Annotated in this window: 45 protein-coding genes (1 of these 45 running past the window's edge); 16 read left to right on the top strand and 29 right to left on the bottom strand. The window is 70.4% G+C overall.

Translation table 11 applies throughout. The annotated features are described in order from the left end of the window. A protein-coding gene (locus tag D7V80_RS09285) for a CocE/NonD family hydrolase (RefSeq protein ID WP_120587810.1) crosses the window boundary here: on the bottom strand, positions 1-1,474 show its 5' portion. Its footprint begins 461 nt before the window's first position; 1,474 of the gene's 1,935 nt are visible here — the first part of the coding sequence; it begins with the start codon at positions 1,472-1,474; the stop codon falls past the left edge of the window. A gap of 283 nt (positions 1,475-1,757) precedes the next feature. Between D7V80_RS09285 and D7V80_RS09280 the strand changes: the two genes are divergently transcribed. Beyond that, complete coding sequence (locus D7V80_RS09280) at positions 1,758-3,341, top strand: ADYC domain-containing protein (protein WP_233585229.1); 1,584 nt, start codon at positions 1,758-1,760, stop codon at positions 3,339-3,341. Here D7V80_RS09280 and D7V80_RS09275 read toward each other — a convergent pair whose 3' ends face one another. Together D7V80_RS09275 and D7V80_RS09270 are read right to left on the bottom strand one after the other, a co-directional pair. Continuing rightward, positions 3,342-5,876 carry a bifunctional serine/threonine-protein kinase/formylglycine-generating enzyme family protein gene (locus D7V80_RS09275; RefSeq protein WP_120587808.1) on the bottom strand — a complete coding sequence of 845 codons (2,535 nt, stop codon included), beginning with the start codon at positions 5,874-5,876 and terminating at the stop codon, positions 3,342-3,344. After that, a complete protein-coding gene (locus tag D7V80_RS09270; RefSeq protein ID WP_120587826.1) occupies positions 5,873-7,651 on the bottom strand; it encodes a sigma 54-interacting transcriptional regulator in 1,779 nt (592 codons plus the stop codon). Before D7V80_RS09270 ends, D7V80_RS09275 begins: the two co-directional genes overlap by 4 nt. Before the next feature lie 128 nt (positions 7,652-7,779). Here D7V80_RS09270 and D7V80_RS09265 point away from each other — a divergent pair, with 128 nt between their 5' ends. Beyond that, complete coding sequence (locus D7V80_RS09265; RefSeq protein WP_120587807.1) at positions 7,780-8,274, top strand: peroxiredoxin; 495 nt, start codon at positions 7,780-7,782, stop codon at positions 8,272-8,274. A gap of 123 nt (positions 8,275-8,397) precedes the next feature. Further along, positions 8,398-9,876, top strand: coding sequence for a hypothetical protein (locus D7V80_RS09260; protein ID WP_120587806.1), 1,479 nt, complete (start codon positions 8,398-8,400; stop codon positions 9,874-9,876). Here D7V80_RS09260 and D7V80_RS09255 read toward each other — a convergent pair whose 3' ends face one another. Then, positions 9,877-10,257 carry a hypothetical protein gene (locus D7V80_RS09255; RefSeq protein WP_147447030.1) on the bottom strand — a complete coding sequence of 127 codons (381 nt, stop codon included), beginning with the start codon at positions 10,255-10,257 and terminating at the stop codon, positions 9,877-9,879. Positions 10,258-10,405: 148 nt separating this feature from the next. On the opposite strand from D7V80_RS09255, the gene D7V80_RS09250 reads away from it, so the two are divergent. From D7V80_RS09250 to D7V80_RS09240, 3 genes are all read left to right on the top strand, one after another. After that, complete coding sequence (locus tag D7V80_RS09250; RefSeq protein ID WP_120587804.1) at positions 10,406-11,869, top strand: hypothetical protein; 1,464 nt, start codon at positions 10,406-10,408, stop codon at positions 11,867-11,869. A 157-nt stretch (positions 11,870-12,026) separates the two neighbouring features. Then, on the top strand, positions 12,027-12,626 hold the full coding sequence (locus D7V80_RS09245; protein WP_233585227.1) for a hypothetical protein: 600 nt from the start codon (positions 12,027-12,029) through the stop codon (positions 12,624-12,626). Positions 12,627-12,631: 5 nt separating this feature from the next. Further along, positions 12,632-13,111, top strand: coding sequence for an SMI1/KNR4 family protein (locus D7V80_RS09240; protein WP_120587802.1), 480 nt, complete (start codon positions 12,632-12,634; stop codon positions 13,109-13,111). 130 nt (positions 13,112-13,241) lie between these two features. On the opposite strand, the gene D7V80_RS09235 is transcribed toward D7V80_RS09240, so the two are convergent. After that, on the bottom strand, positions 13,242-15,533 hold the full coding sequence (locus tag D7V80_RS09235) for a S8 family serine peptidase (protein WP_370452474.1): 2,292 nt from the start codon (positions 15,531-15,533) through the stop codon (positions 13,242-13,244). A gap of 243 nt (positions 15,534-15,776) precedes the next feature. Here D7V80_RS09235 and D7V80_RS09230 point away from each other — a divergent pair, with 243 nt between their 5' ends. The 4 genes from D7V80_RS09230 to D7V80_RS09215 all read left to right on the top strand — a co-directional run bounded on the left by D7V80_RS09230 (position 15,777) and on the right by D7V80_RS09215 (position 20,252). After that, positions 15,777-17,165 carry a hypothetical protein gene (locus tag D7V80_RS09230; RefSeq protein ID WP_120587800.1) on the top strand — a complete coding sequence of 463 codons (1,389 nt, stop codon included), beginning with the start codon at positions 15,777-15,779 and terminating at the stop codon, positions 17,163-17,165. Between the two features lie 68 nt (positions 17,166-17,233). Further along, entirely contained in the window at positions 17,234-18,046 is an 813-nt protein-coding gene (locus tag D7V80_RS09225; protein WP_120587799.1) for an STM4013/SEN3800 family hydrolase, read from the top strand. Further along, positions 18,043-19,356 carry an STM4012 family radical SAM protein gene (locus D7V80_RS09220; RefSeq protein WP_120587798.1) on the top strand — a complete coding sequence of 438 codons (1,314 nt, stop codon included), beginning with the start codon at positions 18,043-18,045 and terminating at the stop codon, positions 19,354-19,356. Before D7V80_RS09225 ends, D7V80_RS09220 begins: the two co-directional genes overlap by 4 nt. Continuing rightward, positions 19,353-20,252: an STM4011 family radical SAM protein gene (locus D7V80_RS09215; protein ID WP_120587797.1), complete on the top strand. Its 900-nt coding sequence runs from the start codon at positions 19,353-19,355 to the stop codon at positions 20,250-20,252. The genes D7V80_RS09220 and D7V80_RS09215 overlap by 4 nt, the downstream gene beginning before the upstream one ends. Here the strand turns inward: D7V80_RS09215 and D7V80_RS09210 are convergent. The 3 genes from D7V80_RS09210 to D7V80_RS09200 all read right to left on the bottom strand — a co-directional run bounded on the left by D7V80_RS09210 (position 20,219) and on the right by D7V80_RS09200 (position 24,072). After that, positions 20,219-21,343, bottom strand: coding sequence for an STM4014 family protein (locus D7V80_RS09210; RefSeq protein ID WP_120587796.1), 1,125 nt, complete (start codon positions 21,341-21,343; stop codon positions 20,219-20,221). The two genes, D7V80_RS09215 and D7V80_RS09210, sit on opposite strands and share 34 nt — an antisense overlap. A 9-nt stretch (positions 21,344-21,352) precedes the next feature. Further along, a complete protein-coding gene (locus D7V80_RS09205; protein ID WP_120587795.1) occupies positions 21,353-22,696 on the bottom strand; it encodes a WGR domain-containing protein in 1,344 nt (447 codons plus the stop codon). Positions 22,697-22,758: 62 nt separating this feature from the next. After that, the gene (locus D7V80_RS09200; protein WP_233585226.1) at positions 22,759-24,072 is read right to left on the bottom strand and encodes an OmpA family protein; all 1,314 of its coding nucleotides are present in this window, start codon (positions 24,070-24,072) and stop codon (positions 22,759-22,761) included. Positions 24,073-24,250: 178 nt separating this feature from the next. Here D7V80_RS09200 and D7V80_RS09195 point away from each other — a divergent pair, with 178 nt between their 5' ends. Both D7V80_RS09195 and D7V80_RS09190 read left to right on the top strand, forming a co-directional pair. Continuing rightward, positions 24,251-25,000, top strand: a complete 750-nt coding sequence (locus D7V80_RS09195; RefSeq protein ID WP_158616580.1) for an HlyD family efflux transporter periplasmic adaptor subunit — start codon at positions 24,251-24,253, stop codon at positions 24,998-25,000. A gap of 7 nt (positions 25,001-25,007) precedes the next feature. Then, positions 25,008-25,574, top strand: a complete 567-nt coding sequence (locus D7V80_RS09190) for a hypothetical protein (RefSeq protein ID WP_120587793.1) — start codon at positions 25,008-25,010, stop codon at positions 25,572-25,574. On the opposite strand, the gene D7V80_RS09185 is transcribed toward D7V80_RS09190, so the two are convergent. Next, positions 25,562-27,139 (bottom strand): ribonuclease H-like domain-containing protein, encoded by a 1,578-nt coding sequence (locus D7V80_RS09185; protein WP_120587792.1) that lies wholly within the window; start codon positions 27,137-27,139, stop codon positions 25,562-25,564. The two genes, D7V80_RS09190 and D7V80_RS09185, sit on opposite strands and share 13 nt — an antisense overlap. Positions 27,140-27,155: 16 nt before the next feature. Beyond that, complete coding sequence (locus tag D7V80_RS09180; protein WP_199738459.1) at positions 27,156-29,576, bottom strand: DEAD/DEAH box helicase; 2,421 nt, start codon at positions 29,574-29,576, stop codon at positions 27,156-27,158. Positions 29,577-29,759: 183 nt separating this feature from the next. Between D7V80_RS09180 and D7V80_RS09175 the strand changes: the two genes are divergently transcribed. Further along, entirely contained in the window at positions 29,760-31,007 is a 1,248-nt protein-coding gene (locus tag D7V80_RS09175; protein ID WP_120587791.1) for an SLC13 family permease, read from the top strand. Here the strand turns inward: D7V80_RS09175 and D7V80_RS09170 are convergent, their stop codons facing one another. Further along, positions 31,008-31,841 carry a hypothetical protein gene (locus D7V80_RS09170; protein WP_199738457.1) on the bottom strand — a complete coding sequence of 278 codons (834 nt, stop codon included), beginning with the start codon at positions 31,839-31,841 and terminating at the stop codon, positions 31,008-31,010. Between the two features lie 160 nt (positions 31,842-32,001). Here D7V80_RS09170 and D7V80_RS09165 point away from each other — a divergent pair, with 160 nt between their 5' ends. The 3 genes from D7V80_RS09165 to D7V80_RS41325 are packed head-to-tail and all read left to right on the top strand — an operon-like array spanning position 32,002 to position 36,744. Continuing rightward, the gene (locus tag D7V80_RS09165) at positions 32,002-32,691 is read left to right on the top strand and encodes a general secretion pathway protein GspE (RefSeq protein WP_120587822.1); all 690 of its coding nucleotides are present in this window, start codon (positions 32,002-32,004) and stop codon (positions 32,689-32,691) included. A gap of 7 nt (positions 32,692-32,698) precedes the next feature. Continuing rightward, entirely contained in the window at positions 32,699-34,624 is a 1,926-nt protein-coding gene (locus D7V80_RS09160; protein WP_120587790.1) for a hypothetical protein, read from the top strand. Beyond that, positions 34,621-36,744 carry a hypothetical protein gene (locus D7V80_RS41325; protein WP_147447029.1) on the top strand — a complete coding sequence of 708 codons (2,124 nt, stop codon included), beginning with the start codon at positions 34,621-34,623 and terminating at the stop codon, positions 36,742-36,744. The genes D7V80_RS09160 and D7V80_RS41325 overlap by 4 nt, the downstream gene beginning before the upstream one ends. Before the next feature lie 3 nt (positions 36,745-36,747). Here the strand turns inward: D7V80_RS41325 and D7V80_RS09150 are convergent, their stop codons facing one another. The 18 genes from D7V80_RS09150 to D7V80_RS09065 form a co-directional block, all read right to left on the bottom strand. After that, positions 36,748-37,260 (bottom strand): hypothetical protein, encoded by a 513-nt coding sequence (locus tag D7V80_RS09150; protein WP_233585225.1) that lies wholly within the window; start codon positions 37,258-37,260, stop codon positions 36,748-36,750. Then, positions 37,257-41,078: a type VI secretion IcmF C-terminal domain-containing protein gene (locus tag D7V80_RS09145; RefSeq protein ID WP_120587788.1), complete on the bottom strand. Its 3,822-nt coding sequence runs from the start codon at positions 41,076-41,078 to the stop codon at positions 37,257-37,259. Before D7V80_RS09145 ends, D7V80_RS09150 begins: the two co-directional genes overlap by 4 nt. A gap of 1 nt (position 41,079) precedes the next feature. Continuing rightward, positions 41,080-41,400 (bottom strand): hypothetical protein, encoded by a 321-nt coding sequence (locus tag D7V80_RS09140; RefSeq protein WP_233585224.1) that lies wholly within the window; start codon positions 41,398-41,400, stop codon positions 41,080-41,082. After that, a complete protein-coding gene (locus tag D7V80_RS09135; protein WP_120587787.1) occupies positions 41,397-42,038 on the bottom strand; it encodes a DotU family type IV/VI secretion system protein in 642 nt (213 codons plus the stop codon). The genes D7V80_RS09140 and D7V80_RS09135 overlap by 4 nt, the downstream gene beginning before the upstream one ends. A 12-nt stretch (positions 42,039-42,050) precedes the next feature. Then, positions 42,051-43,697 carry a type VI secretion system baseplate subunit TssF gene (locus tag D7V80_RS09130; RefSeq protein ID WP_120587786.1) on the bottom strand — a complete coding sequence of 549 codons (1,647 nt, stop codon included), beginning with the start codon at positions 43,695-43,697 and terminating at the stop codon, positions 42,051-42,053. Between the two features lie 52 nt (positions 43,698-43,749). Then, on the bottom strand, positions 43,750-44,376 hold the full coding sequence (locus tag D7V80_RS09125; protein WP_014396958.1) for a hypothetical protein: 627 nt from the start codon (positions 44,374-44,376) through the stop codon (positions 43,750-43,752). Between the two features lie 13 nt (positions 44,377-44,389). Beyond that, a complete protein-coding gene (locus D7V80_RS09120) occupies positions 44,390-46,078 on the bottom strand; it encodes a hypothetical protein (protein WP_120587785.1) in 1,689 nt (562 codons plus the stop codon). Then, the gene (locus D7V80_RS09115; protein WP_120587784.1) at positions 46,078-46,467 is read right to left on the bottom strand and encodes a GPW/gp25 family protein; all 390 of its coding nucleotides are present in this window, start codon (positions 46,465-46,467) and stop codon (positions 46,078-46,080) included. The genes D7V80_RS09120 and D7V80_RS09115 overlap by 1 nt, the downstream gene beginning before the upstream one ends. 5 nt (positions 46,468-46,472) lie before the next feature. Beyond that, complete coding sequence (gene tssK, locus D7V80_RS09110) at positions 46,473-47,723, bottom strand: type VI secretion system baseplate subunit TssK (protein ID WP_120587783.1); 1,251 nt, start codon at positions 47,721-47,723, stop codon at positions 46,473-46,475. A gap of 88 nt (positions 47,724-47,811) precedes the next feature. Next, positions 47,812-48,396: a hypothetical protein gene (locus D7V80_RS09105; protein WP_014396954.1), complete on the bottom strand. Its 585-nt coding sequence runs from the start codon at positions 48,394-48,396 to the stop codon at positions 47,812-47,814. A gap of 55 nt (positions 48,397-48,451) precedes the next feature. Further along, the gene (gene tssC, locus D7V80_RS09100; RefSeq protein ID WP_120587782.1) at positions 48,452-49,939 is read right to left on the bottom strand and encodes a type VI secretion system contractile sheath large subunit; all 1,488 of its coding nucleotides are present in this window, start codon (positions 49,937-49,939) and stop codon (positions 48,452-48,454) included. A 40-nt stretch (positions 49,940-49,979) separates the two neighbouring features. After that, on the bottom strand, positions 49,980-50,603 hold the full coding sequence (gene tssB / locus D7V80_RS09095; RefSeq protein WP_120587781.1) for a type VI secretion system contractile sheath small subunit: 624 nt from the start codon (positions 50,601-50,603) through the stop codon (positions 49,980-49,982). 136 nt (positions 50,604-50,739) lie between these two features. Further along, entirely contained in the window at positions 50,740-51,636 is an 897-nt protein-coding gene (locus D7V80_RS09090) for a hypothetical protein (RefSeq protein ID WP_120587780.1), read from the bottom strand. Between the two features lie 5 nt (positions 51,637-51,641). Continuing rightward, the gene (locus D7V80_RS09085; RefSeq protein ID WP_120587779.1) at positions 51,642-52,721 is read right to left on the bottom strand and encodes a type VI secretion system protein IglI family protein; all 1,080 of its coding nucleotides are present in this window, start codon (positions 52,719-52,721) and stop codon (positions 51,642-51,644) included. Beyond that, on the bottom strand, positions 52,714-53,100 hold the full coding sequence (locus D7V80_RS09080) for a DUF4280 domain-containing protein (protein ID WP_120587820.1): 387 nt from the start codon (positions 53,098-53,100) through the stop codon (positions 52,714-52,716). Before D7V80_RS09080 ends, D7V80_RS09085 begins: the two co-directional genes overlap by 8 nt. A 13-nt stretch (positions 53,101-53,113) precedes the next feature. Beyond that, complete coding sequence (locus tag D7V80_RS09075) at positions 53,114-54,829, bottom strand: long-chain fatty acid--CoA ligase (RefSeq protein ID WP_120587778.1); 1,716 nt, start codon at positions 54,827-54,829, stop codon at positions 53,114-53,116. A gap of 6 nt (positions 54,830-54,835) precedes the next feature. Next, on the bottom strand, positions 54,836-55,753 hold the full coding sequence (locus D7V80_RS09070; protein WP_120587777.1) for a hypothetical protein: 918 nt from the start codon (positions 55,751-55,753) through the stop codon (positions 54,836-54,838). 177 nt (positions 55,754-55,930) lie between these two features. Next, the coding region (locus D7V80_RS09065; RefSeq protein WP_233585223.1) for a cyclic nucleotide-binding domain-containing protein at positions 55,931-57,386 on the bottom strand (1,456 nt) is incomplete at its 5' end.

Raw genomic sequence — 57,386 nt, 5'->3', positions numbered from 1 at the left:
GGCCCGCGAGCGTGAGGTCCTGGGTCAGCGGCTCCGTCTGGTACGTGAGCACGTCCGGCCGGCGCGAGGCGAAGCGCTGATCCTCCGTCATGTACGTCTTGGACCAGCCGGGGCTCAGGTCCTGCGTGTACGGCACGGGCTTCGCCGGGTCGCTCACGTATTCGTCGAACGACGGCGCCGCCGCCTTGGGGGCCTGGAACGTCAGCGCGCCCTGGGGCTGGAAGTACAGGCGCGTCTCCCGGGTGCCCTTGGGCGGCCAGGCGTCCAGCTGCCGCCAGCGGTTGGCGCCGCCCTCGAAGACGAGCGCCTCCGGCACGGCCGCATCCGGGCCGCCCTTCAGGTGCTGCTTGAAGAAGGCCAGCACCAGGTCCTGGTACATGGCGCTGGTGGGGAAGCCGAAGTCCGCGTCCCCCAGCGACGTGCCGTCCGCGCGCATCCAGCCGCCGTGGGGCCACGGGCCCATCACCAGCGTGTTGGAGATGCCGGGGTTCTGCTTTTCGATGGCGGCGTACGTGCGCAGCGGCCCGTAGAGGTCCTCCGTGTCGTACCAGCCGCCCACCACCATCACCGCCGCCTTGATGTTCCTCAGGTGCGGCAGCAGGTTCCGCGCCTGCCAGAAGGCGTCGTAGTTGGGGTGCGCGACGAAGTCCTTCCAGAAGGCGATGTCACCGCGGAAGTGCTTCGCGTCCGCGTTGGACAGCGGGCCCAGGTCCAGGAAGAACTGGTAGGCGTCCGGGGTGCCGAAGTCGAAGGGCTTCCACTCGGTGTCGTCGGTGGGCGCGGGGCGGGGCTTGCCGAAGGTGGAGAAGAAGCTGAACGCCAGCTGCAGGTTGAAGGCGCCATGCCGGTGCATGTCGTCCCAGAACCAGTCCGCGATGGGCGCCTGCGGCGACACCGCCTTGAGCGCGGGGTGCGAGTCGATGGCGCCCGCGGACGTGTAGAAGCCCGGATAGGACACGCCCCACATGCCCACCTTGCCGTTGTTGTGGGGCACGCGCTTCACCAGCCAGTCGATGGTGTCGTACGTGTCGCTGCTCTCGTCCACCTCCTTGCCGCGCTTGGTGGCGCGGTGGGGGCGAACGTTGACGAACTCGCCCTCGGACATGTACCGGCCGCGCACGTCCTGGAAGGCGAAGATGAAGCCGTCCTTCTCGAAGCCAGGCAGACCCAGGGCCTTGGGATAGCGACCCGCGCCGTAGGGCCCGATGGAGTACGGCGTGCGCATCAGCAGCACCGGGTAGCGCTTCCGCGGGCTCGCGTCGTTGGGGACGTAGAACGTCGTGAAGAGCTTCACGCCGTCGCGCATGGGGACGCGCACCTCGTACTTCGTGAAGTGCGACCGGATGTACGCGGCGCGCTCATCCTCTGGGCTCGCGGGCGGCTTGGGCGGCACGGCGGGGGCCTGCGCGAGCGCGGGGCCGGACAGCGAGAACAACGCGAGCGCGGTCAGGAGGCCGCGGGGGTGGATGGCCATGCTCCCCTCCTCTTTGCGGAAGAAATGCGGGGGAAATTCGGAAGGAAATGCATCTTGGGCGATGCCGCCGGGGCACGGAAGCTGGATCGCCCGCCGCATCGCGCCGCGCTCGGAGCGTGCAAGGTTTGCACACGCTCCTCGCATGCGTGGCACGGCAATCCTTGCATGCACGGCAGGGTTTGCACGCTCCGCACAAAGCAGACACCCGCGGTCCGCTTCCGCCGAGAACCCTGAGCGGTACGCCTTTCCCTCATGGCGAAGAAGGAGCATGGACGTGGCGACGATGGCGATGTGGAAGCGGGGACTGCTGGGGGCACTGTGCCTGGGAGGTGCTGTCGCGTGGGCGGAGCCACCCCCGTCGAACAGCGCGCAGGGCACGCAGCTGCACGGCTCCGGGCGCTTCGAGTTCATCAACGTGCCGTTGCGGTCGGTGGAGCTGCCCGAAGACCCCGGGTGGCCCACCTGCGGGACGCCGACGGCGACGGTCACGGCGGGCCGGCTGCGGGTGCTCCAGAGCTGCGCCGTGGAGGGGATACCCATTCCGGTGAAGCGGATCCTGGAGGGCCCCTCGCTGGAGAAGGCCGTGTTCCGCGCGCCATTCGAGGGCCGCACGGTGAAGCTCGTCATCGAGGCGGTTCGCTGTCACGAGGACATCACGCCGCCGACGTCGGCGTGCGACGCCGCCAGCGTGAATGCCGGCAAGGCGCGCTGGGAGTACCGGGTCCAGGCCTTCACGGATGACAAGACGGCGACGCCGCTGTGCCCCACCGGCAGCGGCTATGCGCTCTCCGTGCCGCACGCGTGGTCCACGTCCGGAGACCTGCGGGAGAACCCGAACTTCTTCACCTTCGCCTGCGCGCCGAAGAACGAGAGCAGCTCCAGCAAGCCGTTCTTCGTGGGCGGCGGCGTCATCGCCAAGTGCATCGACTGGGGCTATCCGCCCTGGGCCACGGAGTACCCGGAGTCCGTCGCGCGCGAGTACCACCAGCTGTGCACGCGCATGGCGGTGGCGGACTATTGCGGCGAGGGCCGGAGCAACACGCTGGACGGGACGCCGCTGGCATTCATGGGTCCGGAGAACGCGGCCGTGCTGAGCCAGGACGGCCACCTGCCGGCGACGCTCGCGCCGGACGGCTACGCGCTGGAGGCGGTGTGGACCATGGACTCCTGTGGCCTGGCGCGGCCGTTGTGCCTGGGCAAGAAGCGCTGGGACACGCTGGTCGCGGACGCCACCTGCGTGGACCAGGCGCTCAAGATTCCGGAGCCGAAGCAGACGTGCGAGGAGCTGGAGTTCCACGGGACGGCGCAGCGGATGCTGGTGTCCTATTCGCTCTTCATCGACCGCGCGCTGGTGCTGTTCAAGAAGGACTCCACGGACTACGTGACGACGACCGCCGTCACGGGCATCCCGGGCGATTCCGCGGGCGGCGCGCTGCCGAGGGCCTTCGTCCTGGCGATGGAGGGCCTGGGGAGCGCGGCGCCCCAGGGCCATTCGCCGGTGCGGGTGGAGGGGCCCATCCTGTCCCCCTCGCTGCCCAACGAGGTGATGGCGCGGATGAAGCCGTTCATCAAGGCGCTGTACCGGTGCGGTACCTCCACCGGACGCATGCTGCTCACGGACCGGAGCGACTGTGAGCTGGCGGCGGGCTATTCGCGCAGGCCGCTCGCGGGGGATCACGCCGTCGAGGGCTACATCTACAGCTCCGTCGATCCGGACCGCGAGGGGCAGCGCCGGCCGCTGAAGCTGTGGAGGCACCCGACCCAGGGCGTCTACGCCACGGCGACTTCGAACCCCGGTGGCTTCACGTTCGTGCGCGACCTGGGCTACCTGCCGGCGGTGGGGCAGCTGCCGGGGCGCGATCTTTGATCAGGGCGCGGACGCGCACACGCGCATCCCGATGAAGGGGAAGCGTGTGCGCGGCTCGCCAGTGCCGTGGTTGACGGCCCGGGCGGTGAGCGCGTCCTGATAGAACGAACCTCCGCCGTACGCGGGCGCGCCGTTCGTGTCCGTCACCAGCCACTCCCACACGTTGCCGGACAGGTCCGCCACGCCAAAGGGGCTGTCCGACGCGGGATGCGAGCCCACCTCGTCCGGACCGAACGCACGCGACTCGCGGCCGTAGGTGGCGTCGAAGTTGGCGTCGTCCGGTGCCAGCGTCGGGCCGTGCGGGTAGTCGCGGTCGTCCGCGCCCCGGGCGGCGCGCTCCCATTCGAGCTCGGTGCACAGGCGTGCCCGGGGCACGCGGCCGGTGGCGTCCAGCCAGGTGATGTACGCGCGGGCGTCCTCCCAGGAGATGCCGGACACGGGGAAGCGGCGCCAGTCCTGTTCGGCGCGCAGGGTGCGGTCCTGGTAGCGCAGCGGCTCCCCTTCCCTCGCCTGGTACGAGACGCCCTCGTGTTCCAGGTGGAAGGTCCAGGTTCCGTCCTTCGCCGGGCGCAGCTCGATGGTGCCGAAGTAGTTGGTGCCCCGGGGCCTGCGCGCGTCGCGCTCGGAGGCGGGCAGCTCGCGCAGCCAGGTGAGCCAGTCCGCGTAGGTGACTTCGTGCCGCGCGATGAGGAAGGCGCCGGTGGCGAGCCGGTGGATGGGGCGTGTGCGGCGGACGCTCTCGTCGTTGCCGCTGCCATAGAGGAAGCGGCCGGGGGGCACGTAGACGTAGCCGTCCGGGACGTGTTCGGGGATGGAGACCTTCGCCTGGAAGGTCTCTCCGCGCGTGAGCAGCACCGGGTAGCGCACGGGCGGACGGCCCGGGAGCGTGAACGTCAGCCGGTGCGAGCCGGGCTCCAGCGTGAGGCCGGAGGTCATGGGCGTCGTGTCGAAGGCCCTCGGCTCGGACCAGCGCGGCGGGCTTCCGGGTTGGGACTCGAAGGTCTCGACCTGGATGGCGGCGCCCGGGGGATCGCTGTCCAGCTCCATGCGGACGGGGGCGGTCAGCTTCCGGCTCGTGGTGCCGCTCGGATCCAGCCCTTCCAGGCGCTGCGTCAGGGCCGTCCGTGCCCGGGAGTCCCGGTCGCGCTCCGCGATGAGGATGCGCTGGAGGAGGACCTCGGCGACGCGTTGATCCAGGGTGGGGTTCGTGCCCCGGCCCACGCGCGTCTGCGCCGCTTCGAGCAGCTCGCTGGCGTCCTGGTAGCGGCGGGCCTGCTTCGTGCCCAGGTCCAGGGCCTGGCCCCAGAGGGGCAGCGCCTCCGTGAAGCGGTCGGTGTCGAACGCGGTGAAGGCCTCCGTGCGGAGGACTTCGATGCGGGCATCGAAGGCGCGGCCTTCGTCGACGATGGCGGCGGCGGCGGCCAGGGTCTGCTCCGCGTCGATGCGCCGGGAGCGAGCGCCCCACCAGTCGCCGCCGGCGAGGATGGCCACCGCGAGCCCCGGGAGCGCGAGCACGCGGGTGACCCGGAGCCACCGTGGGCGCTGGGGTGCGAGTGCCAGGGGGGCGCGGCGTGAGGCGATGGACTCCAGCGCTTCGCGCAGGGCCTCCGCGGAGTCGAAGCGCGCGAACGGATCATGCGCGAGGCAGCGCGCGAGGACCGCGGCGAAGGCGGCGTCCACGCCGGGGACGGCCACGTCCAGCGGTTCGAAGGTGCGGGGTCGAAACGGGGCCTCCGCGAGCGGCCCGGGTGTCGGCCCGCCGCACAGCTCGTAGAGGAGCACGCCCAGCGAGAAGAGATCGCTGCGGACCGTGGCCGGTTCTCCGCGCCAGACCTCGGGCGCCATGTAGAGCGGCGTCCCGATGCGGCCCGTGGCCAGCAGCTCCGCGGGGCCAGGGGGGTGCTCCGGTGGAAGCGGTCTCGACGTCGCGGTCCGCCGTGAGGTGTCCACCGTGCCCGGGACATCCACCGTCGCCTCCCCTTCCAGTAGCGGCACGGCACGCGGGCCCTCCGGCGGACGCACGGGCTGGACAGGCGCCATCGCCACGTCGAGCAGCTTCGCCACGCCGAAGTCGAGCAGCTTCACCTGACCGTCCTCGGTGAGCAGCGCGTTCGCGGGCTTGAGGTCGCGGTGCAGCACGCCCTGCCGGTGCGCCGCCGCCAGCCCCTTCGCCAGCCCGACGCCAAGCTCCAGCACGCGCGTCCACGGCACCGGCCGGGACAGCTGGTCCAGGCTCTGCCCGCGCAGGAACTCGGAGACGAGATAGGGCCGGTCCTTCACTTCACCCACGCGGTGGATGCCCACCACGTTCGGATGCTGCACCCGGGCAATCGCGCGGGCCTCCGTGCGGAAGCGCTCGCGCTGCGCTTCATCCGGCGCGACGCCCGCGATGAACTTCACCGCCACCAGCCGGTCCAGCACCGTGTCGTGCGCCAGGTAGACCTCGCCCATCGCGCCGCGCCCCAGCGGCTGCAACAGGCGGTACTCCCCGAACGCCTCGGGCGGCCGCCATGCTGGAAGCGGCTCGCTCTTCATCCACCCGCCGGGCCGCGGCCTCGCGAGGGTGTGATGCGGTGCTGCTTCATCTTGAACGCGAACGTGCGCAGCGGCATCTCGATGAGCTGCGCCGCCCGCGTCTGCACCCCACCCGTCGCCTCCAGCGCCTCCATCATCCGCCGCCGCTCCAGCGTCCGCAGTTCCTCCGCCAGGTTCTGGAACACCCTCGGCGTCCGCGCCCTGCCCTCCGTCCGCTCCGGTTCCGGATCCGGCTCCGTCGCGGCCCGCAGGGAGTCCGGCAGGTGCGACGGCTCCACCACCGGCCCTGGCGACGTGGCCACGGCGTACTCCACTGCGTTCTTCAGCTCGCGCACGTTCCCCGGCCACGCGTGCGCCCCCAGCACCTCCATGGTCGCGGCGGACAGGTGCAGCGGTGGGCGGCCGGCCCTCGCGCAGGCTTCCTCCAGGAACGCTCGCGCCAGCAGGGGCAGCTCGCGGGGCCGGTGCCGCAGCGGCGGCAACACCACTACCGCCGCGGACAGGCGGAAGAACAGGTCCTGCCGGAAGCGCCCGGCCTTCACCTCGTCCTCGAGCACCCGGTGCGTGGCCGCCACCACGCGCAGGTCCACTGGCCGCTCGCGCGAATCTCCCAGCCGCGTGATCACCTGCTGATCCAACGCCCGCAGCAGCTTGGCTTGAATGGGCAGCGACAGCTCCGCCACCTCGTCCAGGAACAGCGTCCCGCCGCTCGCGCGCTCCAGCAGGCCCGCCCGCACCCGGTCCGCGCCGGAGAACGCGCCCCGCTCGTGGCCGAACAGCTCCGCCTCCACCAGGCTCTCCGGCAGCGCCGCGCAGTTGAGCGGCACGAACGGCTGCGCCGAGCGCGGCGACCAGTGATGCACCGCCCACGCCGCGTTCTCCTTCCCCGCCCCCGTCTCGCCGTGGATGAGCACCGGCAGCGGGCTCGCCGCCAGCCGGCGCAGCAACTCGAACAGCCGCACCAGCGCCGCGTCCGCCACCACCACGGACCGCTCGCCCAGCGCCAGCCGGTACATGGAAGGCCCGCTGACCCGCGTCGCGCCCGGCTCCGCGGCCAGCGCCGCCGCCTTCGCCGCGCCCAGGAGCGCGTCCCCCTGCATCCCGTCCCCCGGCGCTGAGGCCAGCCCCGCGCGCACCCGCCCGGCCAGCGGCGTGAGCACCGACACCAGGTGCGCCGCCGCCGCTTCCGCCTCCTCGCCGGACAGGTCCGGCAGCAGCACGATCAGCGTGCTCCCCACCTGCCCCACCGCGTCCATCAACCGCAGCGCGCCATCGAGCGCCCGCACGCATTCCACCTGCGGCACCCGCGCGGACTCCACCTCCAGCGCCAGCACGCTCACCGCCAGCCCCGAGCCGCGCACCCGGTCCAGCTCCTCGGAGAGCCGGGCCCGCAGCCCTTCCAGCTCCAGCGCCCGCCGCTCCGGCGGGGGCCGTTCGCCCCGGTGGAGCACCAGCGTCACGTTGCCCAGCGTCACCACGTCTCCGCCGTCCAGCGGCCGCGAGCCCTGCACCCGCTCGCCGTTGACGCGCACGCCGTTGTGGCTTCCCAGGTCCGAGATGAACACCTCGCCCTCCGCCACCGCCACGCGCGCGTGCTGGCGGCTCACGGACGCGTCCTCCACCACCACGTCCGCCCCCACCGCGCGGCCCACCACCACCGCGCCCTCCCGGGGCAGCGGCACCACCCGGGAGGTGTTCCCCTGCAAGAGCAGCAGGTACAGCCGGCCCTCCGGGGCGGCGCGCGAGGGCCCCCGGCGGGAGTCCTCGGTGTCCATCGGGTCGCGTGGCTCCATGCCCTGAAAGAATGCCCAGGCCCTTGAATTCCGGGCAACCCGGAGTCCGCATTGATTTGCGGGTCAGGCCATGCGCGGTCCATGCTCCCCCCGGGAGGATTGGGACTTTCATGGCCAAGATGCTGAAAGAAGGGGATGCGGTTCCGGATGTCACCCTGCAGGGGCCGGGCGGCGCGCCGGTGCGCCTGCGCGACCTGCTGGGTGACAAGGCGTTGGTCATCTACTTCTACCCGAGGGATGACTCCCCGGGATGTACGGTCCAGGCCTGCAGCCTGAGGGATCAGTACCAGGACTTCACGGACGCGGGCGCGGACGTGGTGGGCATCAGCAGCGACACCGCGGAGTCCCACGAGAAGTTCGTCGCGAAGTACCGCCTCCCCTTCCGGCTCCTCAGCGACCCGGATGGCGCGGCGCGCAAGGCCTTCGGGGTGGGCACCAACTTCCTGGGGCTGTTGCCCGGGCGGGTGACGTTCGTCGCGGACAAGGGCGGCACCATCCGCTACGCGTTCGATTCGCAGATCCAGGTGAAGAAGCACGCCGAGCACGCGCTGGATGTCGTCCGCTCGCTCACGGGCCAGGGAGCCGCTCCCACCCGTCCTGCCTGACAGACGTGTTTGCCGTGCGTTTCCCGGTAGACTGAATCCCGTCGTCCTGGCCGTGGGAGCCGGGACGCCGCACCCCCGTCGCGAGCAACATCGGAGCACATCGGGTGGGCCGGAGGTCATGCCATGCGGTTTCACTGGTTGCTGGGACTGTCGTTGTGCGTCGGCGGCTGCGCGAGCCTGACGAAGGACCTCCATGACACCACGCCGCAGGACGAGGAGGTCCCCACCGAGGAGACGGTGTACCTGGTCCCTCTGGAAGAGGCCCTCTTCACCATGCGGCGCGTCTTCGAGGAGCAGCGCTACGACGTCTTCGAGCGCGCGGACCACCACGAGCTCTACACGTCCGCGCACGAGCCCGGGATGAACCTCCCCGGCAACCGCACCTACGAGCGCTACTTCGTGAAGGGCGCGTCGCTGGGGCCGCGCCAGTCGGTCATCCGCGTCTTCCGCCTGAGCTACCGCGAGCAGGACACGAACATCGAGGTGAAGCCCAAGTGGCTCAACGAGCGCATCCAGGACGAGGAGAAGTACCTCGCCCGGAAGACGTTCGAGCGCTTCACGTTCGACGGCGTGCCGGACATGGAGGGCTTCAAGATGGTGCGCGGCACGCGCGACCTGCCCCTGGAGCGCAAGCTGCTGGCGCGGTTGGAGATGGTGCCGTCGCTGGAGCTGGTGGGTGGCAGGACGAACGCGCCCGTGCGCGCCGTGCAGGTGGAGGGCTGGGATGACGACACGGCCCAGCCGCCGCCGGTGAAGTGCGGTGAGCCGCTGCAGGGCGTGGAGCCGCTGCTCACGGCCGGGCACACGGTGCTGGTGGGAGATCCGCTGGGCACGCGCGAGCTGCCGGAGATCGCCACGCGGATGCTGTGCGACGCGGTGGAGAAGAAGCTGTCGGTGGCGCTGGCGTTGTCGATGCCGTCGGAGGACCAGGGCGCGCTGGACGACTATCTGGCCAGCGAGGGCCACGGTCCGGACCTGGAGCGGCTGCTGGTGGTGAGCTCCTTCTGGCGCCGCGTGTATCAGGACGGCCGCAGCAGCGGCGCCCTGCTCCGCCTCATCGAGCAGGCCCGCCGGATGCGCGCGCAGGGGAACGCGGTGACGGTGCTGGCGTTCGATTCGAACAACGCCTCTGGCAACGCGCGCGAGGCGGAGATGGCGAAGAACCTCATCGCGTACCGACAGGCGAATCCGGACACGTGGCTGCTGGCGCTCGCGGGTGACGTGCACGTGCGCACGAAGCCGGTGAGCTGGAACAAGGACTTCGAGCCGCTGGGCTGGCGGCTGACGAAGGCGCTGCCCGGGTCGCCGGTGAAGGCGCTGGAGGTGGGCTTCGAGCGGGGGTCGCAGTTCTCCTGCCGGTTCAACGTCTGGGAGCAGGTGGACTGCAACGTCTTCGCGCTCAGCCCGACCGCGGAGCTGCGCCAGGAGCCGGGCACGCCGCGCAAGGTGGCCCTGTTCGACAGGCCCAGCGACACGGGCTTCCACGGCCGGCTCTGGGTGGGAGCGCTCAACGCCTCACCGCCGGTCATCCAGCGCACCACCCCGCCCGTGGCCCAGCAGCAGCAGGATGGCGGCACGAAGCCCGCGGAAGCGGAGCACTGATCAATCACTGCCGGGAGGGAGCCCCTCAAAGGACTCCCATCCGCCTGGAGGCGCCTGGACTCCCAGCGCATCCAGGCACTCGCGGGCCTGGATGTTCCAGCCGGGTTCCATGAGGTGGCCGGTGGGTGCTGCGGCCAGGGCTTCGGCGAGCGCCCGCACCTTGGGGGCGGCCGACCGGAAGCGCTCCGCATCCGGGCTGCCCCACGCCTTCGCGCAGTAGTTCGCGAGCGCCGCGATGCGGGACTGGAGCACGGTCCGCAGTTCCTCCGCCGGGGCCTGGGTGCACCACCGCTCGTAGAGTCGCGGTGCGGCCAGGACGGTCAGGAGGTTGAGCGCCTCGACGACCTGGGTCGCTTCCTGAGCCCACGAATCCTCAGCCACAGATAGGCCCCAGACGAGCGTTGAGAGGAGCATGGAGTGTTCCCTTCACGGCCTGGGGGCGCAATCCCCGCACCCGGAGTGCTAGACTCAGGTGTCCGGGGATGGCGCCTGCCTTGGGCTGTCCCCTTCCACGAAAGGGGGCAGGACCATGCGGTGGCACTGGACGCTGGGGCTTCTGTGCATGACGGGGTGCACGAGCATCTCGCGCGGATTGGATGGGGATCCGCTGGACACCGAGCCCATCCCCACCGTGGAGCGCGTGTACCTGGTTCCCTTGGACGAGGCGATGTTCGTCGCGCGCCGCCTGCTGGAAGAGCAGCGCCTGGACATCTTCGAGAACAACACCACGCATGAGCTGTACTCCCAGTCCTGGGAGATCGGCGTGAACGTGCGCGGCAACCGCACCTTCGAACGCTACCTCGTGCGCCCCGAAGAGGTCGGCCCGCGCCAATCCATCGTGCGCATCTTCCGGCTCCAGTACCGGGAAGCGGAGGACGCCGTCACGCAGCAGACGCCCGAGCCGGGCAGCCAGAAGCGGAACGACCACTACTACAACCACAACCGCGAGGTGTTCGCCCACGAGACCTTCGAGGCCGTCCCGCAGATGGAGGGCTTCAGGCTGCGCCGCGGCATTCGCGACCTGCCCCAGGAGCGCAAGCTGCTCATGCGCCTGGAGATGGTCCCGTCCCTGGAGCTGGTCGGAGGCAAGGCGTCCATCCCCGTGCGCGACGTGAAGGTCGCGGGCTGGACCCCGGAGACGCCCGAAGCCGCGCCCCGCTGCGGTGACCCCGTGGAGGGCGTGGACGCGCTGCTCACGCAGGGCGGCACCGTGCTGGTCGCGGACCCCATGGGCACGCGCGAGCTGCCGGACGCCGCCGCTCGGATGCTCTGCGACGCCACCGCGAAGAAACTCCCCGTGGCGCTGGCCCTGTCCGTGCCGTCCGTGGATCAGGGCGCGCTGGACGAGTACCTCACCAGCGCCGGCACGGACGCGGACCTGGAGCGGCTGCTCGTGCTGAGCGACTTCTTCCGCCGCGTGGACCAGGACGGCCGCAGCAGCGCGGGCGTCATCCACCTGCTGGAGGCCGCGCGGCGCTTGAGGGCCCAGGGCCACGCCGTGTCGGTGGTGGCGTTCGACTCCAAGCAGGCGGCGGGCAACGCGCGCGAGGAGGAGATGGCGGCGAACCTCATCGCCTTCCGCAAGGAGAACCCGGACGCGTGGATGCTGGTGCTCGCGGGCGACGTGCACGTGCGCACCGGCGGCGTGAACTGGGATTCGAAGTTCGAACCCATGGGCCACCGCCTCACGACCGCCCTGCCCTCCTCGCCCGTGCGGGCCCTGGACGTGGGCTTCGCGCGCGGCGCCCACTACGCCTGCCGCTTCAACGTCTGGCAGCAGGTGGACTGCGACGTGCACGGCATCAACCCGGCGGCGGACGCGCGCCAGGAGCCCAACACGCCGCGCAAGGTGGCCCTCTTCGACGCGCCGGGCGAGACGGGCTTCCACGGCCGGCTCTACCTGGGCACGCTGAGCCCGTCCCTGCCCGTCCTCCAGCGCGCCTCGAAGCCCGTGGTCCAGCAGCACGCCCCCGCGCAGCCCGCCGAGCCCTGACCGTCACGGCGCGGGCCCCGGACACCACCGGAGCCCGCGCACGGAAGCGACCAACAGGGCACGCCGCGCCTCTTCGACTTAACAGACCTCTTTCGCCGTGTTGTCATGGGTTGCAATGGCGGCCACTTCCACCATCCGCAGCCCCGCTAGCGCAGCCGTGCTCCTCGCCCTCGTCGGGTGCGGCTCGGCCACTGTCGGCGGGGGCGGCAGTCCGGCGCGCGCGAAGTGGGTCGGGTCGGTCGTCAGGACGCCGGACGGCGGGCAGCTCCGCACGACCATCTACTATGGGCCCTGGCAGTGCAGCGCCGCGTTCCTGGTCCGGTGCGAGTCGAAGTGCGCAGCGCAGGGCTACCCGCTCATGGGCTGCATGTGGCTGGCCGACATCAAGGGGGACTGGCAGGGGCGCTACCTCTTCATGCCCGCGGAGGCCGGCGGCCGCCTTGCCATCACCCACTGCTGCTGCGACTACCCGAAGGTGTCGGACGGGAAGTGGCGCCGGGACACATGGAAGAACTCTCGCAACGCGTTCCGCGATGAGTGGGGCCGCGAGTTCGGCGGCTGGCCATCGACGGGCGGTGTCAACTGGCAGGGGCACCACATCTTCGACCTGAGGCACGGCGGGGCGCCGGTGGCCCGCGACAACGTCCTGCCGGTGCCCGACGACGTGCACGGCGTGCTCAACCGCGAGTATCCCGCGTGCTACGCGCCGGGTGGCCAGTGGCTGAAGCCGGGTCCCGAGCGGCCCTACGTGGATTGACGGCCATGCCCATGGCTCCACTCCTGGCCGAAGTCTCCCGGCTCCACTTCCCCAACGCGCCCGCGACGCCCGCGCAGTTGGCCGCCTTCGAGGCGCGCGTCGGGTGGAAACTGGACGAGGACCTGCGCGCCTTCTACCTGCACTCCGACGGGTGCACGCTCTTCGCGCCACGGGCTGATGCCCTCTACCGCGTCTTGCCGCTCGCGGAGATCCGCCGCGCCCGCCTGGCCATCCGAGCCAGCGACGAGGACCGGGACGGGGCGCCGTCCGTATTCACGCTGGTGGACATGCAGGACTCCGACTACGTCGTCCTGGACAGCACCCAGCGCGAGGCGGGCCGATACCCGCTGTTCGACGCCTTCCATGAGACATTCCCGGAGGAGATGGAGCGCATCGCATCCAGCTTCGCGGAGTTCCTGGAGCGGGCGCTACGCAGCGGCAACCGTGCATTCTGGTTGAGCGGCGAGCCACCGGGCACACGCTGAGCCCGTCCCTGCCCGTCCTCCAGCGCGCCTCGAAGCCCGTGGTCCAGCAGCAGGCCCCCGCGAAGCCCGCGGGGCACTGACCGCGACAGCGCGGGCCCCGGACACCACCGGAGCCCGCGCACGGAAGCGACTACGGCGCCTTCGTGTTGAGGTTCACGCCGCTCACCACCAGGGCGTAGACCGCGTCCACGGCCGCCGTCGCCGTGTGGGCGTCCTGGACCACCTCATCCGCCAGGACCGTCACCGTCCACGTACCCGCGGCGGGGTTCGCGAGGAAGACGTTCTCCACGGTGTCCACCTTGTTGGACACGCCGCCGGCCGTGGACACGTTGCCCGCCGTCAGGCCGTTGTTGCCCCAGTACACGGTGCCGTTGGGCGCCGTCACGCGCAGGGACAGGTCGTTGACGCGCGCCCGGGCCGCGCCCACCGTGCCCATGGGATCCGTGTAGACCATCGTGACGTTGAGCTCCGTCTCACCGGTGGGCACGGTGAAGGCGTACGTCTTGGAGCCGAGCGGCGCGAGGACGTCCGTCTCGTCCACGACGAACGTCTTCGCGGCGTGGTCATACAGGCGCTTGACGTCCGACGTTCCCCAGCCCTGCTTGTTGCGGTCGATGTCCGCGTTCGCGCCGCCGGCCAGCCAGTTGTACTTGGACGCGCCGTTGATCATCAGCGCCTTGGCGGTGGCCATCTTCGGGCGGCTGGTGAAGACGTCCGCCTTCTTGCCGTGGCCGGCCCACACGCCCTCGTGCCACATCTGGTGCAGCAGGCCGAAGAAGCCCGCGGTCTGCGGCGTGGCGGAGCTGGTGCCGCTGAACTCCGTGTAGGAGGTATCGGACGAGCCGGACGCGCCCCGCACGTTGTCGTAGTAGAACGCCAGGTCCGGCTTGATGCGGCCGTCCGCCGCCGGGCCGATGCTCGCGCCCGACGACCAGCGATCATCCGTGCGGGCCTGCGTGTTGTAGTGCCGGATGCCGCCCACGGAGACGATGTTCTTCGCCCACGCCTGCGGCCGGGAGTTGCGCGTGCCGCTGTTGCTCTGCGACTGCGTGCTGAGGAGGGGCGCCTTGAACAGGTAGTCGTCCACCTCCGCGGAGATGGTCGTGTACGACGTCGTCAGCGTGCTGCCCACGCTGGAGGTCTGGAACACCGCGCGGTAGGGGCCGCTCGGGTTGAGCAGCTCCTGATTCATCGCCAGGCGGGACTTGGTGCCGCCGAACTGCGTGGACTCCGAGTAGAGGAAGAAGATGCCCTGCCCGCTCGGCAGGATGCCCTTGGCCAGCGGATCCACGCCACTGGCGAAGTTGTGGCTGTAGCAGCTGGTGCCGTGCAGCGAACCGGAGGACGTGCCCGTGCTGTGGATGATGGGCGCGGTGGGCCACTCGCGGTGGGTGGTGCGCAGCTCGGTGTCGAAGATCTCCCCGCGCACGCCCTGCCCGGTCCAGCCCTTGAGGCCCTGGACGTAGTTGGCGCCGCCCGTCTCGCGCACGATGTCCATGTCCACCTCGCCGGGGCCACCCCAGCGGTCGATGAACTGCACCTCGTTGGCGCGCGCGACCGAGGCCAGCTGCTCCTGGTTGAGCGTGGCCTCCACGCGCAGGCCGCCCGGCTCCACCAGGTCCACCTTGCCGCCCAGCCGCTCCACCAGCGCCGTCACGCGGGCCTGGCGGGCCGGGCCGCCCTCACCCAGCATGATGGAGTAGCGCTGGGGCGCCAGCGCCGCCGCCCGTCCGAGCAGCGCGTCCCGCAGCACCGGCTCCAGGCGCCACTCCGGATGGTAGTCCCCCACCCAGCGCACGGCAGGGAGCTGCGTCACCCGCGCGCGGACCTCCGACGGCATCTCCACCAGGTACGTGTGGTCCGACAGGAAGCGCAGCACCTTGCCGCCCGCGTTCTCGATCGTCTCGCGGTACTCCGGCAGCGGCGTGCCGTGGAACTGCACCAGCGACAGGGTGTTGTCCCGGTCCGCCACCAGCGCGTTGCCCAGCAGCGGCGCGGTGCGCGCCAGCGGGTCGAACGACGCCTCCGCCAGCCGGATGAGGTACTCCTCCTGCTGCACGCGGCCCAGCAGCTCCGAGCCGCCGCGCGTGTACGCGGAGAAGGCGCGCTCCGTGCCGTCCGCCTGCCGCTCACGCCAGACGTGCAGCTGCACGCCGGTGTCCCGCGCCACGTCCAGTGTGCGCAGGCCGCTGACCGGCTGCGCCGTCTGGTGGAACACCAGCCCCGCCGGTGTCGCCAGCGTCGTGCCCCCCGCCTTGAGCGCCGTCGCCACCGCCGCGCCCGGCGCCGCCGGAGCCCGCGTGGCCGATGAAGGGGTGCGCTCCGCCGCGAGCGCTCCAGCAGGAACCGCCAGGGTGCAGCCCAGCACCAGCGCCGTCACCGGCCGCCAGCCACCACGAGACGTCGAGAACCGCTTCCGCATGTTCTGCATGTCGTGTACTCCCTTCAAAAGGAGAAAAACCTGTAATACGCATTACTGCCGCATTTCAAGTCCTGCCACTCAGTTGCAATAGGGCGTGCTTTTTTCGCTGGGAGTGCGTCCCCGGGGTGGGCGCAGGTGGTTTTGATTGAGTGGAAGTGGCCGGAACCTCTCAGGGGACAGGAGTGTAAGAGCCACACACTGAGCGGAAACAAACCGCCTGAAAGGCCGATAACCTCAATACCCATGACTTCCATCAATCCGAACCGTCCCGCTCCGACCTTCCAGCCGACGCAGTCGACGGTTCCCGCCAACCGCCCCGCGAGCGCGCCGCGGACGCAGGCCCCCGCGCAGCAGCCGCCCGAGGCTCAGGCCGCGGCGGAGCGCAACCGCGACTCGTTCTCGCCCGCCGCCGCGCTGCGCCCCTCGGGCCGCGCGCGGGTGACGACGCAGGGTGACAACTTCGTCCTGGAGGCCCAGGGCCAGGTGGGCAACCGCGGCTCGACGCCCCGGGGCGGCGTGCCGACGCGGCTGGGGCCGGTGAGCGCGGGCGGTTCGTTCGGGCTGCAGGGCAGCCTGCGCGTGGAGGTGCCGCGCCAGGGCGCCACGGACGCCATCCGCAACGGTGAGCTGCCCAACCCCGCCTCCCCGGAGACGTGGCCGGTGGGCACTCGCGCCCGGGCGGAGGTCCAGGGGCAGGCGGGCTTCAACGCGGGCCTGCGCGCGGGGCCGGGCCGGCTGGGCGAGCGGCTGGGGCTGAGCACGTCGTATGACCGCAGCCAGACGCAGCGCTATGAGGTGCAGCGCACGTCGGAAGACACCGTGCGCGCCACGGTGACCAGCGACGGCCGCCAGCGGGACGCCACCAACATCCGCGGCCTGGAGGGCCGGCAGGATCAGCGCCTGGGGCAGACCCAGTCCGCGGACTTCAACATCCGCACGCCGGAAGGCCGCGCGGCCTATGACGACTTCATGCGCACCGGCCAGCTGCCCCGTGAGAACGGCACGGGCGTGAGCAACGTGCAGCGCACGGACACGCTGGATCAGACCCGCCAGGGACGCGTGCTGGGCCAGGAGGTGGCCTCCTCCGCGCGGCGCACGGCGCTCAGCGCGGACGGCGCGGGTGAGCAGACCGTGCGCCAGACGGACCGCAACGTGGCGGGCAGCACCCAGTCCACGGAAATGCAGGTGGGCGCGGACGGCAACGGCCGGGCTCGCACGGCCATCAACGACTCCGTGGTGGCGACCACGACCACGCGTCCCGGCCAGACCCCGGAGACGAGCTACGAGCTGACCTTCACGGATCCGAACGCGGCGGCCCTCGCGCGCGGCGCCTTCTCCGGCGATGACGCGGCGGCGTCCGGCACCGGCCCGTTCACGGCGCGCCTCAACGAGCAGCAGGCGCGCGCGCTGGTGGAGCGCACCCTGGGCCAGGGCCTGCAGGGCGGCCAGCAGGCGCTGGACCGCGCCTTCCGCACGCTGTCCACGGGCGGGCAGCAGACCTTCGCCACGACGCTCTACAACTCCACGGTGGACACGCAGCGCCCCAACGCCGCGCGCCGCCCGCTGGAGTCCATGCCGGCGGAAGCCCCCGCGCAGCCGCGTCCCCCTGCCGAGACCGCGCCGATGTCGTAGTCCCGCCGTCCCAGGCGGGGTATGGAACCTCTCATCGATGAGGTCCCCTCCCCGCCCCTCCGGTCCGCATGCATGACCTGAACGCGCTGGTCGGCACGCATGACCTGCTCCTCCTCACGCTGGACACGCTCCGCTACGACGTGGCCCGGGAGGAGCTGGAAGCAGGCCGCACCCCCACCCTGGCCGCGCTGCTGCCCGGCGGCCGGTGGGAGGAGCGGCACACCCCGGCGAGCTTCACCTACGCCGCGCATCAGGCCTTCTTCGCGGGCTTCCTCCCCACCCCCGTCACTCCGGGCCGGCACGCTCGCCCGTTCGCCCTGCGCTTCGAGGGCAGTGAGACGACGGGCCCCGGCACCTGCGTGCTGGACGCGCCGGACCTCGTCACGGGGCTGGCCGGGCGCGGCTATCACACGGTGTGCATTGGCGGGACGGGGTTCTTCAACCAGCGGAACCCCCTGGGCCGCGTCCTCCCGGGCCTCTTCTCCGAGGCGCACTGGGCCCCGGAGCTGGGCGTCACCGCCCCCCGGTCCACGGAAAATCAGGCATCACTCGCGGTGAAGATCCTGGGGTCCCTGCCCCGGGAGCAGCGGGTGTTCCTGTTCATCAACGTCTCCGCGCTGCACCAGCCCAACCGGCACTACGTGCCCGGGGCGACGGAGGACTCCAAGGCGACGCACGCGGCGGCGCTGGCGTACGTGGACCGCCAGCTGCCACCCCTGTTCCAGGCACTGCGCAGGCGCGGCCCGGCGTTCTGCATCGTGTGCTCGGACCACGGCACGGCGTACGGCGAGGACGGCTACACGGGGCACCGGCTGGGGCACCCGGTGGTGTGGACGGTGCCCTATGGCGAGTTCGTGCTGCCGGTAGACTCCGCGCCATGACGCGCCTGGAGTCGATGCTCGAAGGGACGCCGTACGTGGCGTACCTCTACGGCTACCCGCACAAGACGGCCTACCGCCCGCTCACGCCCGCGCTGCCGCTGGAGGACGTCTGGGCGAAGGAGCGGCGGGACGCGCTGTTCCTCTACCTGCACGTGCCGTTCTGCGAGATGCGCTGCGGGTTCTGCAACCTCTTCACCGCCGCGGGCCCGAAGGAGGACGTCGTCGAAGGCTGGCTCGCCGCGCTGAAGCGCGAGGCCCGCCGGGTGAAGGAGGCGCTGGGGCCGGCCACGTTCGCGCGGGCCGCGATTGGCGGTGGCACCCCCACCCTGCTGGACGTCGCGGGGCTGGAGACGGTGTTCGACCTGGCGGCGGAGCTGGGCGTGGACCCTCGCGACGTGCCCATGTCCGTGGAGGTGTCGCCGGAGACGGTGGACGCGGACAAGGTGGCGCTCTTGAAGGCCCGGGGCGTGGACCGGGTGAGCATGGGCGTGCAGAGCTTCCTGGAGTCGGAGGTCGCCGCGGTGAAGCGGCCGCAGCAGACGGCACAGGTGGAGTCCACACTGGACCTGCTGCGCGGCGCGGGCTTTCCCACGCTCAACCTGGACCTCATCTACGGCATCGAGGGCCAGACGGTGGAGACGTTCCTCCACTCGCTGGAGGCGGCGCTGCGGTACGCGCCGGAGGAGCTGTATCTCTACCCGCTCTACGTGCGGCCCCTCACCTTCCTGGGCAAGAAGTCGCGCGCGTGGGACGACCTGCGGCTGTCGCTCTACCGGACCGGCCGGGACTTCCTCCTGTCGCGCGGCTACACGCAGGTGTCCATGCGGATGTTCCGCGCGGCGCATGCGCCCGCGGCTCGCGGCGCGGTGTACCGCTGCCAGGAGGACGGCATGGTGGGCCTGGGCGTGGGGGCGCGCTCGTACACGGGCGCGTTGCACTACTCGTCCGAGTACGCGGTGGCCTCGCGCGAGGTGCGCGGCATCATCCAGGCGTACAGCGAACGGGACACGGCCTCCTTCGGTGAAGTCCGCTACGGCTTCGTGCTGGACGCGGCCGAGCAGCGCCACCGGCACCTGGTGCTGTCGCTGCTGGCGGAGGGCGTGGACCCGGGCGTGTACCGCCAGCGCTTCGGCACGGACGTGAAGGCGGACTTCCCGATGCTCGCGGAGCTGGAGGCGCACGGGCTGGCGCGCGACGTGGACGGTGTGTTCCAGCTCACTCCCGCGGGAGTGGAGCGCTCCGACTTGATTGGCCCCTGGCTGGACTCCGAGGCCGTGCGCGCGCGCAAGGCGGAGTACGCCTGGCGATGAAGCTCACCGTGCTCTACCGGGGCCCGCTGTCCGGCTGCAACTACGGCTGCGAGTACTGCCCCTTCGGCAAGTGGAAGCAGAGCGAGGAGGAGCTCACGAAGGACCGCGCGGACCTGGAGCGGTTCCTCCAGTGGGTGGAGTCGCGCACGCAGGACACCGTGTCCGTGTTCTTCACGCCGTGGGGCGAGGCGCTCATCTGGCCCTGGTACCAGCAGGCCCTCGCGCGCCTCACGCACCTGCCCCACGTGGAGCGCGCGGCGGTGCAGACGAACCTCTCCTGCCGGCTGGACTGGCTCACCGACTGCCGCACGGAGAAGCTGGGCATCTGGGCCACGTACCATCCGGAGTGGATGAAGCGTTCGCGCTTCCTCGCGCAGTGCCAGCGGCTGTCGGAGCACGGCGTGCGGCACAGCGCGGGCATGGTGGGCTTCCGGCGCTTCGCGGACGAGGCGGAGGCCCTGCGCCGCGAGCTGCCCGAGGACACGTACCTGTGGATCAACGCGGTGAAGGACGGCCTGGACGCGTACACGCCCGAGGACGTGGAGCGCTTCACCCGCATCGACCCGCTCTTCCCGGTGAACAACACACGCCACCCCAGCCGGGGCCGGGCCTGCCGTGGCGGCGAGTCCGTGCTGTCGGTGGACGGTGATGGCACCGCGTACCGGTGCCACTTCATCAAGGAGCCGCTGGGCAACGTGTACGCGCCGGACTTCGACGCGGCGTTGAGGCCGCGCCCGTGCTCGAAGGACACGTGCGGGTGTCACATCGGCTACGTGCACCTGGAGTACCTGGAGCTGGATCGCGTGTTCGGCTCAGGGCTGCTGGAGCGCGTGCCGGCGACGCGGCTGTGGACGGGCGGCGCTCAGCGCAGCGCTTCGCGGAGCTCCCAGTCGTAGACGGACAGGCCATCACGCGTGAGGCCGGGGAGCAGGTCCCCGAAGGCGTTCGCCTCCAGCACTCGGTGGCCGTGGAAGAAGTCCTCGAACATCAGGTCGATGCCCACGTGGAGGCAGTCGTGCGCACGGGCCACGGCGCGGCAGCTCTCCATCGCGGCCTCCAGTTCGCCGGGCGGTACCGCCGCGTGGAAGGCGTCCAGGTCCCCCCGGTAGCCGCCCAGGTGCAGGTTGGTGATGGGCAGGCGGCTCTGGCGCACCACGGTGAAGACGGGCTCGCCGCGCACCGCGAGGACGCGGCAGTCGAACATGTCCCCGCCCAGCCGCGCCTTGGGCCGGGCCTCCTCCACCTGGGAGCCTTCGCGCAGGAGGAAGGACAGCACCGCGTCCACCTCCCGCGGGTCCGTCACCCGGCGCACCTTGAGGGAGTTGAACCAGCCAGTGTCCCCCCGGTGCAGGCTGGTGAGCAGCGAGCCTTCCGCCCTGCCCGGCCGGTACACGGCGAGGCACGACGCGGACGAGCCGCAGGACAGCTTCACGAACGCCTCGCGGAAGTTCGCTTCGCGCAGAGCGTGGCGCAGGGCCTCCGGTGTTGTGCCCGGGGCCGCGTCCAGGAACGGCGGCACGGGGATGCCCAGACCCGCGTACCGGCGCGACGTGATGCGCTTGTCGAACAGGTCCGCGATGGCGCCCGGAGAGGACAGCACTCGCCAGTGGGGACGCTGGGCGAACCGCACGGACAGGTCCTCCAGTACGCGCAGGAAGCCCAGGTGGTGCTGCCGGGGGCACAGCACGCGGCCGTGTTCATCCGGCAGTGCTTCCAGTTGCTCGGGCGTCACGGTGTCGCAGCCCGCGCCGAGCGCATCCGTGAAGCCGCGCTGGAGGAAGGCGCGCTCCACGGCCGCGTCCTCCCCTGCCGCGTCGATGCGGACGAGGCGCTCCGTGTCGGGCAGCTCCAGGAGGACGTCGGGCGTACGGGCCACCGTCTCCCACGCCACCACGTGCGCGGGAGGAAGGCCCGCGCGGACCAGGGCCTCCTGAAAGAGCGTGACGCGCCGGTTCCCGGGGTTGCCGATGATCAGGAACGGCGGCATGGAGACGGACTACTCGCCCACGGCGGCGTAGCGCGACTCCTCGTCATAGGGCGTGCGCTGGTTGCCGCTCGCCACGGACTTCGCCACGTTGGCCACGGTCTTCTGCCCCGCCTTCGTGAGGAAGTTCTGGGTGACGTCCAGCGTCTTGAGGTGCGCGAAGGCCTTGGCGTTCTGGGCCAGCGTGTCCGCGCCCGCGTCGCTCATGGTGCCCATGGACAGGTCCAGCTCTTCAATCTGGGCCAGGATCTTCGACTTGGGCAGCGCCGCGCACAGCTCGTCCGTGAACTCCGCGTTGCGCAGCCCCAGCTTGCGCAGGGCCGGCAATCCCTCCGCGTCGAGCAGGGGCTTGAGGTCCTTCACCCCGCCGCTCGCGCCGTAGTTCTCCTGGCCGAACCAGATCTCCAGTGACTCCAGCTTCGGCCACTTCGCCTTCACGATCTCCTTCACCGCACCCTGGTGGAGGCCGCCCGTCTCCACGGTGAACGAGCGCAGCTCCGGCAGATCGATCTTCCCGAACCCGATCTCACCACCGCGCACGCGCAGCTCCTGGAGCTGGGGGTAGACCTTGTAGAGCGGCTTGAGGTCGCCCACCTGCGTCCAGGAGATCTCCGTCTCGTCCGGGAACTCGAAGTCGCCGATGAACAGCGAGCGCAGCGGCGGCGCGGGCTTCGCCTTCGCGAGCACCGCCAGCGTTTCGTCATAGTCGTTCTCGCCGTCGAAGCTGGCCATGCCCAGGGTCAGGCGGCTCAGGAACCGCGCGGAGGGGTGGGCCAGCAGCTCGGCCAGCAGGTCCGGGATGTCCGCCGTGGAGTCGTAGTCCACCTGGCCCAGGCGGGCCTCGCGGATGTAGCCCAGGTGCCACTCCAGCTTGAGGGTCTCGTCGGAGACGGCCTCCGTCAGCGCCTCGCCCAGCAGCTCGTTGGCGTGGTCCTCGATGAGCTTCGCCACCTTCTTGCGCGAGGCCGCGGGCGCGTCCAGCGCGGCGTGCTGGAGGAGGATCAGCTCGGCGCGAGGGTCTCCCTCGCCCTTGAGCCATTCGGCGTACGCGAGATAGCCCTTCACGTCGTCGGGCTTCGCGAGGATGGCGGCCTCCAGGTCCGGGTTGACGGCGGACTCGGCGGTGGCCTCGCCGCCGTCGCTGTCCCCGCCTTCGGCGAGCGTGTAGCCCTTGCCTTCCTTCTCGCGGATCTGCGAGTCGTAGGCCTTCTTCGCCTCGGCCTTGGAGTCGAACTCCTCGACCTTCTCCTGGCCGTCGGTGCCGATGCGGCCCCAGCGCTTGGTCAGCGTGGTGCCGTCCAGGGTGATCTCCCAGAACTTGCTGGAGCTGCCTTCCGTGAACTCGTAGCGAGGCATCGCGCGTCCCTTTGGCGAAGAACGACCGGGACGCTAGAGGAGCCCTCCAGCAACCTCAAGGCTCAGGGGCGCAGCAGCACCAGCTCCACGCGGCGGTTGAGCTCACGGCCGCGAGGAATCAGGTTGGGGGCCTTGGGGCTGCGGTCGCCCAGGCCCACGGCCTCCACGCGGGACGGGGCCACGCCGGCGCGGATCAGCATGTCGGCCACGGCGCGGGCGCGTGCGTCGGAGAGGCTCTGGCGCGCGGGCTCGGGGACCTCGCGCGAGTCCGTGTGGCCTTCGATGCGCAGGCGGGCCTTCGGGTCGCGCACGAGCAGGTCCACCGCCAGGTCCAGGCCCGCGAGCGAGGCCTTGGCGGGCACGGGCTTCTTCTCGTCGAAGCTCAGGGGCTGGGGCAGCTCGATGCGGCCCTCCTGCACCTTGGCGGCCTTGGCGGCCTTGGGCGCGGGCACCAGCGCGAAGGCGAGCGACGTGTCCGCCCCGGCGGCCAGCACCACCTGGCGCGTCTGCGCGAGGAAGCCGTCGGCGATGAGGTCCACGGTGTACGCGCCCGCGGACAGGGGCACGTCCTGCGGCTTCTTGCCGGGCACGGTGAGCTTGAGGGGCTCTCCCGGGCCGCGCACGAAGGCGGTGGCGGAGGTGGGCTTCTTCGACGTCACCTGGAGGCGCAGTCGGCTGGCGGCCACCGGCGGGCGCTCCACGGGCGGCGTCACGGAGACGACGGTCGTCGTGGGCTTCACGCCCGCGTCCGGCGGCGGCGTGGGCTGGGCGACCTTCACCGGCGCGCCGGCATCCACGGGCGCGGGCTTCACGGGCGGCGCGGTGACGACGGCGGGCTCGTCCTTCAGCGGCTGGATCATCTCCGCGGTGACGGCGTGGGTGAGCTTGAGCTTGAGGCGCGGATCCGGCGCGTTGGGCACCACGCTGGGGGATGCCTTCACCACGACGCGCAGGCCGCGCTGGGTCTGGAAGCCGACGGAGGCGGTGATCTTCCAGAGGAAGCCGTTGGTCTCGCTGAACAGGCTCCAGGAGCCGTTGGTGTACGTGACGCGCGAGACGAGGGTGTGCTCGCCGGGTTCGACCTTCAGGTTCGCGAGCCGGTGGACGCCGGGCGCGTTGAGCTCCTCCAGCCCCGGGACGGCGAGCGGTTCGCCATCCAGGAGGAAGTCGGTCTCCACGAGCCGGTAGCCGTCCTCGGGCTTGAAGCCCTCGAAGAGCACCTGCACTTCGGAGGGGGATTCCGGGACCATGTCGCGCAGCTGGCGTTCCAGCTCCGCGCGCACCTGCTCCTCGCGCGTCGGCTCCGCCGCGAACGCGCCCGGGGCGAGGAGTCCGGCGAGGACCAGGGACCCGAATTTGAGGAAGGAGGAATCCACGAGGCGCACGCAGCATGGCACAAGGCGCCCCGGGACGATGCAGGGATACATCCCTGTAGGGCGAGCAGGCGTGCGTGTCCGTCAAGTTTCGGGAACCCGGTTGAAGGCCTGGCGGTGAATCCCGCGTTCCAACCAGTCCTGGCGCGATGAGGCCGGGATGGATCATCCTGTACCGAGCATGGATCCACGGCCCGAGTCCTCTCCTCCGCCTGTCCCCTCTTCCCCCAAGCCGACGTCCCGTTTTTCACGGCGGGCATGGGCCTGGAGCGCGGTGGGCGCGGTGGTGACGCTGGGGGTGCTCGCGGGGATGGTGCGGGTGGACCGTTCCGCGCGAGGCCCGGTGCTGCTCCAGCAGGGGCAATGGGTGGACGTCCCGGCCCCGGCCGCGGGGCGAGTGATGTCGGTGGACGTGGGGCTGACCGCGTCGGTCAAGGCCGGGCAGGTGGTGGCGCGGCTGGAGACGGCGTCCGGGGCGGCGGAGGTGGTGGCGCCGCTGAGGGCGATCGTGGGCCGGGTGGAGGTGACGAAGGGCGCCCAGGTGGAGGCGGGGCAGCCGGTGGTGTCGTTGCTGAACAAGGACGTGCTGCCGTCGCTCTCCGTGCTGCTCCCGGAGGAGTACCGGCAGGAGCTGGCCCCGGGGATGCCGTTGGAGTTCCAGCTGCCGGACATGCCCTACCCGCTCGAAGCGGTCATCGAGCAGGTGGAAGGTCCGGAGGAGTCGCTCCAGTTCGCGAAGGCGCAGCGGCGAGCCGGGGCGTACCCGGAAGGCGCGGTGCTGGTCCGGGCGCAAGTGCCGGCCCGGAACTACGAGCGGGACGGCAAGAGTCGCGTCTACCAGGACGGCGAGTGGGGCCGCGCGGTGGTGAAGCTGGGCACGCAGCGACTGCTCGTCGCGTGGTTCCCGGGCTTGCGTGATGCGCTGCCGTGAGGCGGCCGTGGTGCTGCTTCTCGGGATCGCCGCCGCCGGGTGTGCACGTGGGGTCGTGGCAGGCGCTGCCCCGGTGGAGGATGACCGTTCGATTGTCTTCCCGCAGTTCTTCGAACAGGTACCGATCCAGGTCGGCGCATCCGAGCAGCCCGTCGTGCTGGATGGAGCCGTGCTCCGTGCCCTGACCCTGGCGGCGGATGACCATCTGCCTCCGGGCCGGCCTGAAACGCCGTGCACCGAACGGCGCGCATCTCATGTCTTCAGGGTCATCCAGCGTGAAGACATCGTCTTCGTTCGCATCGATGTAGACCCTTCGGCGTGCGGCGGAGTCCAGCCAGGACTCGACTCAGGGGTGCGGTATGCCATCAGCCGTGATGGCCGAATTCTCCGCCGTGTTCTGGATGGGATGGAGCCGTACATCCCTTTCGCAGACGGCGGTGTCATGGAGAAGGCCGCCCCCGGCGTCTCGCCGTCCTTCGACCCGGAACGCCCGCGTCCCCTGCCCTTCATGGAAGCCACCCGAGATGCAGGAGCCCTGATCGACGCAGGAACTCTCGACGCTCAGGCGCCCTGACGCGACAGCCGGCGCTCCAGGCGCTCCAGGCGGAGCTGGTGGTCCTCGGGCAGCTCCACGGGGGCGGCGAGCCTGGCGTGGTACAGGGCCCGGGGCAGGTCCTTGAGGGAGTGCTCGTAGAGCTTCGTCAGGGACAGGTGCAGCACCGCGCCCTGCCCGGGCTTCGCGAACGTGAGCGCCCGCTGCAGGTGCGCCACCGCCGTCTCGCAGTCTCCCGAGCGGCGGCAGAGGCGCGAGGCCAGCACCAGCGCTTCGATTCCCACCGGGCCTCCGCTCTCCGCCGCGGCCTTCGCGAACGTCAGCGCCCGCGCCGCGTCCCCTGCCCTCTCCGCCACCTGCGCGAAGCCCAGCAGATCCCGCGGGTCCTGCCGCTCCGTGCCTTCCGACTGGAAGCGGCGCACCAGATCGCCCATCAGCGCCGCCAGCAGCAGCAGGTCCTTCTGGTTGTGCTCCAGCACCGGCACCAGCTCCGACCCGTCCGTGCCGCGCAGGAAGCGGAAGTACAGCTCCGGGATCAGTGAGCCGTCCACGTCCCCCACCCGGTGATGCCCCAGCACCTTCGACTCAAGATGCACCAGCCGGGCGCCCTCGCCCCGGTGCTTGAACACGCGCCGCGCGCAGTGCAGCAGGTCCAGGTGCGGCAGCTCCTTCGGCACCGGCACCCGGTTGAGCACGAAGCGCGTGCGGAGCAGCGGCCAGTCGAAGCTCTTGCCGTTGTACGTGACCAGACAGGACGACGACGCCATGCGCTCGGCCAGCAGGCGCAGCATGGGCGCCTCTTCTCCCATGCGCCGCAGGAAGAGCTGCTGCACGCGCATCGAGCGGCCCTCGAACCAGCCCAGGCCCACCAGGAACGGCACCGTGCCCGTGCCGCCCGCGAGCCCCGTCGTCTCCGTGTCCAGCATCAGCATCCGCGTGAAGTCCACCGACTCCAGCTCCGGATGCAGCGCCAGCCCCGCGACCAGCCGCGCCTCCACGTCGAGCGCCGCCGCCACCGGCGCCGTGCCGTGACGGTGGTCCGGCGCATACACCTGCTCGGCCACGTGCACCGTGCCATGCGGCGTCGCCCGCGCCTCCACCGGCAAGGCGCGCGGCTCGGGGACCGGCGCCACCGCCTTCCGAGCGGACGCCGTGCCCTGACGCTCCGCCCAGAACGACAGCATCTGGCGCAGCTCTTCCACCCGGGGATCCGAAGCACCGGGCTCCGTCGCGCCGCCCCGCTTCGCCGCGAACCGCCGCCGCGCCTCCTCGCGCAGGTCCACGAGGCCGTCCGCGCGCCCGGCCTCCTGGGAGGGAGCGTCCCGAGGAGGAGGCACATCGAGGGAAGGCTCACCCTCCCCGTCCATGGACAGGCGCTTGCGCAGCGCCTGGACCAGCACTTCCGCGAGGGTGGTCGTCCCCGCCTCTTCCACCGGCGGAATCCGGGCCACCTCCGCGTCCTGCGCGCGCGCCTCCACCGACGGTGTCTCCACCACTGGAGCCACCGCCACGGTGTTCACGGGCGCCCGGGCCTGAGTGCCGGGGCCCGCGCTGGTGAGTCGAGACAGCTTGCGCTTCAGGTCCATGCCGCGCCCGTGCTCCTCACTGCACCCCGGCGACGCCGAGCGCCGCCAGCAGTTCCAACGCCAGCCGCTTGCGCGGATGCGACCCCGACGGCGCGCTCCCGGGCTGCCCACCCGCCGCCGGCCCGATGCACGCCGGACACCCGTCCTCGCATGGACACGACTCCAGCAGCTTGCGCCCTCGCAGGAGCAGCTCCTCGCGCTGGTCGTACAGCCGGGCCGCCAGCCCCACGCCGCCGGGCACGTTGTCGTAGAGGAACAGCGTCGGATCGAAGCCCACGCCTCCGTCCTTGCGCGGAGGACCGTCCGGCTCGTCCTTGCTGCCCAGCGTCCGGCCCAGGTCGCGCGGGTCGCTCATCAACCCCACGCACGCCACCGTGCGCAGCGCGGACCCCAGGCCTCGCAGCGCGTCGATGACCGCGGGCCGGGGCGCGTCCATGTTCCGCACCACCGCCTCCGGCACCGTCAGCCACAGCGCCGACGTGTGCATCTGCATCTCCGGCAACCGCACGTCGCCGTAGCCCACGTTCTCATGCGTGTGGAACTTGATCTTCTTGTAGCCGACCACCTTCTCGATGACGGACACCTCGCCCAGCCCCGCGTGCAGCGCGGGCCCCAGCGGGGCGCCCTGGTCCTCCTGGATGACGCTCACGCGCACGTTCGTCATCGCGTCCGTGAAGTAGTCCGGCGCCACCTTGCGCACGAACGCCTTGTGGTTCTCCAGGTCCAGCATCTCCACCTGATACTGCTCGGAGTCGTGCTGATAGATGGCCTGCTCGTGCAGCTGCGTGTGCGCCGAGCGGAAGTCCATCTCCGCCAGCGTCTTGTCCGTGCCGCGCTCGATGACCACCACGTTGTCCCAGCCCACGCTGCGCAGCGACACGTGGTGCGCCGGATACGCGTCCGACGACCAGTGGAACATCCGCCGTCCGCCCTCTGGCGCCTGCGACGGGTGCACCACCTGGTGCTGCGTGAGGAAGTCCAGCGCCTCCGTGGTGTTCTCCACCGGCACGTCGCCGAACGCGTCCCCTTCCTCGAAGGGCAGCTCGAACGCCGCGCACTTCAAGTGCTGGACCAATATCTCCACGTTGTCCGGATCAATCCGCGCGTGCTCCACCGGAGCGCCCGTGAGCGCGCGCGGATCCGCCGCGAAGTATTGATCCAACGGAGCGCTGGACGTCACCAGCAGCGCCAGGCTGCCCATGCCTCGCCGGCCCGCGCGGCCGAAGCGCTGCGCCAGCGCCGCCACGGAGCCCGGGTAGCCCGCGCACACGACGGCATCCAGCGAACCGATGTCGATGCCCAGCTCCAGCGCGTTGGTGGCCACCACGCAGCGCACCTCGCCCGCGCGCATCGCGGCCTCCGTCGCGCGCCGGGTGCCCGGCAGGTAGCCGCCCCGGTAGCCCTGGATGAGCGACGGGTCCAGCTTCTCCTCCACGAACCGGTCGCGGAGGTACTTGAGCATCACCTCCACGTTGTTGCGCGACTGGCCGAACAGCAGCGTGGACACCCCCGCGCGCACCAGGTCCGACGTGAGCCGCACCGCGCTCTTGAGATAGCTGGCGCGGATGCCCAGCTCCGCGTTCACCACCGGCGGGTTGTAGACCATCACCCGGCGCTCACCGGACGGCGCCCCGCTCTCCGACACGAGCGCCACCTCGCGCCCCAGCATCCGCTCCGCATGCGCCTTCGGGTTGCCGATGGTCGCCGACGCCAGGATGAACGTGGGCGAAGCCCCATGGAACCGCGCCACCCGCTGCAACCGCCGCAGCACGTTCGCCAGGTGCGAACCGAAGACGCCCCGGTACGTGTGCAGCTCGTCGATGACGACGTAGCGCAGGTTCGAGAACAGCCGCGCCCAGTTCGCGTGGTGCGGCAGGATGCCCGTGTGGAGCATGTCCGGGTTGGTGAGCACCACGCCCGCGCGCTCCCGTGCTGCCCGCCGCGCGTCTCCCGGCGTGTCACCGTCGAAGGTGATGGCGCCGTGGCCCAGGCCCGCCTCGCGCATGAACGCGCGCAGCGACTCTTCCTGGTCGCGAGACAGGGCCTTGGTGGGGAACAGGTAGAGCGCCCGCGCTTCCGGCTCGCGCGCGAAGCGATCCAGCAGCGGCAGGTTGTAGCAGAGGCTCTTGCCGGACGCGGTGGGCGTGGCGATGACCAGGCTCTCCCCGTCGCGGGCCCGCTCATAGGCTTCGGCCTGGTGGGAGAAGAGCTGCTCCACGCCCCGGCGCTTGAGCGCGTCCCGCACCTGGGGGGACAGCCCCTCCGGCAGCGGCGCGAACACGCCGGAGCGGGCCGGCGTCACGGCGTCGTGGACGATGTTCGGCCACACCTGCCGGTCCGTCCGCCATCCCTGGAGGACGGCGTCCAGCCCGCGAGCTCCCGACCAAGGCGTGCGGCGCGGGCCGGAGAAGGCCTCGGTTTCCTTCTCGGGCTTCATAGGGCCGGGCACTGTACAGACGTGTACCCGGAAGGACAACGCGCGTGAGACCCGCCACGGAGGTCCTTGGAGGGCCCATCACCCCCGTTCCCGTCGGACAGCAGCCAGTCCAATTCCTTGCTGGACAACATATCCCCGTGTGCCTCGACGGTTTTTTCGAGCGGGCCCTAGTGTCCCGCGCCCGTGGCGCTCGCGATCTTCCTCTTCACGTACATCTTCATCGCAGGGGTGAGGCTGCCCTTCCTCAAGCTGGACCGCCCCGGCGGGGCCCTGCTGGGCGCCACGCTGATGGTCGTGGCCGGGATCGTCACGCCCGCGGAGGTCTTCGGCCACAGCGCGAGCCGGAGCCAGCAGGCCATCGACATGGACACGCTCGTCCTCCTGCTGGGGATGATGCTGCTGGCCGTGTACCTGGCGCAGGCGAACTTCTTCCGCGCCGCCGGGGCCAAGGCGCTCAAGGTCGCGCATACGCCGCGGCTGCTCCTGGTGGCCGTGACGTTCGTGAGCGCGTTCCTGTCCGCGTTCCTCGTCAACGACACCGTGTGCCTGTTCCTCACGCCGCTGGTGCTGGTGGTGGTGGAGGACGCGCGCCTGCCGCCCGTGCCGTACCTGCTCGCGGTGTGCATGGGCAGCAACAGCGGCTCCGTGGCCACCTTCACCGGCAACCCGCAGAACATGCTGATCCAGGGCGCGTCCGGCCTGGGCTACGCGAGGTTCGCCGCGTACATGGCCCTGCCCGCGGCGCTCTCCACGCTCATCGTGGCCGTGGCGCTGCTCTACCTCTTCCGCAAGGAGCTGCCGTCCGCGCACGTCGACACGCACCCGCCCCCGCTGAAGGTGGACCGACGGCTGCTCGCGCTGGCGCTGGGAAGCCTGCTGGGCGTGGTGGTGGCGTTCTTCGCCGGCCTGCCCATGAGCTGGAGCGCGCTCGCGGGCGGCGTGCTGGTGATGTCCCTGTCCGGACACGAGCCGCGCGAGGCCCTGGAGCGCGTGGACTGGGTGCTGCTGCTCTTCTTCGCCAGCCTCTTCGTCGTCGTGCACGGGGTGCACAAGGCGGGCTGGGCGGAGGAGATCCGCCACCTCTTCTCCCCGCTGATGGCCGGGCCGCCGTGGCGCGAGACGCTGGGCTTCGCGGGCCTGACGCTGGTGGCGTCCAACCTCTTCAGCAACGTGCCGTTCGTGATGCTCGCGCGCGCGTGGGTGCCGTCCATGCAGGAGCCGGAGCTGGCGTGGCACGTGCTCGCGCTGGGCTCCACGCTCGCGGGCAACCTCACGCTGGTGGGCAGCGTGGCGAACCTCATCGTCTTCGAGGCCGCACGCGGCAAGGTCCGCATGGGCTTCATGGACTACCTGCGCGTGGGCGTGCCCGTGACGCTGATCAGCTTCGCGGTGGGCCTGGGCGTGCTGCTGGCCGAGCACGCCCTCTTCTGATCAGGGATCCGGATCCGGCAGCTCGCCCGGGGGCAGCTGCTGCTCGGGCGGCGTGGGCGCCGGAGCCGGAGCGGGGGTGACGGCGGAGGGAACGGTGTCCGGCGCGGTGCTGCCCACGGGAGCCGCGCCCCTGCGGTTCGCGGGCGTCAGGTCCTTCACGAACATGTCCGCCACCTTGTCCAGGAGGTCCGTCATGGCCAGGCGGAACAGCTCCGGCTCCTTGCCGACCTTGAACGGATCCAGGTGCGGCGCGCCCTGCTCCACCGCGTCCAGGTTGAACGGCCGGCGCCACAGCTCCGAGCGCCCGTCCACCCGGAACATGCGCCCGTAACCCTTGAGGTAGGCCCCGGCGTGCCCGTCATCGCTGCGCATGCCGTAGTCCTGGATGACGAACTCCACGATGGTGTCCGCGCCCAGCGGGGCCATCAAGTCGTAGTCCGGCGCGTTGGCGGGCACCTCCTCCACGAGGAAGCTCTCCAGCGCGGAGGCCACCCGGGCGGGGTCCACCACGTCCGTCCAGGGCGCCTCTTCCGGCAGGCGCGACAGGGTGGTGACGCGCAGGCGTTCGGAGAGCTCGAAGCGCGTCACCGCCTGCTGCAGCTTCACGGTGAGCCGGCGATCCGCCTCCTTGGGCTCCAGCTTCTTGAGCTTGTCGGAGTACGCGCTGTCCTCCTGGAACACCTTGCTCTTGGGCCCCGCGCCATCCTCGATGCGGGAGATGAAGGCGGGCCGCTGGACCCGGTCCAGGTCCGCGCCGGACAGGCGCTGGGAGGCGCAACCGGCGGTGAAGGCGACGAGGACTGCGGCGAATAGGAGGCTTCGGCTTCGCACCATGGGGCCCAGGCTAGCCCATCACCGCGCCCCTGGCCTGTTTGTGACCCACCGAGGGCCTGGGGAATGTCCGGCACTGATATGCTGCCCGGCCGTGACTCCTCCCCCTTCTGTTCCTCCCGGCCCGGGCCCCCATCGCAAGCGGCGGTTGGGCGAGATCCTGATGGACGCCGGCCTGCTCACCGAAACCCAGCTGCGCACGGCGCTCGCCGAGCAGCGCAAGTGGGGCGGCCGGCTGGGGCTCACCCTGGTGCAGATGGGCGTCGTGGACGAAAGCTCCATGGTGCACGCCCTGTCGCGGCAGCTGGCCATCCCCACCGTGAACCTGGACACGCACGTCCCCGTGCCGAACGCCCTCCAGGCGCTGCGCGTGGACATCGCCGAGCGCTACACCGTCTTCCCCATCGCCTACGAGCCCGCCTCCAAGATGCTCACCGTGGCCACGTCGGATCCCACCAACGTGGAGTCCCTCCAGGAGCTGGCCTTCCACTCCGGCCAGAAGCTCCAGGTGGTGGTGGCGACGGCGTCCTCCATCGAGCGCGCCATCCGGCACCACTACCACGGCGAAGTCACCTCCACGGCCGCCACGCCGCTGAGCTTCGGCATGGACGAGGCCACCTTCGAGCTGGCCCCTCCGCAGCAGGCCGAACCCGCCGAGCCGCCGCGAACCCCCACGCCGCCGCCGGTGGTGCGCGACGTGGAGCTGGCGTCGAAGGTGGAGGCGCTCACGCAGCAGGTGGCGGACCTGGAGCGCATGGTGGCGCAGCAGGCGCGCGTGATGCGCGCGATGATGGACGCGCTGGAGGCCCGGGGCGCGTTGACCCGCGAGGAGGTCCAGGCGAAGGCCCGGTGAACACGGCATGGCGCTCCCCTTCTCCGAAAAGCTGAAGCTGGAGCTGACCGTCACCGCGGGCGAGCAGGCCTTCGCCATCCCTGGCGGCCAGGTGCGGGACTTCTCGCTGCGGATGACGCCCACGGGCTTCCGCTGCGAGCTGACGTTCTGGACCGCGCTGGAGAAGGCGGACGCGGCGCTGTTCACCGCGTTCAGCAAGCCGGACCTGGTGCGGGTGCGGCTGGCGCTGTCCGGCGTCTTCGACCCGCCGCCCGCGCCGCTGGTGGTGCAGGGCATCGTCACGGAGAAGCGCGTCGGTGGCACCGCGCACGGCAACAAGGACAGCGTGGCGGTGGCCTTCCGCCAGTACACGGTGACCTTCGAGGACCCCGCGCGAGTCCTCTGGAAGCAGCACCGCCCGGTGGAGCTGCACACGGCGAAGAAGCTGTCGGAGCTGCTGGACGCGCACAAGCCCGGCGGCCTGCTGCTCACCTACGACTGGGACGCGCTGGAGGCGAAGCACGCGATGGTGTGCCTGGGCATCGGTGACGACCACGCGGCCGCGAGCTTCTACGACTTCGTTCTCTGGTTCGTGGACACGCGCGGCGGCGTGCTCACCTACGACAGCCCCAAGGACACGTACACCTTCTCCGCGAAGAAGCCGGCCACGGGTACCGTCACCGGGCTCAGCCGCAAGCACGTGTCGCGCGTGGACGTGGAGATGCCGCCCGTCATCCGCCACAGCACGCGGGTGCTCAACGGCTTCGGGGCCGGGGCGACCACGGTGGCGCTGGAACAGTCCCAGGCGGTGGCGGGCATCCAGCACGACATGCTGGTGCGCACGCCCATCGCGGCGGAGGCGGAGCAGCGTCAGTCCCTGGAGAAGGGACGTCTGCGCGTGCGCAAGCGGCGGCTGCGGCTGACGTTCCTGGACATGCCGCCCATCGCGCTGCACCCGGGGGCGTTGATCAAGCTGGACGGCGGGCGCTGGAGCCCGGACCTCACGGGCCTGGGGGAGGACCATCGCGTGGCGGAGCTGGCCTTCGACGGCGTGGGGCTCCAGGCCGGCCCGCACGACGGACAGCAGGAGACGATGCAGGGCTACACGGTCTCCCTGTCCGTGCTGCTGGAGCAGAAGTCGGATCCGGTGCCGGAGCTGCCCGCGTACCGGCCGCCCCGCTACCCCATCTACGTCGAGGGCAAGGTGCACAGCCCCGGCGGCGAGGCCACGGACCGCATCTACCTCCAGGTGGATGATCAGAAGACGTCCGTGACGAACTACCGGGTGGCGATCCCGCTGTGGAACAAGACGGTGAGCGTGCCGGCGGAGCCCGGTGAGTTCCCGGGGGAGTTCTACTTCCCGCCGTACAAGAACGAGCGGGTGCTGGTGGCGCTGCACTTCGACCACGCGGCGCTGCACCGCTTCCTGGACTGGGGCGAAGGCGTGCGCATGCCCCAGGACAGCCAGGGCGATCAGATCCTCTTCGGCAAGAACGGCACGAACCAGACCGCGCTCACGCACGACTTCCAGGACAACAAGCCGGTGTGGAACCTGGGGCGGGTGAACTCCAGCGACACGGAGATCATCCGCCTGTCGGAAGGCCACCTCCTCATCCAGACGAAGGAGAACCCCGGCGGCGCCGCCACCACGCCCACGTATGACGTGACGCCGCAGGTGGAGACCGCGAAGGGCGACCTCACCGCAGGCGTGGACGGCGCGGTGAGCGACGCGACGGCGGCGTACAAGGAGTCCACGGCAGCGGTGAACGCCAAGCTGTACGCGGCGACGGAGGAGACGGGCGCGGCCCTCGCCGCCGCGGAGGCCCAGGTGAAGGGCAAGGCCGCCGAATCCCGCGCCAAGCTCACCGGCGCGCTCAACGGCGTGGATGGCCAGGCGGGCGCGCTCTCCGGCGCCGCGGCTGAAGCCAAGGCCGCGCTCGCGGGGCTGAAATGAACGACCTGCGCGCCACCGTGGCGAAGCACAAGGCGACCGTGGAGGGCTTCGGCTCCGGCATCACGCCGCGCCTCGCCACCGCGAAGGGCGAGGTGGAGACCCTGGCCCAGGGGGTCGTGGAGCAGGTCGCCGCGCTCCGCCCCTCCATCAGCGCATCACTGGGGGCGCTGCTCACTCAGGTGAACGCGGCGAACGTGACGCTGGCGGACCCCTCCCCTCGCTTCGACGCGCTGGCCTCGGAGGTGGAGGGCCACCAGCAGTCACTGACCGCCGCCAGCACCACGGCGCGCACGAACGCGGAGTCGCTGGGCCAGGAGGCGACGGCGAAGAGCCAGGGGCTGGAGGCGCAGGCGAAGTCGTCCGCGGAGTCGTCGCAGGGGCAGCTCACCGCGCTCCAGCAGCAGGTGGCCCAGAAGTGCGACGCGGACAAGAAGTCGTTCGACGCGAAGCTCGCGAAGCGCAAGGGCTCCAAGGAGGAGACGGAGGCCCGCCGCGCGCAGGGCTACGCGCTGATTGAGCAGACGCGCTCGCAGCTCACGCAGGACCTCACGGGCGTGGGGTCGACCCTGGCGGCGGCGCTGGCGGCGGTGCTGGTGCGGCTGACCACCTCGCGCGACGCGGCGACGGGCCGGAGCACCCAGCTCACTTCCACCCTGGACAGCGCGGTGAAGAACCCCGTGAGCGCGCTGAAGACGCTGCACCAGGAGATCGTCAGCGCGGGCACCACGGCGAAGGACACCCATCAGCAGCAGCAGTCCGTGCTGGCGGGCCAGCGCAAGACGCTGATGGATCAGCTGATGGCCGCGGCGTCGGCGTCGGCCGCCATCGTGGATCCGCTGGACACCCAGGTGGCGCCGTCGCTCACGGCGGGCAAGACGCAGGCCGACACGGCGCTGGACACGCTGGGCAAGACGATTGGCGGACAGGTGGCCAGCGTCACGGCGCAGCTCACGGCGGTGGAGAAGCTCATCGACCAGGTGCAGAAGCAGGTGGAGACCGCCATCACCACGGTGAGCGGCACCATCGATGGCGTGGTGCAGGGCGCGCTCACGGCGGTGGAGACCCTCAAGGCTCCACTGAAGGCCACGTTGGACGCGGCCTTCACCACGATGGACACCCTGGTCGCGACCATCAGCGCCCTGAAGCAGCAGGTGATGGCGCTGTTCGAGTCGCTGCCGCAGATGCTGGAGCAGCTCCAGACCCTCTTCCAGCAGATCGTCGGTTCACTGGAGTCGCTGCTGGAGCGGGCCATGGGCCTGCTGGACGCCATCCCGGCCGCGGACCTGCCCAAGCCGCTGGTGAGCCCCGCGGTGCAGGGCATCAGCCAGGTGGTGGGGCAGATCACCACGCAGCTGGGCACCCTTTCGTCTCAGGTGGGCACGCAGCTCCAGGCGGTGCAGAAGACCATCGTCTCGCAGGTGGAGACGGTGCAGACCCAGGCGCAGACGCAGATCGATACGGCCACGACGCAGGCCGTGACGCAGATGGACACGCTCACCCAGTCCGTCCTCCAGGGCATCGAGCAGGCCACCGCGCAGGTGGGCCAGATCGTCGCCGCGGCCGTCACGCAGATCGGCACCGTGAAGGACCAGGGCGTGCAGCAGATCGCGGCCATGAAGCAGCAGGTCGCCGCCCGGGTGACGCCTCTGGACACGCAGGTGCCCCAGCGCCTGGAGGCCCTGGACGCGCAGGTGGGCTCCGGCATCGACGCGGCGGTGCAGGCCATGCAGACCGCGCGCGACACGGCGGAGGGCCAGGTGACGTCCGCGAAGGGCCGGCTGGACTCGCACCTGGGCGGCACGAAGACGTCCGTGATGGCCGGGCTGACGTCGCTGGAGCAGGCCCGCGGCAGCGCGGAGACGTCGCTGACCTCCCAGGCGGATCAGGCGCTCGCGGCCTTCAAGCAGCGCGCGGAGGGCCTGAAGTCGGGCGCCCAGACGCAGGTGGACGCCGTCTCCACCCAGGCCACGGGACAGAAGCCCCAGCTCCTCTCCCCTCTCGACGCGATTGGCGCCCAGCTCCAGGCGGGCGCCTTCGCCAGGCCGGTGTCCGCGGCGAGCGGCCGGGTGACGTCCGCGCTCAACGCGCTGGGGCCCAAGCTGGACGCGCTCGCGTCCTGAGCCCTACTTGGGCGAGGCGACGGAGATCGGTGGCTCGGGAGCCTTGGGCGCGGCCGGAGCCTTGGGGGCTTCCGGCACGGCCGGCGTGGACTCCTGGGCCGGCACGCCCTTCGGGAGGTCCGTGCGGATGCGGCTCTCCTGGAGCTCGATGTCCACCGTCTTGGGCACCGGCACGTCCAGCAGTGCCTGCCACGCGCCATTGGGCGTGGTGAAGAGGAAGCTCACCGCCACCGCCTGCTCCGGCGGCAGGGGGATCTTCACCTGCTTCGTGCGGCTCGGATAGATGACCACCGTCTGGAGCACGGAGTCATCCGGGCTGATGACCTTGGCCGCGACGTCCGCGTAGCCCTCCGTCATCGACGTCTTCGACACCGTGCGGATGAGCATGTACAGCGGCCGGCCCTGGTTGGTGCCCGCGGGCGCCTTGACGTTCACCGTCAGGCTGGGCGCCGCGCAGCTGCCCACCACCACCGCTGTCACCAGCCCCGCCGCCAGCCTCACGCTCCTGCCCTTCATGGCACCACCCCACGGAATGGCGCCCAAGGCTCGCCGCGCAACCCGAAGCTGATCTCCAACACCTTCTCGTTCGCCGCCAGCCCGCGGCCCGGCAGCACCCACACCACGTTGGACTGATCCGTCAGCGTCGCGGACTCCAGCAGGCGGAAGCAGTTCCACGACGACTCGGACATCTCCATGGAGCGGTAGCGCTTCCCATCCCGCTGCGGCGAGCGCAGCTCCACGCCGATGGACGACGGCTGCGGGCTCCACCAGCTCAGCGGGAACTCACCCCACGCCGGCCGCTGATTGAAGCCGAACGACGCCGCCCCGCCGCACTTCAGGTACGACAGCGTCACGAAGCTGTCCGGCGTGGGCGCCGACGGCAGCGGCAGCGGACGCACCTGCATGGGGATGGGCCGGGGCTTGCCCTCGTCATCCCACAACAACTTCGACAGGCGGCCCAGCTGGCCCAGCGCGGAGAGCATGCGCGGCGGCAGCAGCAGCCGGGACTTCAGCGGATAGCGCAGCGTCCAGTCCGTGCCGCGCTCCTCCACCACCGGCGCCAGCACCTGCGTGACGAAGCCCCAGAAGGCCCCGTCCTTGCGGCGCAGCACCTCCAGCTCCACCGGATCCACTTCCTGCGACGCGCTGGGGTTGAACGGATAGCGCTTCACCAGCGGGTCCAGCGTGCGGCGGGCCTGGTAGGTCCACTGCTCCGCGATGACGCGCTCCAGCTCCGCGCGGCCCCGGTTGCGCACGATGATGAAGGGCTGGCGGAACGGCTGCCGGAACTCGCCCACCAGGCCGTGCTGATCCAGCCACGCGTCCACCCGGCGCAGGTACGAGTCCTCCTCCTCCAGCAGCATGCTCAGCGCCACGCGCCCCACCGGCGTCAGCATCTCCGCCAGCTGCGAGCCCGCCGAGGACACTGTCGCGCCAGCGGCCCCGGGCGCCGCGTTGGGAGCGGCGGGCTTCGCGGCCGCGGGCTTCGCGCCGGACAGCTCCTGCTGAAGCTGCGACACCAGCGTGGTGTAGGCCGCCAGCTCCACGAGCACGCCGCTCTTGTCCGGCGTCATCAGCTGCACCACCGGCTTGAAGGGCGCCACCGCGTCGCGCATGGGCGCGTAGTACTCGCTCTCCAGCGGGCCCACGCCGGCGCGGACCGCCACGTCGCGCAGCATCGCCTCCAGCGGCGACGACGGCTGCAGCAGCACGGACAGGTCGCTGGCCAGCGAGCCTCGCGGCGTGGTGCGGAAGCGGTAGCCCCGGTACGTCGCGTAGAGGTCCTGGCCGTAGCGCTTCGCGAAGGCCTGCACCTTGCCCTGCACGAAGGTGGCGCGCTCCACGGCCTCCTCGCGAGACAGGCTGGACTTGGCGAGCCGCTCCGTGAACTCGTCCACCAGCGGGCTCAGCTGCGCCTCGAAGGCGGCCTTGCCCAGCACCTTGCCCACCACCGGGGCCGTTCCGCTGGCGAACTCCGTGTCGTCGTCCCCCGCCCCTTCGGTAGCTACTTCCGACGTCGTCTCGCCCGCGCGCGGGTTGAACGAATCCGCGTTGAACGGCGTGCGGCCCGTCTCCTTCAGCGAGCGCAGCACCTTGTCCAGCAGCTGCCGCGACACGTCCATGGGGCGGAACTCGAAGTCGCGCCGGAGGACCTCCACCTGGTAGCGCGCATCCCCGTCGCTGGGGGCGAAGAGGCCGTCCGCGCGGGTGAGCAGCTCCGCGGGCGTCATGCGGGAGGCGGCACGCAGGGCGGCGTCCGTTTCGTCCTCCATGCGCAGGATGGCCTCCAGCGTCTGGCGGTTCTGGCGCAGCCAGTCCAGCGAGTCCAGCAGGCTGCCCACGCCCTTCAGCTGGCTGGCGTCCGGCTCCGCGTCCGACGCGTTGATGAGGTCCATCACCCTGCGGGCGGAGCTGTACGGCGCGCTCTCCGCCAGCGAGGCGCGCAGGCGCTCACGGTCGTCCGCCAGCGCGCGCCACCGGGCCAGGTCCAGCTCCTTCGCGGACAGCGTGTCCTGCAACTGGATGAAGTGGTCGCGCCACGGGCCCAGCAGGCCGTCCAGGGTCAGCCAGGCGAAGGGCCAGCGCGTCCAGGGGACGTTCTCGTCGAAGGGCTTGTCGCTGGAGATGACGTAGTTGGCGACCATCTGCTCCGCCAGGCCCATCGCATTCAGCCAGTTGTGCTCCTGGTCGGTGCTGGCCAGGCTCAGCCCGAAGGCCTCCGCCATCCACCCCACCTGCCGCTTGTGCGTCCCCTGCACGCTGCGCAGGATGAACTGGCCCAGGTCCTCGTTGCGCGAGGCGTAGAGCACGCCCAGTGTGTAGAGCACCTGCTCCGGACGGCACAGCGTCTCCATGTGGCAGCTGTCATCCGCCGAGGGCGCCGGGACGAGCGGCGTGGCGCGCGTGCCCCGGTTGGCGAAGGCGGGCGCGGGCTGGCAGCCGGGAATCTGGCCGGAGCACCGCCGGCACTGGTCCTGGCACTTCTCCAGCATCGGCTTCAGGTAGGACAACCGGATGCTGCGCGTGAGCCGCGCTCTCAGCTCTTCCCACTCGTCGGTGAAGCTGTGCTTCAGGGGCGGCCAGTAGCGCGTGGCGCCCCAGAGGTCCGCCATCGCCTTCATCGCGTCGTTCGTCTGGGACTCCACCACGGAGCCAGACACGCTCTGGTTGCGATCCTCCAGCCGCTGCACCGTCACCTGGAACGCGTCCAGCTTGTCCTGCGCGCGCACGAGCAGCCGGTAGAAGTGCGCGTACGCCAGCAGCACCGGCAGGCACCCCACCGCGAGGATGGCCGCGCACCGGCGCAGGTGCGTCCAGCGGTAGTCCCGGACGAGCAGCTCCGCCGGTTGATCCGCCTGCACCGCCAGCGCGCCCGTGGGCTGGGCATCCGCCCCGCCCGAGGACAGGAACACGCGCTGGAGCTTCAGCGGGTACGCCAGCGAGCCGCCCTCCAGCAGCGTGGACACGAAGCGCCCCAGCGCCGCGAACGCCTCGCCGCCGCGCGAGTAGAACGACGCCAGCCGCTCGAACGCGTCCGGCGACAGCGAGGTGAGGCCCAGCGCCAGGTACTTCTCCATGGGCTGGAGCGCTTCGCCCAGCTCCCCTTCCCTGCCGGGCGGCGGAACCGTCAGCTCCAGCGGCACGCCGTTCTTGCGGAGCAGCTGCGCGAAGTCCGCGTAGCCGTCCAGCGTGTCCATGTGCGTGAGGACCAGCCGCGTCTCCACGGGCGACTGGCACACCTCCGACAAGAGGTTGACCTTGCCGCGCAAGAGCTGGGTGACGCGCTTCACCTCGTCCGGAGACGTCTCCAGCAGCCAGTCGACCTTCAGGACGATGACGGCCCGGCCCACGTGCCGGCGCCCGAAGGTGGCCTTCCACAGCCTGCGCAGCGCGCGCCGCGCGTGGAGCGAGTCGTCCTCCAGCACGGGCGCGGCCAGTTCCTGCACCACGACCTCCGGCCCCAGGAACACCTTGAGGAGCGGGTCGTCCGTGTAGCTGGGCATGAACTGGCGCTGCTGCCGCTCCCAGTCCACCTCCGACTTGATCAGCTCCGACTTGCCGCTGGCCGCCGGGCCCAGCACCACCAGCGTGGGGAAGTCCCGCACGGACGCGCGGAAGCGCCACGGCAGCTTCGACAGGAACTGCTTGCGGATGGCCAGCAGCTGTCCCGAACCGAGCGGCTTCTGCTCGCTCCCGAGCGCCGGGCCGCGCTGCTGCCGCTTGCGCCACCACATCGTTACGCCCACGCCAATGGCCGCGAGCACCACCACGATGCCCAACACGAGCACCCAGTGGGCCTTCAATGCCGCCAGCATGGACTGGAGCGCGCCCACGTCAGCCGCCGCTCCTTCCGCCCGGCTTCACGGCCAGCTGGAGCGCCTCCAGCACGTCCTCCGCCTCCTCCAGCGTGGACGTCAGCTTCGCGCGCAGCTTCTCCTGCTCCTGCGGCGACGGAAGCATCCCGTCGTCCCCGGGCGGATCCAGCGCCACCAGGCCCTCACGCACGGAGTCCAGGAGCGGCTGCACGCCCTCCTTCAGCGCCCCCAGCTCCGCGCCCACCTGCTGCTCCAGCGCGTCCAGCAGCGCGAGCGTCCTGGGCGGAGCCTTGGGGGCCGGCGCGGGAGGCCGGCTGTCGTGTGTCGGGAACGGCCTCAATTGGAAACCCACCACAGCAAGACGGGCAGCCCCAGCACGATGGCCGCCGTCACGGCGTAGTAGTGCACCGGGAAGTCATAGACGGTGGGCACCGACGCGGGCACCACCGGCGTGAGCGGCGCCATGGCCGCCGGCTGCGGGATGTGCTGCGAGATGCGGTCCTTGAGTTCGCGGATGCGCTCCGGCTGCCCCACGAGGCGGCCCGTGAAGCCCGCGGCCAGGCAGAAGCGGATCATCTCGAAGACGATGGAGGGCGTATCGTTGCGACGCAACTTCTCTTCCACGAACTCGTAGAAGAGGTCTCCGCCTGCATCAACCTGAAACAGGTTCTGCTGCAGGAGCGGCCAGAGATGTTGCTCCGCGTCCGACAGCCGCCGCAGCACCCACTCATCCAGGAAGAACACGAAGGGGCGGATCAGATCCTCCACTTCGTCCGGGCGCAGGTCCGCGCCGAACGCGGCGCGCAGGCGCTCCAGCTCCACCATCAGCGCCTGCTCCAGGTGGCCCAGCGCCTCCTGCCCCACCCTGCCCTGCGGCCGGCGCGCACCTGGGGCGGGCTCGGCGGGCAGCGCCCGGTCGAGGAGCTGGCGCACGCGACGCTGCGTGGCCAGGAGTGCGTTCCAATGCTCCAGTTTCATGAGAGTGTTTGACTATGTTGGAAGCTGTAGCGGCCCCAGACCCGCCACTGATGCCTTGAGATCAACAGTCGCCTCGTTGTTCCAAGCATCAAGCAGGTCCCTCAACTGCTCAAGAAAGCAGATGACGACAGGCTCGAAGCTCTGGTCGAAGGGCTCCATCACGGCTTCGTAGGCGTGGCGGATCCCCGAACCCTTGAGGGCGCTATCGGGCACCACACTGAACTTCAACTCCTTGAGCCATGGAAGGACGCGGCGGAACGGGCTCTCCGCGGGGGTCCCCAGGTGACCCAACAGGGCGACCACCTCGTCGCGGCCCAGCGTGGGCTTGGCCTTCCACGCGAGGAATTGGGTCAACGCCTCGACATCATCCCGTAGCACGCTGTCGCGGTGGGGCTGGAGGCTGCCCACTGTCTGCCATTTCAGGCCCTCGATGTGACGGCCCGGCACGGACACCTCCACCCTGCCCGCCGCCTGCGCGGAGAACTGCGGCTGGTGCCACAGCGCCTCCAACACGATCTTTCGCGGCGCGGTGAAGGCCTCCGGCATGCGCACGATGAGGCTCTGCCGGGAGGCGAGCTTCTCGTCGAAGGTCTCGTCCACCTCGTAGCTGGGGCCCTTGCCGGGCAGGAAGGCGGGCCGCAGCGGGGCCAGGCCCGCCTTGGTCATCTCGAAGACGCCCGTCACCGAGTGCAGGGTGAACTCGCGCCCCGCGCTCATGCTGATGATGGGGTGCTCCGCGCGCGTGCCGTCCGCCACCACCACCTGGGCGGGCTCCGCCTTGAGGTTCACCACCGGCACGGTGAAGAGCTGGAAGAAGTCCGGGTGCAGCGAGCGGCCGATGTTCCAGTCCTTGTCCAGGTCCAGGCAGATGCAGAAGCGCATCCAGGAGCTGCCACGCGGCGGCGGCACCTTCACGTGCACGAAGAGCTGCTGCTCCGGGAACTGGAAGAACGCGCGCAGCCGCTGGAACGGGTGCGCGTAGAGGCCGCTGTCGTCCGGCGCGGGCGGGTCCCGGTTGAAGGACACCTCGCAGGGGCTGCCCACGGAGTGCTCATCCGCCTCTTCGTCGTAGACGACGCTCACCTGCTTCACGTGCTTGCGCAGCGCATGGAACACCGCCAGCGACGAGCGGTAGTCGTCCAGGTGCCGCACGTGCAGGCTGAGCACGTCGATGGGGTCCTTGCGCGCGAAGCGGGACTCGAAGCGCAGGATGAGCCGGTGGCCGCTGCGCACCTGCGGCACCACGTCCGTGCCCTTGAGGAAGATGGGCAGCACGCGCAGGTCGCGCTGGAGCCGGAAGGAGCCGGACACCCCTTCCGCGGGCGTCAGGCGCAGCTCCGTGCCCCGGGTGAGGAGCACCGGCTCCACCATCTTCTCCGTGGGCACGGCCTGCGCCATGGCGGCGGCGGGCACGGGCTCCAGGAGGAAGTCGAAGAAGCCCGCGAACAGCCGGCGCCAGGTGGAGCGCAGGTTGTGCAGCGTGGCGTGCCGCGTCTGCACGGAGAAGAACGCCATCGCCTCGATGAGGCGGCGCACGTCCGGGTCCTCGCGATCCAGCGGGGCCGCCGGGTGCCGCTCCTGGAAGCGCTGACGGAAGCGCTCCAGCCCGTCCAGTTCCGACAGGAAATCCAGGTAGATCTTCTCGGAGAAGTCCTTCACCGCCCGCTCTCCCGCCGTACGTCTGTCGTTGCCATGTGTCAGTCAGCCGTCTTCAGCCCAGCTTCACCAGGGTGCCGCCCACGCTGGTGATGGAGCCCTTCAGGTTCGCCATGCCGGAGCTCTCCAGGTCGAGCTTGCCGGTGCCGGACACCTTGGTCATCGCGCCGGACATCTCCGCCTGCGACTTGCCGGCGAGCTTCAGCGTCACGCCGTCCACCTTCGCTTCACCGCCGGACGTCACCATCTCCGCGCCCATGTTGCCCTTCATGGCCAGCTTGGACGTGGCCTCGATGTTCACGTTCGCGCTGGAGGACAGCTTCGCGTCGCTGGTGGCCGTCTGCGTGAGCTTGGCGCTCGTCTTGAGCGTCATGTCCTTGGTGCTCTCCACCGTGAGCGTGTCCTGGCTGGTCCACTTGGAGACGCCCTTGGACTTCATGGTGATGGTGTCCGTATCGAAGGTCAGGTCCTTCACCGTCACCACGATGCTGTCCTGCTTCTGCACGATGGTGCTCGTCTCCTGCTGGCCCTTCACCGTGATGGTGATGCTGGTGCCGTCCATCACGATGGTCTGGGTGATCTGATCATCCCCGTTGTCGACCTGGACGGTGATGCCCCCCTTCTTGTCCAGTTCGATCTTGCAGACCAGCGTGCCTGCCGCTCCCGGTCCTGAAGCTCCCATCGTCCCTCCCGCCTCAGGCGGACTCTTCCTTCACCAGGATGAGCAGGTTGCCTTCCTTGAGCTCGACCTTCTCCGTGTCGCTCTCGTTCGTGCGCTGCAGGCGCCACAGCGGCTTGTTGTCCTCGTAGAAGTGCCTCATGGACGTGCCGCTCGTCGTGGTCTTGCCGACGAGCAGGTGCACGCCTTGCCCGTCCGAGGGCAAGCGCGCACCCGCCCGCCAGTCCAGGTTGCGCTTGAGCCACGCGCGCAGGAAGTCCAGCGCCACCAGCACCCGGGCGCCCTTGTAGGCCGGGAAGTAGAAGTGCCCCGGCTGGAGGTTCGCGTTGAAGGGCACCTGGACGATCTGGTTGGCGAAGAGCGGCAGCTTCACCTTGTAGCTGTCCAGCGACGTGGCCTCGTCCGTGTACGCCTGCCAGGTCTCGTCCTTCTGCTCGCCCACCTCGCTGACGACGAGCCCCTCCACGAAGCGCGGGTACACCGGCGTGTTGAAGGGCGGCAGGTCCACGTGCGCTTCCGTCTTCTTCTCCAGCCGCGTGGTGAACGAGATGAGGAAGCGGCTCTCCGGCTTCGGCCGCCGCACGGGCTCTTCTCCTCCGGGCCCGGACGCGTCCCCGCCCGCCGGGATCTCTCCCTCCTCCACGGGCAGCGGCTCCGCGCGCAGGCTCATCCGGCGCACCCGGAAGTCCTCCGTGGCCGGCACGCCCGCGGCCTTCCACCCGGCGGTGTCCGGCAGCTTCACCAGCGCGCCCGGGGCGAAGGCCACCGCCGGGAAGCGGTTCCAGTCCAGCTCCACCTCCAGGCCGCGCACCTTGAGGCGCGCCGTCTCCAGCGTCACGCGGGCCTGCACGTCATCCGCGATGTCCGTGCGCAGGAGCACGTCCTGGCGCACGCCGGTGACGGCCTGGGCGTTGGTGATGGCCTGGTTCTTGGGGCTCTCCGCGGCGGCATTCAGGATGGCCACGTCATGGCGAGCCACCTCCGGGAACACCACCGACACCCGGTCCACGTCCGCCGCGCGCAGCGTGAGGGGCGTGGGGGTGGCGTCCTTCGCCGCGCGCAGCTGGTAGCCCTGCGCCGTGTAGTCGTACGCCAGCACGCCGTTGCGCGTGTGCGCGAACCACACGACGAAGTCGTAGAAGCTGGCGCCGGACTCCGGGGCCAGGCCCAGGAAGATGAGCGGCAGCGTCTTGTCCAGCTGCGCGGCCCAGTCATTGGCCAGGGCGATCTTGTCGCCCTTGTGCGCGTCCAGCACGTTCTGCAGCGTCTTCTGCGTGTAGAGCACGCACGGGTAGTGTTGCGTCCACAAGAGCCGCGCGGGGTCCACGAAGCGCACGGTGTAGTGCCGGTAGGTGATGCCCGCGCCCTTGGCCTGGGCGACGGCCTCCTCCGTGAGCGACTTCTCCTGCACCAGCCCCTCCACCTTGAGCGACGTGAAGGTGGGCTTCGTCGCCGTGTCGGAGTGCACGGCCTTCAGCTCCAGCGCCACCTCCGCCAGGTCCGGCTTGAGGAAGTCCGCCAGCAGCTTGTCCTGCTTCTGTCCGCCGTGGCCCGTCTCGTCGAGCACGCGGAACTCCACCCTCCCCTCGTGCCCCCAGCCGTGCAGATCCAGCTCGAAGGCGAGCACGTCCGCGGAAGGGATGGCGTGCGCCGTCCCGCCAATGGTGAGCGTCAGGCCCAGGTCCAGGCGGTCGGCGAAGGCCATCAGGTGTCCTCCGCCTGCACGCGCACCCGGCCGGTGGTGGAGTGGAACATCAGCGACAGGTGGCAGGGCTGCCCGTCGAAGGTGCCCTTGCAGTCGAAGTACAGCCACAGCGCGCTGTCGCGGCCGCGCAGCTTCACTTCCGGCTCCACCAGGCGGGGCTCGTGCTGGGTGACCTCTTGCTGGATCTCCGCGGTGAGCGCCTCCACCAGCTCGCGCGTGCCCAGCTTCTCCGTGTACCCGCCCAGCCCGAAGTCGTGCATGAAGAAGCCGTAGCCCTTCTTCGTGTTGAGCACGGCTTCGATGTTGCGCATCACGTGCTCCAGGCTGTCGCGCGTGTTGGTGCGCTCCCTGCGGGTCGCGAACTTGTCCAGGAATGGTGCGCGCGCCATGGCGTCTAGCTCCTCCGCCAGAACAGCGAGGTCTGGGCGCCCCGGAGCGCGGGCGTCACGTAGAAGGCCAGGCCGTCCTCGCGCAGCGCGTGCTGCCACTCCTCGCCGTTGCTCAGGAGGTACCAGTCAATCTCCGGCCCCAGCGCGTGCGGGAACGACGGATACGGCACGTGCTTGAAGGGCACGCCCTTCAGGGCCTGGCGGCGCACCAGCGGCAGCCGCGAGGGGCTCGCCAGCTTCACGCCTTCCAGCGGCGTGCGCTCCCCGGGCTGGGTGCGCTGCACCAGCAGATAGGCCTCGCTGGCGGAGCGGATCTCCGGCGGCAGCGGCGTCATCTGGAACTGCCCTTCCTTCGCCTGGAAGGCCTTGTGCGTGGAGCGCGTGGCCTCCGGCTGGAAGCTGCGCGTGAGCAGGCGGATCCACCCGCCCAGGGCCTCGTTGAGCCCCTCGTGCTGGTACACCGGCATCTGCTCGTCCGGGAGCATCTCCAGGTAGCAGCACGCCTCGAAGTACAGCCGGCGCAAGGCGTCGAACAGGTGGTACGGGTGCACGTACACCTGACGGAACATGTCCCGGCGCAGCGCGATGAGCCGCTGCACTTCGAAGAGCGCCCGGCGCGCGTTGGTGAGCCGGTCCGTGCGCAGGTACGTGTCCGAGATGTTGGTGAGCAATTGCTGGCGCACCTGATCCAGCAGGTCATCCAGCGTGGAGAGCAGCTTCTCCAGGAAGGGGTTGGGCCCCACGAGCAAGAGCGGCGGCACCCAGTCCGGGGACGTGTGCCACGCGCCGTCCTCGTCCTGCGACACGGCGGCCAGCCCCAGGGAGCCAATGGTCCCGTCCAGCACCGGCTCCGTGGACAGCTGCAGCTTGTGCAGCACGCGCTGGAGCACCGGCGGATCATCCGCGTACAGGCGGATGCCCTCCGCGCTGACGGTCTCCTTGAGCACGTGCAGGTAGACGATGAACTCCGTCTTGCCCACGGCTTCCAGCGACAGGGGCGAGATGACGGAGTTGCCCGGGACGTCCAGCAGGTCCCCGGACTTGGTGACGACGGTGAGCGCGGAGATGGACAGGCTGCCGCTCTGCAGGAGCGACTCGTTCCAGGCCAGGTTCGCGACGCCGTAGGAAGGCAGGCCGGACAGCGTGGAGTGGAGGCGGATCTCCGCGTCCAGCGCGTCCTCCTGCGCGACGAAATGCTCCGGAAGAAGCGTCTGGCCGACGTGCCAGCGGACCCGTGCGAGCTTGTACCGCTGCATGCGACGTTCTTTCCTTCCACCCGCCTTGAAGCCAGGCCGGGAGCGAGTCCTGCTCCCGGCCCGGTTTAGCCCCGGACCGCGGCCGATGCTACTTGGCGGCCGCCTCGGTGATGCCCCACTTCTTCGCGATCTTCTTCGAAGAAGAGGTGGCCAGGTTCAGCGACTGCTCGGCCGCCTGCGGCTTGATGCCGATCTGGAACGTGAAGTTCTTGGGCGACTGCACCTCACGCGACTCGTTGTCCGCGATGGACATGTTCAGGTCGTCGCCGTTCTTCTCGAGCAGACCCTTCATCTCCGCGTCGAGGAAGTTCGACTTGAAGTACTTCTTCCCAATGGGGTCGTACTCGTAGATGACGTACTTGAAGTTGACTTCAATGTTGCTGAAGTTGCCCAGCAGCATCTCCGCGATCTTCTGCTTGTTCGCCACCGACACCTGGCCGGAGAAGTACATGGCGTCCGTCACGCCCGTCTCCCACAGGTAGTGGTTGAGCACCGCGACGACCTTGTCCGCGATGGGCGCGTCCGGGTTCTCAGGATCCTTGATGGTCTCCTGATCCGCCGCCAGCGCCTCGCCGCCAATGGTGATGGCGGTGATGTAGCCCACGGGGTTCTGCTTGTCCTTCTTGAAGTTGAAACCCTGATACACGTCCAGGTTACGCGAAAACTGGGGCATCGTTCACTCCAGGGTAAGCGGGGCAGGCTCTCACCTGCCCCAAGTGGGATGCGGCTTAACCGAGCCGCGACTCGAGCATCAGCTCCACGTTGAGGCCTTCGAACTGGATGTGCGGGAGCACGGCCAGCTTGCAGTCATACCAGCCGATCTCACCGGGGCGCGGGAACACGACCACGCTGCTCGCCTTGAACGGGAAGCGGCGCACCGTGAGGTCGTCCGGGTTGGCCACGGTCGTGACGTAGTTGGACAGCCACGAGTCCAGCTGGCGCTGGATGTAGGGCGCGTCCGCCGTGTTGCCGATGTTGTCGCGCATGATGCACTTCACGTAGTGCGCCAGCCGCGTGATGGAGAACGTGTAGGCCAGGTTGGTGACGAGCTGCGAGTTCTCCGAGTCCTTGGGGTCCTTGAACGTCTTGGCGACCTTGGCGGACTGGGTGCTGAAGAACGTCGCGTCGCTGGAGCCCTTGCGGTACACGAGCGGGATGAAGCCGGAGCGCGCGAACTCGTACTCGCGGTAGTCCGGGATGGCGATCTCCACCGGGGCCTTGATCTCCTCCTGGCCGCGCAGGGAGAAGGTGTCCACGGGCAGGCCGGAGATGAGGCCACCGCCCTTGGGGCCGCGGATGGACTGGCACCAGCCGCTGATCTCGAACGCCTTCACCATGTTGCGCGCGAGCAGGATGGCGGAGTTGCCCCAGAGGTACTTGTCGGAGTCGCCGCGCGCCGTCTCGGTGAAGTTGAGGACGTCGCAGGGGTTCTTGTCCGGGTGCCAGGGCAGGCGCAGCACGTAGCGCGGGAAGGTCAGGCCCACGTAGGCGGCCTCTTCCGTGTCGCGGAACGCGTTCCAGCGGCCGAACCGCGGGTGGGCGAGCACGCCCTCCAGGTTCTTGATGGCCTCCATCTCCTCGATGGTCTCGCAGCCGAAGAACTTGTGGTTCACGGCGGAGATGAACGGCGCGTGCGCGGCGTTGGACACCTTGGCCATGCGCTGCAGCCAGGTCAGGTCCGCGGGCGTGGAGGAGAAGTCGTACAGGCCCACGATGGCGCCAAAGGGACGGCCGCCGTACTGGTCGTACTCCTGGATGTAGACCTTGTCGAACAGCGCTCCGGCGAAGATGTTGCTGGAGTTGTTCTCGAAGTCCTCCGCCAGCTCATCCTTGGCGACGTCCAGGATGTCGATGGCGATGTTGGCCTTGAAGTTGGTGTGGTCGACCAGGTCCTCCAGGCCGCGCCACGTGGACTCCAGCTTCTGGAAGGTCTCGTTGTGGAGGATCTCGTTCATCTGCGCGTCGATCATGCGATCGATGCGGCTGATGACGTCCAGCACCTGGCCCTTGTCGAAGCGGGCGGTGTTGTCCGGGCCCTCCACGGGGGCCACGTTCTGCAAGAGCGCGGCGACGCTGGAGAGGAAGCGGCTCTCCAGGGTGACCTGCTGCTCGTCGCCCGCGGGCGCGAAGTTGGTGGTGATCATCGGCGCCGATTCCTGGGGCGGATCGAGCCGGACGCTGGTGAACAGGCGCTTCAGGTAGGTGGTCTCAGCCATGGCGGAGTCCTTTTAGAAGTCGAAGGGTTGGGAAGTCGGATCAGGAAGCGGCCGGGGGCTTGGCACCCGCGGCGACGGTGGCGGCCCCCCCGGCGGGCTTGCCAGCGGCGGCGGCGGCACCGGCGGCGGGAGCGTCCGCCTTCGCCGCCGTCTCACCGGCGGGCAGGCGCATGGTCTCGTAGCCCTTCAGCTCGTTGAGCAGCTCCTTGAGCGCCTCCGGCTTGGAGAACAGCTCGTAGAGCTCGCGGCGCAGATCCTTGCGGTTGTCGATGTTCGACTGCATCTCCACGAGGAGCGTCTTCAGGAGCAGCAGCGCCTTGAGCTTCGGCACGTGCTTGACGATCTCATCCGGGTGGAAGGACTTCATCCGGTCGATGGGGAGCGTGACGTTCAGCTCCTCTTCCACGTCCGGGTTGATGCGGTTGGCGACCTGGAAGTTGGTGGACATCTTCATGTCCTTCATCAACTCGTCCAGGTTGCGGCCGTCCACGGACCGCAGCTTGCGCGTCTCCAGATCCGTCTTGCGGTCCTCGGAGGAGCCCAGGGAGAAGTCGCCCATGACCAGGAGGCGCAACGGCAGGTTCACCGTCTCCTGCTCGCCGTTGATGGTGGTGCGGTACGTGAGGGTGATGCGGGATTTGGGAAGCTGGTCCTGAATGGCCACGGTGACTCCCTGACAATCGCAGTGCGTTTGATGCCCCCCGTACTGCCCCTACCGCTCCGGGAGTACGCCCTGCCGAGTGAACATTTACAGCCTAGGCGCGATCAGGAATTCACGTCAACCAGCCGACATGTCAGGTCTAACGGGGTTCTGATGATCGCAGTTGAGCGGTGTCCCCCGAGAACAGGAGGACCTCCTGGGTCTGTTCCGGGCCGCCTACCAACGGCTCGTAGCCCAGGTGGCTTCCGTCGATCAGCCGCGCGTAGCTGCTCTGATCACGCAGGCACAGGATGACGGCGAGCGCGAGCGGGGTCTCCGCGAGGCTCGGGAGGATGCGGGTGTTGAGGCGACGGCGGGCCTCCACGGCCCAGGGGGTGCCGGTGCCGGAGTGCGGCTCGTTGAGGAACAGCCGCACTTCCACTCCGCCCGTGGGAACGGTGGCGAAGCCGCCCACCGCGCTGCCGTCTCCGAGCGCGGCGGCGCCCAGGCGGATGCCCTTGGCTTCGATGCGCTGGCGGCGCGTCTCGCGGCGCACCACGACCTCCGCCTCCGGGAAGACCTTGGCGAACAGCCAGTGAAGGCTGCTGGGGCACGCGAGGCGAAGCAGGCGCAGCCGGTGCGCGGTGGAGTGCTCCCAGCCGGGCAGCAGGGACTCGTCGCGATCAGGAAACTGGCCCGCGAACCGGGTCCGCAGCAGCAGGTGGTCGAAGTAACCCAGGAAGTCCGCCATCGTGTCCTGCTCCAGGCGGTCCATGGCCTGGAAGAGAAAGGATGGCAGCGGCGTCTGCAGGCTGAGCAGGCCCAGGTTGACGGTGATGACCACGCGTTTGCGCGGGTGGCGGGTGAACTCAATGGCATGCACCAGGTGGGGCTGGTGCACGGTGCTGCGGTGGCTGCGGAACTCCACCTCCGCCTCGCCGTAGCCTTCCTTGGCGAGCAGGTCCAGGAGGGCCGGCACGTCGAAGCTGCGGATGCGCTCGCTGATGCGCTCCTCGACGGTGAGCTTGCGGCCCGGCTGTTCACGCTCCAGTGCCATGGGGGCTATTCGTCGTATTCCGAGCCGCCGCCGCGCGACTGGCGCGCTTGCGCGACGAGGAACGCGTCCAGGTCCACGCGGTAGAGCTGATCCATGGCGCGGAAGGACAGCGTCTCCGTGTTGTGCAGCATGGGCTCGATGGCTTCCGCGTGCTGCGCCAGGCCATTGAAGAAGCCGGAGAAGAGCTGCGGCAGGTACACGCGCGGGTCGAAGCGCTCCACGGTGGCGAGCACGTCCACGGCGATGACGCTCGCCTTGGTGTAGTCCTCACGCTCCACCAGGGCCTCAAAGGCAGACAGCTTGCGGACCAGCTGCGCGAGCGCGGGAGACATGGGCACGCTGGGCCCGGAGTCCTGCTCCTCCTGGCGGGCGGCCTTCTTCTTGCGCGCGGGGCGGACCTCCTCTTCCTCCTCCCCTTCGTCGTCCTCTTCCTCGTCGTCGTCCGGAGCGGCGGCGAGCTGGGGCTCGGGGGCCGCGGGCTTGGGCTCCTCAGGCGGGGGCAGGAAGGGCACGCTCTGGGCGTGGGAGCGCAGCGCGCCGAGCAGCGTGCGCATGGCGTCCATGCACGCGCTCTTCTGCAGGATGGCGAGGGCGGCGATGAGCGGGTCGCCCAGGGCCAGGGCCTCCTCCATGGGCTCGCGGTTGCCGGGCGCGCTCCAGTCCTGCCATCGCGCGTCCTTGAGGCGCGAATGGTGTTCCAGGTGCTTGCCCATCATCTTCAGCAGCCAGCGCAAGCCGGCGTCCGCGAAGACGAGCTTCTTCTCCACCGGGCCGAAGAAGTCCCAGTTCTCCGTCAGCGTGCGCTTGAGGGAGCGGAACAGGACGGGCAGCGCCCTCATGCCGTCCGCGAAGAAGTGGCCGAAGAGGTACGGCCCCACCAGGCGCACGTCACGCAGGCCCTGGCGCAGCAGCTCCGCGGCGGCGCGAGCCGCGTCCGAGTACTCGCTCTTGGCGACGAGTCCGGTGATGGCCTCCAGGCGCGGATCCGGGCCCTCGGACTCGTCCAGCGGCACGGGGGCGGTGGTGAACTCCACGTCGAGCAGCGTGAAGTCCACGGGCTCCAACAGCTGCGCGGGGCTACCCATCGATGGCCACCATCTGTCCGGGGGAGATGACCTGGATGATGCCGCCGTAGCTGCAGATGCACTTGGAGTTGCTCTCCAGGGCCGGCATGTTGCCGATCAGCACCTTGGGACACCCGGGCACCCAGGGGGCCGCGGTGGCGGGGATGCAGGGCATGGGGGTGAGGACGCCGAAGGCCGCCGCGGTCGCCGCCGCCACCATGGGGTTCGCCAGCGAGCTGCACATGCCGAAGGGCAGGATGTTCAGGAATGGCTTGCTGTCCATGATGTTCGCCGCGGGAGTCGTGGCCAGCACCCGGTTCACGGGCAGGACCATCAGCGACGAGGGCGCCACCCCGAAGCTGCATTGGAGCATCGCTCCCATCACGACCTGGACACCCATGTGCCGCTCCCTTTCACCGCGCTGGCGGCGGGACATCTTCGCCCGAAGCGGCGGCGCTTTCCAGCAGTCGTCCGCGCAGGGCGGTGAGGGCCTGGAACATCGGATCCCGCGCCTTGCGGTGCAGCGCGCCGGTGAAGAACTGCGAGGCGCACCACGCGTCGTCGACCGCGCCCTTCACCCGGTGGGGAAAGAGCGGAAAGAACTCGATGCGGTCGGGCAGGAAATCCCCGCCGAGCAGCATTTCGATGCGCCGGTGGATCTCCTGCTCGCCGGACGAGGGAGCAGGCGTGGCCCCCGTGAAGGCCAGGAGGATGAAGCGGGAGTGGCTGGCGAGGCCGCCGGTGGACACCGGCACCACGCTGGTGCCCGCGAGGAACGGCAGGCCTTCGAGCGCGGCGGTGACCTCCTTCGCGGAGTAGGTGCGGCCGTCGCGCCGGAAGCCCATCACGCCCGCGTAGTGGTAGCGCTGGCGGATCCGCGCGAGCAGGACGTGGCCCGGCGGGTATTCCTTGTCCGGCAGGAGCGTGAAGACGCCCACGTCCGTGGGAGCGCCCTGCCCGCTCGCGTTCGGATCCTTCAGCGTCCACGCGCGGCCCGGGGCCGGGAGGACGTCCGTGTGCACGTCCGCGTGCGCCTCCGCCACGCCGCGCGACGACACCAGCACCGCGCCGCCAACGGACGCGTCGATGAGGACGTTGGAGGATGGCACGGCCTGGAGGCCGCACTGCTTCACCCACGCGCGCCACGCCTGGGCGTCGAAGGGCTCCTCCGGATTGCGGAACCAGTGCTGCACGTTGCGCAGGTTGGCGCGGTGACGCAGGAGCAGGTCGCGCAGCTTCGGCGTGACGCCCAGGGCGCGCAGCGGGTGCTCCAGGAGCGGGGCCGGGTTGAGCGCCAGGTCCGCCATCTCCAGGTGCAGGTAGGTGGCGCCGCGCAGGAGCGTGGTGAAGAGGAGCGCCGGCAGGTGCTGGAGCACCGGGAAGTCCGGCGCCGCGAGCATGTCCCCCGGCGACAGGCCGAAGGTGAGCATCCCGTCGCCGATGGCGCCCTTCCACGCGTTCTCCGCGGTGAGGGGCACGGGCGTGTGCGGCGGATCCACCAGCGGCGAGAAGAGCAGCCCCACCACGTCCGACGGCTTGTACGTGTGGGACGTGAAGCCCGGCGCTCCCCTCCCCTGGCTCTTGAGCAGCAATGGCTCGTGGCCCTTGAGGAGCGGGAGCTGGTGGGGTTCCGCGGCGATGAAGTCCGGCGTCAGGGCTTCCAGCCGCGTGGCCATGGCGCGCGGGCCCATGGGCGGCAGGAGCGTGAAGCAGCCTCCCAGCTTCAGCGTGGCCAGGAGCGACACGAGCAGCTCCTGCCCCACGCCGTGCACCAGGCAGACCTTCATGCCCGGCTCCACGCCCTGATCCGCCCACTCGCTGGCGCGGCGCGAGGCCAGGTCATGCAGCGTGCGGTAGCCCAGGGCCTGCCAGCCCTGGATGCGCTGGTGCGTGCGGAACGCGGGGCGCTCCAGCGCGACGTGGCGCACGATGAGATCATGGAAGAAGTCGTACTGCTGGCCCGGGCGGCTCTTGGGCGGCGGGACGCCCCGGCCCGCGTGGGCCTCCGCGAGCGCCACGGCGAACCCTTCCGGATCCTCCCAGCTCTCCTGCCACCACTTGGGGGCTCCGGACTCCGGGGCGAAGCCGGCTTCCAGCTGCCGGAGGATGTCCTTCACGTCGAAAGGCATGGGTGTCTAGCGGGAGGGAAAGTCGAAGCCGACCTTCACCATGAAGCGGACCTTGGAGCGCACGTTGCTGTCCGGGGCGTAGTCGATGGGGGTCGCCCCGCGCTTCGCTGGCGACTGCTGCTGCTTCGCGCGTTCGATGGACGTGGGCTCGACGGCGCGCACCAGCGGGTGGCGGGCCAAAAGCGGCGGCACGTGCATGTCCACGTCCCGGCCGAAGAGCCACGCGCCACAGCGCCAGAGGACATCGTGGCGCCGGGTGAGCAGCGTCCAGAAGCGGTCCCGCGTCTCCGTGGCTTCGAAGAGCAGCGGTGAGTTTCCATCGTCGCGGGCCTCGCCGGGGGCCGCGAGCAGGGATCGCAGCTGCTGCGCCACGCGCTCCACTTCGTTCACGTCCTCGGGGGTGACGGGAGAGCGGCCGGCGAGCTTCTCCTCGTGCCTGCGGAACAGCGCCACCAGTCCCAGGCAGTCCCCCACCACGTCGCGGTGACCCTCTCCGTGGGCGGCCGTCACGTCCGCGGCGGTGAGGAAGGAGGCTTCCGCGAGCGCCTCCGCGGTCTTGAGCAGCTTGCGGCGCAGCTGCTGGGCGCGGTCGAAGAGGGTTCCAAAGGAACTGGCCCGCATGTCGCGCTGGACGCGCAACGCGGCCCAGGCCAGGCCCTGGGCGAGCAGCGGCAGTTCGCGCAGTTCCTCCACATTCACGCCCGGGAGCGCGGCGACCTCCGCCTCACGGGCGAGGACGCTCTCCACCCCGCGCTTCGTGTTGTGGAAGGCGAGAGCGATGTTCGAGCGGCACTCCTCCACGGCGCCTTCGAGGGCACGCGCGGGGGCGAGGAACACGTCATAGCCGGGCTCGGAGCCAAGGGCTTCCAGCTCGGCGATGTCGTCGGGCCCCAGTCCCGCTGTCGCGTGCAGGCCTCCAGCCATGCCGGGCAGGATAGCGGGCGCTTCCGGGCGTCACAACCTGTTGCCTGCCCCGCGTCGTGGCGGGCCTGCTGGGTCGTCCGGCGTGAGGCCGACCAGTGGGGCCGCACAGCCCGCCGCCCCGGTGCTTCGGGTGACTCGCGAGGTGAGGCGCGGGCCCGGGGACCCGCGAGGGCGTCATCAGACGAGGATCAAGTCTTCATCGTCGTCGTCGTGCGCGGTCCCTCCCTGGCTGTCCAGCACGTGCTGCGTGCGGCGCAGGCGTTCGTCGCTCAGGTCCGAGACGAGCATCAGGACCTGCGGGTGGCTGGAGATGAGCGAGTCGAAGTCCTCGCGCGGCAGGCGCAGCAGCGTGGTGTGGCGCGTGGCCTCCACGGTGGCGGTGGCCGGGGTCTTCCGCAGGAGGGAGATCTCCCCGAACAGGTCCCCTTCCTTCAGGCTCGTCAGCCGCTGCCCGCTCTTGTGGACCTCCACCTCTCCGGAGAGGACGACGTAGAGGCCGTCCGTGGCGTCGCCTTCGCGGATGATGACGTCACCGCGCTCCACGTCGCGCGCCCGGAAGCGCTCCACCAGGTTGCGGCGATCCTTGCGGTTGAAGGGGCGGAACAGCGCGGAGCTGTTCATCACGTTCGCGAGGAGCCGCTCGCGGCAGAACTTCTTGAGGGCCTTCGCCACGGGCGGATGGCTGCGCGAGAGCGTGGCGAGCACGGCGGCGGAGATTTCGAGCACCTGCGTGTCGTCGGACACGGACTCCACGGAGGCGGCGCGCGGGGCTCCGGACAGGAGCGCCATCTCGCCGAAGAAGGCGCCGACCTCCAGCGTGGCCAGGTCCTGGCGGCGGCCGTCCTCCTCTCGGAAGACGCGCACGCTGCCTTCGCAGATGACGTAGAAGGCGTCGCCGTGCGTGCCCTGCGCGAGGATGCGCTCACCGGGGCCGAAGCGCCGCAGCGGGCAGCGTTCGAAGAGCTGGATGAACGCGTCGCGCGGCAGGTCGGAGAAGAGCGGGATGGACGGCAGCGCGTCCCAGGTGCCGGGCCCGGCCTCTTCGGTCAGCTCGTAGACGGGCTCCTCTTCCGGCGCGTGTTCGGCCAGTCCTCGCTGGGCCGCGAACTCCACGGCGTGCAGCAGCGAGTCTGCTTCGATCTCCAGCTCCGTGAAGCTGGAGACGCGCAGGGACGCGCGCCAGGGTTCCGGGGCTCCGGCGGTGGTGGGCACCACGGAGGCTCCGGCGGCGACCGTGGCCGTGGGCCTGGAGGGCGTGTCGACGCGGCGGGGGCGCAGGCCCGGGGGCGCGGCTTGAGCAGGAGGCCTCGGCTCGGTGGGGGCCGGCGCGGTGTCGGGGCCCGTGATGGGCGGCGCGAGCGCCTGCCAGCGTCCGCTGGGCGTCCGGAGCTGGGGAAGCTCGGGCATGGGAGATGGGGACGGCGGTGCGACTCGGACGGACTGGCCCGTCGGTGCGGGTGGCGGCGTGGCGGCCTCGGTCACCGTGGGGGCCTTGGGCTCGTCCTGCGTGGGTTCGAGCTCGACCTCGACGGAGAGGACCACCTCGGTGTCGTCCGCGACGGGCGCGGGCGCATCCGACTGGTCCACCGGTGCTCCGCTGGCCTCCAGCGGCTCCGGGGGCGTGGGCCTGGGA

The organism is Corallococcus sp. CA054B (genome assembly GCF_003611625.1).
Taxonomy (GTDB): domain Bacteria; phylum Myxococcota; class Myxococcia; order Myxococcales; family Myxococcaceae; genus Corallococcus; species Corallococcus coralloides.
This window is presented reverse-complemented; position numbering and strand designations above follow the sequence as displayed.

What these genes read in the sequence shown, in the direction of transcription:
- D7V80_RS09080 (WP_120587820.1), bottom strand. Translation starts at nt 53,100, where the DNA reads ATGGGTGTCCAGGTCGTGATGGGAGCGATGCTCCAATGCAGCTTCGGG.
- D7V80_RS09280 (WP_233585229.1), top strand. Translation starts at nt 1,758, where the DNA reads ATGGCGATGTGGAAGCGGGGACTGCTGGGGGCACTGTGCCTGGGAGGT.
- D7V80_RS09135 (WP_120587787.1), bottom strand. Translation starts at nt 42,038, where the DNA reads ATGAAACTGGAGCATTGGAACGCACTCCTGGCCACGCAGCGTCGCGTG.
- D7V80_RS09250 (WP_120587804.1), top strand. Translation starts at nt 10,406, where the DNA reads ATGCGGTGGCACTGGACGCTGGGGCTTCTGTGCATGACGGGGTGCACG.
- D7V80_RS09230 (WP_120587800.1), top strand. Translation starts at nt 15,777, where the DNA reads ATGACTTCCATCAATCCGAACCGTCCCGCTCCGACCTTCCAGCCGACG.
- D7V80_RS09205 (WP_120587795.1), bottom strand. Translation starts at nt 22,696, where the DNA reads ATGCCTCGCTACGAGTTCACGGAAGGCAGCTCCAGCAAGTTCTGGGAG.
- D7V80_RS09090 (WP_120587780.1), bottom strand. Translation starts at nt 51,636, where the DNA reads ATGGCACTGGAGCGTGAACAGCCGGGCCGCAAGCTCACCGTCGAGGAG.
- D7V80_RS09270 (WP_120587826.1), bottom strand. Translation starts at nt 7,651, where the DNA reads ATGGACACCGAGGACTCCCGCCGGGGGCCCTCGCGCGCCGCCCCGGAG.
- D7V80_RS09165 (WP_120587822.1), top strand. Translation starts at nt 32,002, where the DNA reads ATGGACGCCGGCCTGCTCACCGAAACCCAGCTGCGCACGGCGCTCGCC.
- D7V80_RS09265 (WP_120587807.1), top strand. Translation starts at nt 7,780, where the DNA reads ATGGCCAAGATGCTGAAAGAAGGGGATGCGGTTCCGGATGTCACCCTG.
- D7V80_RS09215 (WP_120587797.1), top strand. Translation starts at nt 19,353, where the DNA reads ATGAAGCTCACCGTGCTCTACCGGGGCCCGCTGTCCGGCTGCAACTAC.
- D7V80_RS09105 (WP_014396954.1), bottom strand. Translation starts at nt 48,396, where the DNA reads ATGCCCCAGTTTTCGCGTAACCTGGACGTGTATCAGGGTTTCAACTTC.
- D7V80_RS09085 (WP_120587779.1), bottom strand. Translation starts at nt 52,721, where the DNA reads ATGGGTAGCCCCGCGCAGCTGTTGGAGCCCGTGGACTTCACGCTGCTC.
- tssK (WP_120587783.1), bottom strand. Translation starts at nt 47,723, where the DNA reads ATGCAGCGGTACAAGCTCGCACGGGTCCGCTGGCACGTCGGCCAGACG.
- D7V80_RS09150 (WP_233585225.1), bottom strand. Translation starts at nt 37,260, where the DNA reads ATGAAGGGCAGGAGCGTGAGGCTGGCGGCGGGGCTGGTGACAGCGGTG.
- D7V80_RS41325 (WP_147447029.1), top strand. Translation starts at nt 34,621, where the DNA reads ATGAACGACCTGCGCGCCACCGTGGCGAAGCACAAGGCGACCGTGGAG.
- D7V80_RS09210 (WP_120587796.1), bottom strand. Translation starts at nt 21,343, where the DNA reads ATGCCGCCGTTCCTGATCATCGGCAACCCCGGGAACCGGCGCGTCACG.
- D7V80_RS09075 (WP_120587778.1), bottom strand. Translation starts at nt 54,829, where the DNA reads ATGCCTTTCGACGTGAAGGACATCCTCCGGCAGCTGGAAGCCGGCTTC.
- D7V80_RS09195 (WP_158616580.1), top strand. Translation starts at nt 24,251, where the DNA reads ATGGATCCACGGCCCGAGTCCTCTCCTCCGCCTGTCCCCTCTTCCCCC.
- D7V80_RS09275 (WP_120587808.1), bottom strand. Translation starts at nt 5,876, where the DNA reads ATGAAGAGCGAGCCGCTTCCAGCATGGCGGCCGCCCGAGGCGTTCGGG.
- D7V80_RS09185 (WP_120587792.1), bottom strand. Translation starts at nt 27,139, where the DNA reads ATGGACCTGAAGCGCAAGCTGTCTCGACTCACCAGCGCGGGCCCCGGC.
- D7V80_RS09160 (WP_120587790.1), top strand. Translation starts at nt 32,699, where the DNA reads ATGGCGCTCCCCTTCTCCGAAAAGCTGAAGCTGGAGCTGACCGTCACC.
- D7V80_RS09125 (WP_014396958.1), bottom strand. Translation starts at nt 44,376, where the DNA reads ATGGGAGCTTCAGGACCGGGAGCGGCAGGCACGCTGGTCTGCAAGATC.
- D7V80_RS09240 (WP_120587802.1), top strand. Translation starts at nt 12,632, where the DNA reads ATGCCCATGGCTCCACTCCTGGCCGAAGTCTCCCGGCTCCACTTCCCC.
- D7V80_RS09225 (WP_120587799.1), top strand. Translation starts at nt 17,234, where the DNA reads ATGCATGACCTGAACGCGCTGGTCGGCACGCATGACCTGCTCCTCCTC.
- D7V80_RS09180 (WP_199738459.1), bottom strand. Translation starts at nt 29,576, where the DNA reads ATGAAGCCCGAGAAGGAAACCGAGGCCTTCTCCGGCCCGCGCCGCACG.
- D7V80_RS09070 (WP_120587777.1), bottom strand. Translation starts at nt 55,753, where the DNA reads ATGGCTGGAGGCCTGCACGCGACAGCGGGACTGGGGCCCGACGACATC.
- D7V80_RS09260 (WP_120587806.1), top strand. Translation starts at nt 8,398, where the DNA reads ATGCGGTTTCACTGGTTGCTGGGACTGTCGTTGTGCGTCGGCGGCTGC.
- D7V80_RS09235 (WP_370452474.1), bottom strand. Translation starts at nt 15,533, where the DNA reads ATGCGGAAGCGGTTCTCGACGTCTCGTGGTGGCTGGCGGCCGGTGACG.
- D7V80_RS09115 (WP_120587784.1), bottom strand. Translation starts at nt 46,467, where the DNA reads ATGGCGCGCGCACCATTCCTGGACAAGTTCGCGACCCGCAGGGAGCGC.
- D7V80_RS09120 (WP_120587785.1), bottom strand. Translation starts at nt 46,078, where the DNA reads ATGGCCTTCGCCGACCGCCTGGACCTGGGCCTGACGCTCACCATTGGC.
- D7V80_RS09220 (WP_120587798.1), top strand. Translation starts at nt 18,043, where the DNA reads ATGACGCGCCTGGAGTCGATGCTCGAAGGGACGCCGTACGTGGCGTAC.
- tssC (WP_120587782.1), bottom strand. Translation starts at nt 49,939, where the DNA reads ATGGCTGAGACCACCTACCTGAAGCGCCTGTTCACCAGCGTCCGGCTC.
- D7V80_RS09170 (WP_199738457.1), bottom strand. Translation starts at nt 31,841, where the DNA reads ATGGTGCGAAGCCGAAGCCTCCTATTCGCCGCAGTCCTCGTCGCCTTC.